This window comes from Silvimonas sp. JCM 19000 (genome assembly GCF_054652575.1).
Genome location: NZ_BAAIHC010000017.1, coordinates 1 through 57,671, shown reverse-complemented (window position 1 = coordinate 57,671; position 57,671 = coordinate 1). Strand labels below are relative to the sequence as shown.

Sequence of the window (57,671 nt, the reverse complement as noted above, 5' to 3'; positions counted from 1 at the left end):
ACACATCATCATTAACCGTTAAAACCGTAAGAACAGGCGCATCCGCTGACAGATCACGGTGGGCTTTTCTTGCAGTTGGCGCGCCACGCTGGCGCGCCCTTGGGCAGTATCGGGAGAGAGGCAAAGCATGGCGACGTTGAAACTGGGCAACCTGAAGGGAGCGTTTGCCCGGAAGGACAAAGCGGCGGACGGGGCTCGTAAATTCGAGCCGATGAAGACCACGTGGATTCTGGACAAACTGCGTATGCCGGAATCCGGCGAAGACGGCGTATTGCGTCCGGTGCCGTTCATTGGACATCTGCCGTCGCGGACACAGGTCGGCTACCTGCTGGTGACCGTGGCAGTGGCCGGTGTGGCCGCTGTGGGTGTTGCCTTCCTGTCGTTCAAGGCGTCCAGCATCAACGCCGAGCGGCGTTCTACCGCCACCGAAATGCAGATGTTGTCGCAGCGGATTGCGCGGGCATCCACGCTGGCCGTGCGCGGCGATGCCGAGGCCTTCAAGATTCTGGAAGAGTCGTACAACAAGTTCGACTCCGATCTGGAAGGTCTGGGCGCCCCCACCGTATTCAGTGTCTTTGTGCGCAGCCCCGGTGCCACCCTCGACCAGATTCATCAGGTATGGAACCAGTCGTACCGCCCCAACCCGGCGCGCCCGACGGTCGATACCATTCTCAAGCAAAAGAACCAGCTGATTACCGTGGGCAAGAGCGTTGCCGGTATCAACGAGGATGATGCGCGCTTGCTGGAACTGACCCAGCAGTTTGCCGCGATGCTGGCCGAAGGCGGCGGCACCGCGCGTGAACTGGATTACGCCAACCAGTTGTCGATGCTGTCGCAACGGATGGCCAAGAACGCCAACGCCCTGCTGGCCGGTGACCTGATCAACCCCGAGACCGTGTTCTTGCTGGGTAAAGATACCTCCACCTTCGGTGACATCATCCAGGGCTTTATGGATGGCAACGAAGAAATGCAGATTCGCCCGGCCAACACCTCGGCCATGGTGGACAAGCTGAAAGAAGTGCGTTCGTACTTCCACCATTTTGAAATCGTGGTGGCGTCGTTCTCGCGCAACATGCAGCCGCTGGTAAACACCCGCCTGGCAAACCAGGCCATCGTGCGTGATTCCGAGCCGCTGCTGCGCGACACCATGCAACTGGCCGACGTGTACGAAAACACGCTGGGCAGCGCACTGGTTACCATTCTGGAAATCTTGTTTATCGGCGTGGGCGTCACCGCGCTGTATTTCCTGCAACGCGTATACAACCAGGATTCGCTGCGTCGTCGTCTGTTGTCGGAAAACGAGAACAAAAAGAACCAGGAAGCCATTTTGCGCTTGCTGAACGAAATGTCGGATCTGGCCGATGGTGACTTGACGGTACGCGCGTCGGTAACCGAAGACCTGACCGGCGCCATCGCCGACTCGATCAACTACACGATTGAAGAGTTGCGTTCGCTGATTACCGGTATTAACCGCGCCACCGACCAGGTGAGTTCGGCTACCGGCGAGGCGCAGGGCGTTTCGACCGAGCTGATTGCCGCTGCTGACCGCCAGTCGCGCGAAATTACCAGTACCAACAACACGGTTGAACAGATGGTGCGCTCGATTCAGGGCGTATCGGCCACCGCAGCCCAGTCGTCCGAGGTGGCGCAAGCGTCGCTGGCGGCGGCAGAACAAGGCGCGGCGGCGGTAAACAACCAGATCAAGGGTATGAATGAAATCCGCGAGCAGATTCAGGAAACTGCAAAACGGATTAAACGTCTGGGCGAATCGTCACAGGAAATTGGTGAAATCGTTGAACTGATTTCCGACATTACCGAACAGACCAACGTGCTGGCGCTGAACGCAGCCATCCAGGCCGCAGCCGCTGGTGAAGCCGGTCGTGGCTTCTCGGTGGTGGCGGAAGAAGTGCAGCGTCTGGCTGAACGCTCCGGCGAAGCCACCAAGCAGATCGGCGCGATTGTGAAGACCATTCAGACCGATACGCACGATGCCGTGGCCGCTATGGAAGTGTCGACCCAGGGTGTGGTGGAAGGGGCCAAGTTGTCCGATGCCGCTGGCCGCGCGCTGACGCAGATCGAGTCGGTAACGCGTGATCTGTCGGCACTGATTCAGTCGATTGCCCACGAAACCGAAGATCAGACCGCATTGGCCGCCCGCGTGAATGCCTCGATGCGCGACATTCTGGCGGTGACCGAACAAACCTCCGCCGGTGTGAAACAGTCCGCTAACGTGGTCGGCCAGCTGAATGGCCTGGCCGTCGGCCTGAAGAGCTCGGTCGCCGGCTTCAAACTAAGCTGATGAACAGGCGCGGCCCCGGCCGCGCCCCAGACATTGATCTTGCCAGCACCGACCCCAGTCGGTGCGCGGCGACGCGCGCCCCTGCCCGATGTAGCGCGCTGCGCCTTATCGCTTACCGAACTGAGTACTCCACATGAGCGTGCATACCGAATTCGACCACGGCTCTTTAGTCTGGGTGAAGGGTGAGCTGGAACAAACCCTCGATCGCGCAGCCACCGCGCTGACGCAATACCAGACTGCGCCCGATGCCGCGCTGCTCAAGCATGCGCAAACGCATCTGCACCAGGCCGTTGGCGCCCTGCAGATGGTCGAGCTGGCAGGCCTGGCCCGCTATTGCGAAGAAATCGAACAACTGGTGGCCAGCGTGGCGCGTGAGCAAACGCCGCCGCAGGCGCTGGGCACCGCCATCGGCGCCATCGGCGACACCACGCGTTACCTTGAGCGGATTTCAGCAGGCGCGCCCAATGTGCCGCTGGCGCTGCGCGCGCCGTTTGCCGAGCTGGCGCAACTGCATGGCGCGCAAGGTTCGGGCGCTGAATTGTTCTTTCCGCAACTGGGCGAGCTGGAAGTCCCGGCCAATCTGCCGACGTCGCAAGTCGATGCCGCCGCGTGGTCGACCTGGGTGCGTCAGCAACGCACGCGCTTTGAATCGGGCCTGCTGCGCTATCTGCGCAACAAGGATGCGGGCGGTGCCACCGCCATGGCGCGCAGCTTGTCCGAACTGGCCGCCGCGCAACACACCAGCATTACCCGCGCCTTCTGGTGGAGTGCCGCCGCCGTGGTCGACGCCCTGCCGACCAACCGCGCCGAACTCGATCTGGATGCCCGCGCGCTGTTGATGCGCATGAATCTGCAATTGCGCCGTCTTTCGGATGGCTCGGGCAAAGTGGCCGAGCGTCTGTTCCGCGATCTGCTGTATATCCTGGCGCACCAGGATAGCCAGAGCACGCTGGCGCAGCATCTGCGCACCGCATTTGAACTGCCCGGCATGCTGGCTGACGCCGCTGCCGACACGTTGTCGCCCGAAGCGCAGGCGCGCCTGCAAGCCGCGCGTGCCCTGCGCGAAGATCTGGCCACCACCAAAGAATTGTGGAGCCGCGTTGCTGCCGGCCAGGCCGAGCGTTTGCCCGCCTTGAGCAGCGACGTGGAACAACTGGAACAACGCGCCGCCGCGCTCGACATCCCGGGCCTGCCCGGTTTGTGGAAAGGCGTGCGGCTGGCGCTCGAGCGTTATCGCCAGGGTGGCATCGGCGAAAGCGAAGCGCTGGAACTGGCCACCGCCTTGTTGCTGGCCGATAACGCACTGGCCATCTACCCGCAAACCGCGCCCGAATTTACCGAGCAGGCGCAAGCCATGGTGCGGCGCCTGGAAGACCCGCACGCCGACGTCGAACTGCCACAGCTCGACGCCGTCAGCCGCGAGGCGCAAGAAAAACTGCTGGTTGCCCAGTTGGCGCAAGAAATGCGCAGCAATCTGCAAGTGATTGAAGAATCGCTGGATACCTTCTTCCGCGATGCCAGCCAGCGCGAGGTATTGCATGCGCTGGACCCGAGCGTGCGCCAGGTGCAAGGCGCGCTGATGATGCTGGGCTGCGACGACGCCGTGCTGCTGTTGCAAGCCTGCCAGGAACGCGTGCAGATGTTTGCCGCGCGCGAAGAAGCGCCGACGCATGCCGAGCTGGAAGAACTGGCCGAAGGCTTCTCCGTCATCGGTTTCTATATCGATGCAATGGAACAGGGCCGCGACGAAAACGCCACGCTGGTGCAGCCGATGCTGACCCGCATGACTGGCTTTATTCCGCCGCAACCCGAAGTCACCGACGTGGCCGCCGCGCTGGAAGCCGAGCCGCCGATGATCGCCCCGGCCGCCGCCGCCGTAACGCCGGAAACCGCCGCCCCCGAAATCATCGAACTGGCCGAGCCCCCGCGCGCGTTGCCGCAATCGGATGCAGCGGTCGATGCCGAATTGCTGGAGGTGTATCTGGAAGAGGCGGTCGAAGTGCTGGCCACCATCACCAGCCAGATCGCCCTGTGCCGGACCGCGCCGCATGATCGCGAAGCGCTGACCGTGTTGCGTCGCGCATTCCATACCCTGAAAGGCAGCGGCCGCATGGTCGGGCTGAATCACCTTGGCGAAGCCGCCTGGGCGATTGAACAAGTCATGAACAAATGGCTGCAGGCCGAGCAAGCCGCCACCCAGGATTTGCTGGGACTGATCCAGGACAGCCACGACGCCTTCCAGCGTTGGGTGGAACAACTTTCGAGCACCGGCAGCGCCACCGTCGATTCGGATGAATTGATCCAACGAGCCGACGCGCTCAAGACCGCATTGGATAACGCGCCAGCCGGTGGTTTGCCCACCGTGTCGGTGGCGTCGATTACGCCCGAAGCGGCGCCGCAAGCCGCAGCTGACGACAGCCCGGCCGATGTGCAAGTTGGCGAGGTCACCGTCTCGGCCACCCTGTTCAGCATTTTCCGCGATGAAGCCGAGCGCCATCTGAACGTGCTGGTGACGGGCCGCAATGCGCTGGCCCAGGGCAACCGGCTGCCACCGGACTTTTTGCTGGCCGCGCACACGCTGGGCGGCATCGCTTCGACCGCGGGCTTCCGTGGCCTCGGCGAGTTGTCCTATGCCATCGAACACGCGGTGCAGGAACTGGGCGAACGCGTGTACGAACAAGCGCCGTTGCTGGGTGGTTCGGTCACCCGCGTGGAAGAACAACTGCATCAGATTTTTAATCGCCAGGCGCCGACCTACGCCGCCTTCGAAATTGGCCAACTGGCCGCGCTGCATGAAGAAGCGCTGGAATTGTCGCTGGAAGACAGCCCGGCCGCCGCGGCGATTGAACTGGATGCGATCTCGCCCGCCGATTTTGCCAGCGTCGAAAGTGCCGAAGAATTTGCCGCACACGCTGCGCCAGAAGCCGGGTTTGACCTGGCCGATGACGCCGCTGCCGCGCAAGTCGCCGACGATGAATTCACCTTTGATCTGCCCTCAGACGAGCAAGACCCGTCCGCTCACAGCGCCGATCTGGAATTGCTGGAAGCCAGCAGCCCTACGCTAAGCCGCGCAGAAACCAGCGCCGCCATGACCGCCGAGCCGATCGAGTTTGCGACGGAACTGGACGCGGACGAAGCGGCCAACTTCAGCTTTGAATCGGCCCCGGATGCCGCCGCACCCAGCGCACCCGCTGATCCGGCCGACAGCCTGGTGCTGAACCTGGATGCACCGGGCATCGAAGACGTGTTGAGCCTGGATCTGAATCTGGATACGCCGCAGCTGGCGCACGAGGACGACGAGATTTCGCTGGCCGATACCGCGCTGGACCTGGCGCTGGAAGACAGTGCTGCGCTGGACCTGAGCCCCCCGGTAGCGCCGCCCGCCCTGAGCGCTGAAGCTGAAGACGACGAGATTTCGCTGTCGCTGGATGAGCTGGACCAACTGGTGCCGGTGGAAGACACGGTCGATATGGCCGCGCCGGAATTCCAGATTGCGCTGGATGAAGCCGATCTGAACCTGGATCTGGACGCCGCCGCCAGCAGCAGCACCGAAATCAGCGGTGCCGAAGCCATGGCGGCGGAAGCCGAATTTGAAGACCCGCCCGTAAGCAAGCTGGCGCCGCTGGAAGGCCAGGCGCTGGCCGTGGCCGAAGACCTGCTGCCGGAAGACGTGTCGCTCGAAGCCGCAGCGGCCGACGACCTGGGCACGCATCTGGAAAGCACCATCCTCGATCTGCCGCACGACAGCTGGAACACCGAAGTTGCGCCGTTTGAGCCGCACGATGCCGACAGCCACGCCCTGCATCACAATGCCCATCACGACGCGCCGGTTGAAGTCGACCTGGCTGAAATCGACGCCGAAGCCGCTGCCTATGCGCCGGCCGCCGCGCTGGGTCTGGCTGAGCCGGTCTTCGCGCCGGAACAACAACTGGCCTTTGTACCGCCAGTGGCCGATGCCGTTGAATCGCCGCTCGACAATCTGCTGACGCAAGGCGGCGGCACGCTGGGTGAACGCAAAGCCGAGCTGGACGACGCACTGACTGATGAAATTGATGAGCAGTTGCTGCCGGTGTTTATCGAAGAAGGCGACGAGCTGCTGCCGCAAATCGGCGCGGTATTGCGCTCGCTGCATGAAGGCGACGACAGCGATGCCGACAAGCTCAAGCGCGTATTGCACACGCTGAAAGGCAGCGCGCGGATGTCCGGCGCCATGCGCATGGGCGAAGCCGTGCACCGCATGGAATCGCGTTTGCTGGCCGCTGGCGCGCATTTCTCCGGCCCGCTGCTGGAAGAACTGGAAAACGATTACGACCTGACCAGCTTGCTGTTCGACGAATTGTCGGGCCGCAAAGCCAAGCCCGCCGACGTGGTGAGCGGCATTGCCGTGCAACAGGCCGCGCCGCGCGCCCAGGCGCTGGTGGCCGCACCCGATGCCGAAGGCAAAACCACCATCCGCGTTAAATCGGAGCTGGTGGATGAGCTGGTTAACCAGGCCGGTGAAGTCTCGATTTCGCGTGCGCGGATCGAATCGGAAATGCTGGCGCTAAAGAGCTCGCTGCTGGATCTGACCGAAAACGTGACGCGTTTGCGTGGCCAGATGCGCGAGCTGGAAATCCAGGCCGAATCGCAAATGCAGGCGCGCGAGAAGGACTTGGGTAACTCGCTCGAAGCGTCGTTTGATCCGCTGGAATTCGACCGCTTTACCCGTCTGCAAGAGATCACCCGCTTTATTGCGGAAAGCGTTAACGACGTGTCGACCATTCAGCACAACTTGCTGAAGAACCTGGACGAATCGAGCGCAGCGCTGAACTCGCAAGCGCGGATGACCAAAGAACTGCAACAGAGCCTGATGCGCGTGCGCATGGTGCCGTTCTCCAGCATTTCGGATCGTCTGTACCGCTTGACCCGCACCACCGGCAAAGAAACCGGCAAGAAGGTCAACCTGGAATTGCGCGGCGCGCGCGTTGAAATTGACCGTGGCGTGCTGGAAAAAATGATTTCGCCGTTCGAGCACATGCTGCGTAACGCCATCGACCACGGTCTGGAAAGCCCGGAAGAACGCGCTGCTGCCGGCAAGAGCGAGTTTGGTGAAGTGTTGGTGGAAGTGCGCCAGGAAGGCAACGAGCTGGTGCTGCTGTTGAAGGATGACGGCAAGGGCCTGAATCTGCCGCGCATCCGCACCAAAGCGCTGGAGAAAGGCCTGATCAGCGAAGGCCAGGACGTGGCCGACCGCGATCTGATGCAGATGATTTTTGAGCCGGGCTTCTCCACCGCATCGTCGGTGACGCAGCTGTCCGGCCGTGGCATCGGCATGGACGTGGTGAAGAACGAAATCGGTAACCTCGGCGGCCGCGTGGATGTAAGCAGTGAAGCGGGCGTGGGCACCACCTTTACCATCAACCTGCCGCTGACGCTGGCCGTGACGCAAGTCTTGCTGGTGAAGGCAGCGGGCCGTTTGTACGCGATTCCGTCGGTGATGATCGAACAGGTGCAGGAACTGAAGCAGGAGCCGCTGGCACGCTTGTACGACCAGCGCGCCCAGGAATGGCTGGGCAGCCGCTATCCGTTCTCTTATTTCCCGCGCTTGTTGGGTGACGCCACCAGCATGCCGGAAACCAAACGCTTCTCCACCGTGCTGTTGCTGCGTTCGGGTGCCAACCGGATGGCGCTGCATGTCGACGAACTGGTCAAGAATCAGGAAGTCGTGGTCAAGGCCATTGGCCCGCAGCTGGCGCGGATTCCTGGCGTGGCCGGTTCGACCGTACTGGGTAACGGCGACATTGTGTTGATCATGAACCCGTTGGCGCTGCTGGCCCGTGGTGAAGTGGCCACACAAACCGGCCAGGCCGCGCCGACGCGGGCCGAGCAGCTGAAGACCGTCCCCGTCATCATGGTGGTCGACGATTCGCTGACCGTGCGCAAGATCACCGGCCGCCTGCTGGCGCGGGAAGGCTTCCAGGTGCAGACCGCCAAGGACGGCGTCGACGCGCTGCAACAGCTGCAGGATCTGAAACCGGCGGTGATGCTGGTCGATATCGAAATGCCGCGGATGGATGGCTTTGAACTGACGCGTAATATCCGCGCCAACGACGACACCCGCCATATTCCGATCATCATGATCACGTCGCGCACTGCCGATAAGCACCGCAATTACGCCAATGAACTGGGCGTGAATGTGTTCCTCGGCAAGCCCTACCAGGAAGATGAACTGCTGGCCCATATCCGCCAGTTTGTGCATAGCTGAGCCCGGTTCCGGGGTTGATGTGTTGGGTAAAAAGGCTGCTGCGGCAGCCTTTTTCTATGGGCGCGCCCCCGCCGCCAGCCCCGGCGCGGCCACCGCCCATTTGTATCTGCCTTGTATCAAGGCAAGCCCTTTCCTACTGTTAGCCGTGACCTGGCTGGCTTGTATACATGGCCTTGATCGCTAAAACAGAGGCCTGTTGCCAGGTCCGATAAACCAGAGGAAAGAGGAGTTTTAAATGAAACCGGTAACACATCTATCCGCAGCACGCTGCATCATGACCCCGCTCTGCCTGGCCCTGCTGGCCGGGCTGGCGCAACCCGCGCTGGCGCATGGCTCGATGGAATCGCCCATCAGCCGCGTGTACCAGTGCTTTAAAGAAGGCCCCGAAGCGCCCACTTCGGCGGCTTGCCAGGCGGCGGTAGCGCAGTCTGGCCCACAGATGTTGTACGACTGGGCGGGCGTAAACCAGGCCAACGCCAACAGCAACCATCAGGCCGTGGTGCCCGATGGCCAGTTGTGCGCGGGCGGCAAGGCCAATTACAGCGGGCTGGATTTGCCGCGCCAGGATTGGGCCACCACGGTGATCGCGCCGGACGCCAACGGCAAGTTCGACTTTGTCTGGAACGCCACCGCCAAGCACGCCACCAAGGCGTGGACGCTGTATGTGACGCGTGACGGCTGGAGCGAAACCACGCCGCTGAAGTGGTCCGATCTGCAGCAGTTCTGCACGCTGGGCAATCTGACCGCCGACGCCAACAACCGCTATCACCTGAGCTGCACCTTGCCCACCGGCAAAAGCGGCCACCATGTGATCTATGCAACGTGGCAGCGCTCGGACAGCACCGAGGCGTTTTATTCGTGCTCGGATGTGAGCTTTACCCCGGTGGTGTCGAACTTTAAAGACCTGGGCACGGTGACCGCCGCGCAGAACCTGGCGGATGGCACCAAGGTGGTGTTCCGGCTGTTCGACAAAAACGGCGCCGATCTGGAAACGTGGTCCACCACCATGAGCACCTACAGCGCCAATGGCGATGCCATGTATCTGGCGGCCAACTGGCCGTTTTATATGGCGCAAACGGTGAACACCTCGTCGCGCTATGTGAGCATCGGCAAGCTGGCTGCGGATGGCACGGTATCGCCGCAGAAGAATGCGACGGGCAACCATGTGTATGCGCGCGATGGCAACACGTATACGTGGCAAGTGGATGTAAATGGGGTGACGCCGACGCCAACCCCCGCACCGACTCCGTCACCAACGCCAGCGCCAACGCCAACGCCAACGCCGGTTCCGACCCCGGCTCCGACGCCGGTGCCCACACCGACGCCAACGCCCGCGCCCACCCCGACGCCATCCACCAGTTGCGCACCGGCATGGGTGGCCACGCAGGCATACGCCACCGCAGGCACCAAGGTCAGCTACAGCGCGCACAACTACCAGAACAAGTGGTGGACGCAAAACGATAACCCCTCGGCCAGCGGCCAATGGGGCGTCTGGCAAGATCTCGGTAGCTGCAAATAAGCCATCGGGTGGGTCTAGACCCACCCGATGTGATCGCGCGACAGAAATAGGGTGGGTCGTGACCCACCGCTCAAAGCCGCGAAGAAGAACTTTGAAACCGCGTTGTTCTTCTCGTTGGCTTTGCCTGGTGGGTCTAGACCCACCCTATGTGATTCAGCGACTAGATATAGGGTGGGTCATGACCCACCGTTCAAAGCCGCGAAGAAGAACCTTGCAAGCCGCTTTATTCTTCTCGTTGGCTTTGCCTGGTGGGTCTAGACCCACCCTATGCGACGGGCGTCGGGTTTACCCGGGTTGGTCCGGGTAGCCGTGGGCGGTGAGGATGTAATCGAATTGCGCAGCATCCATCTGCTGCGCCACCCACGGCTGCAGCGCCTGAATGCGGCGGGCGTCCAGCATATAAGACAGCTTCATCTCGGGGTCGGGCCGGTCTTGCTCATGCGCGAACAAGCCAAACAGAAACGGCAGCGACAGCGTATCGGCCACCGGCAGATAGCCGACAAATGCGCCGTCCATGTCTTTTTCCCACACTTCAATCACCCGCACGATCTTCATGCTGCGGCCCTCACGCCAGCGCGGCCGGGGTGGGCGGATTGCCGTTGATGATGCGCGCCGAGCCCGGCTTGCGGGCGGCGCGGCGCAAGGCCAGATCGGCATCGGCGCCCAGTAACAGGTCTTCGGCGGTTTCGCGTTCGTCATGCAACTGGCTGATGCCCACGCCCACGGCAAATTCAAATTGCTGCCCATCCGGCAAGGCAACCGTGTGCCCGGCATTACGCGTCAGCAGGCGGTTGGCGACGATTTGTGCACCGGACTCAGGGGTATCAACCAGCACCAGCGCCACCTCGTCATTGGAGAAGCGCCCGACGATATCAAAGTCACGCAGATTTTCGCGGCACATCGCCGCCAGTTGCTTGATGACACTATCGCCGCCCGCATGACCATGCCGCTGATTAATCCCGTGCATGTCTTCTACGCCCACCAGAATCACGCTCAGCGGCTGACCATTGCGCTGCGCCCGGTTGACGGCAATGGCGGCGTCTTCCAGAAAGCGATCACGCAGCGACAAACCAGTGAGCGCATCCACGCCCGCCTTTTGCGCATAGCGTTGCCGCAGCCGCAAAAAGTCTGCGCGTAAGCGCCACCACGCCGCCAGGCCGCATGCAGCAAACAGCCATCCCGACAGGGCGAGGATCCAGACAACACGTACAGAAATATTCATGCAAGCTTCGCAAACGTTATCGATTAACCGCCAGTGTAGCCAGAACGGGCCGCCTGTGCCAAAGCGCGCGGCCTGCTAGAATGCCGCCCATGCCGAAAATACTGTTGGTCAAACTCTCTTCGATGGGCGACATCATCCATGCCATGCCGGCGGTGACGGACATGGCGCGCGCCCTGCCTGGCCTGCGTCTGGACTGGGTCTGCGAAGAAAGCTTTGCCGCCCTGCCCCGGCTGCACCCGGCCGTGCGCGATGTAATTCCGATTGCCATGCGCCGCTGGCGCAAGTCTTTCTGGCGTGCCGCAACCCGCGCAGACATCAATAGCGCCCTGGTCGGCTTACGCAAACAGCGCTACGACATGGTGCTGGACGTGCAGGGTTTGATCAAAAGCGCGCTGGTTGCGCAGATTGCCCACGGCCCGGTGGCCGGCCCGGATCGAAGCTGGGCGCGCGAACCGCTGGCCGCGCTGATGTATCGCAACAAAATCCCCGGAGTGTGGGAACAGCCCGCCATCGAACGGGTGCGCCAGATTGCTTCGGGCGCCCTTAACTACCCCTCGCCGCCGACCATAGACTACGGTCTGTCGCGCCCCGATATCACCCTGCCATGGCTACCCGCCGCGCCCTATGCCGTGCTGTTGTCGGCCACCAGTCGCGCCGATAAGGAGTGGCCCGAGGCTCACTGGATTACGCTGGGCACCCGGCTGGCGCAGCGCGGCCTGGCCTGCGTGCTGCCGTGGGGCAATCCGCGCGAACAAGCGCGCGCCGAGCGCCTGGCCGCCGCCATTCCACAAGCCATCGCCGCCCCCCGCATGAGCCTGACCGAAGCCGCAGTGCTGCTGGCCGATGCGCGTGTGGTGGTCGGTGTCGATACCGGCCTGGCCCACCTTGCCGCCGCGATGGCAACGCCGGTGGTTGCGATTTATTGCGCCTCTGACCCCAGCCAGACCGGCGTGCTGGCCACCACCTACGCCGTCAACCTGGGCGCCATCGGCGTGGTGCCCAGCGTGGATGAGGTCTGGCAAGCCACGCTGGCCGGGATGCGCACATGATCGTGCGCTGGATGTACAGCCTGCTGCTGTGGCTGATGACGCCGGTCGTGGCCTTGTATTTGCTGCGCCGCGCGCGCAAGCAACCCGAATATCGCCAGCATTGGGATGAGCGCTGGGCGCGCTACAAACAGCCCGCCCAGGCCAGCGGCGTCATCTGGCTGCATGCGGTGTCGGTGGGCGAAGTGCGTGCCGCCGTGCCTTTGATTGCCGCGCTGGAACGCGCCTGGCCCGGCCGCAAATTGCTGCTGACCTGCATGACGCCCACCGGCCGCGCCACCGCGCAATCCTTGTTGGGTGATCGCGTCGAAATCGCCTATCTGCCTTACGATTATCCCGGCGCCACACAACGCTTTTTGCAACGCTATCAGCCGCTATTTGGCTTGCTGATGGAAACCGAACTATGGCCCAACCTGGTCTACGCCAGCCAGCGCCACAAGGTGCCGCTGTTCCTGGTCAATGCGCGTCTGAGCGCCAGATCGGCCGAAGGCTACCAACGCGTGCGCTGGTTGCTCAGCCCCGCCGTGACCGGCCTGAGCGGCACGTTTGCGCAAAGCCAGGCCGATGCGGATCGGCTGATCGCATTGGGCGCCCGCAATGTCAGCGTGGTCGGGAATGTAAAATTTGATTTTGAACCGGCCGCCGAACTGGTGGCCCGCGGCGCACATTGGCGCAGCTTGATCGGTGACCGTCCGGTCTTGCTGGTGGCATCCAGCCGTGAAGGCGAAGAAGCGCTGTTGCTGGACGCGCTGGAAGCCGTCACCCTGCCGCCGCACACCTTGCTGGTGCTGGTGCCGCGCCACCCGCAACGCTTTAATGAGGTCGCCGATTTGTTGGCGCAGCGCGGCGTACAGTTTCTGCGCCGCAGCGCCTGGGAGCAAACACCAATCCCGCTGCAAACCACGGTCTTGCTGGGCGACAGCATGGGCGAATTGAATGCCTGGTATGCGCTGGCTGACCTGGCCATTATCGGCGGCTCGATCTTGCCGTTTGGTAGCCAGAACCTGATTGAATCTTGCGCCGCGGGTACGCCCGTGGTGCTGGGCCCGTCCACCTTCAACTTTGCCCAGGCCGCGCAACTGGCGCTGGAAGTGGGCGCGGCGCGGCAAGGCCAGGATGCGGGCGAGGTCACCCGCATTGCCGCGCTCTGGCTCAACAACCGCTCGGCGCGCGCCGAAGCCAGCAAGATCGCGACGCGCTTTGCCAGCAAACATCGCGGCGCCACGCAACGCGTGCTGGATATGCTCAAGCGCCAGCTGCCGCAGGATCGCGGCTAGCGCGCGAACTTCAGTGGGTGGCCCACGGGTGGCTGCTGATAAAGTCACCCGCCAGGCCACTGGCGCCATCCCACAAAATCTGCGCACCCAGACACAACAAGATAAACGCCGACAGCCGCATGAACACCACCGTGCCGGTGCGGCCGATCAGGCTGAGCGCCTTGTCGGCGTAGCGATCCACCAGATAAACAATCACCGCCACCAGGGCCACGCCGGCCACACTGGCCAGCGGCAATACAATGCGATGCGCGCTTTCGTCATGGATGCCGACGCCGAGCGTGATCGCCACCGTGATCGAACCCGGCCCCACGGTGAACGGAAAAGTCAGCGGAAAGAACGCACGTTGGCGCAACTCGTCGCGGCGCTGCGGCGTTTCGATGTTCTCGGTGGCATCGCCGATGGGCTCGCTCGAATCACCGGCGTTGCTGTCGTTCAATAATTTCCAGCCCGCCACCGCCACCAGCAAGCCGCCGCACACCCGCACGATCGGCAACGACACGCCAAAGAAATCCAGCACATAAGTGCCGACAAACATGCTGCCCAGCAACAGGCAGAAACAATAAATGCCAATCCGCCGTGCCAGCACCGCGCGTTCGGCCGAGGTGTAACGCGAGGTCATCGATAGAAAGATCGGTGCGGCGCCCAAGGGATTGACGATGGGGATCAAGCCCGCCAACACCAGCAATAACTTGGTAAAAAACAGTGCGATATACGGTTGCATACGCTCCCTGGCTCTGGCTGCAGCCGCTGGCCGATGCCGCGACTTTGTTGTTTATAAAATAAAAACCGGGCGGGCCCTCTTTATGCGCCCCGCCTTTGACCTCATATCACCCAACAGCAAATCATTTCCGCCCGACCCGCGTCGCGCGGACGCCCAATGATGCATAACGTATCGCAGGATTTCCACGTGCAAATGCAGTGAGCACGCTAGAATCCGCGCACCGGGCCGCACAATGCGGCCCTTACCTTTTTCGCCTGAGGAGCAAATATGGCTATTACCGTAAACGGCGTCGAAATCACCGACGCAATGATCCAGGCGGAACTGCCGCATCATGACGACGCGCCGAACGCCCATGACGCGACCGTGCAGGAACTGATTCTGCGCGAACTGCTGCTGCAAACCGCCAAGGCTGAAGGCCTGGACACCAGCGTGCCTGAAGAAGCCATCGGCGAATTGCTGTCGACCAAAGTGGCCCCGCCGGCAGCGACCGAAGAAGACTGCAAAGACTTCTATGCCAAGAACCCACAAGCCTTTGTGCGTGGCGAACAAGCCGAAGCCAGCCACATTCTGTTCACCCCGGAAAACGGCGTACCTGCAAGCTTGCTGCGCGCCAAGGCCGAAGGCATTTTGTCTGAGCTGAAGGCTGAGCCGTACAAGTTTGAAGCACTGGCCAAGCAACACTCGGCTTGCCCGTCGGGCCAGCAGGGCGGCGCGCTGGGCCAATTTGGTCGCGGCCAGATGGTGCCGGAATTTGATGCTGCGGTGTTCAGCATGGGCGAAAACGAGTTGCTGCCGGAACTGGTGGAAACCCAGTTTGGCCTGCACATCATCCGCACGGGCAAAAAGACCACCGGCGAAGCCGTGAGCTACGACGAAGTGAAGGATCGCCTTGCCGAATTCCTGACCGAAACCGCCTCGCGCCGCGCCATGCATGAATACCTGCAAAGCCTGGTGCAAAAAGCCGATATCCAGGGCTATCAGCTCTAAGCTGGCTGCTTAAGCGGAATCGCAAATGCGGCGCACTGCCCTGGCGGGTGGCGCGCCGATTGCCCCGCTCGGTTATCATGCGCCGGTGAGTTTTAACCCCGGAACCACTGCCATGTATTCCGTAGACCAAGCCCTCAGCCTGTTACTCGACAGCGCTATCCCGCTTTCCCCTACTTCCGACACCGAAATCGTCACGCTCAGCCATGCGCATCATCGTGTGTTGGCACATGACGTAATCGCCCCGCTCGACGTCCCCGGCTTTGATAACAGCGCCATGGATGGCTACGCGCTGAACGTGCCCGACTTTGCTGCGCCGCCCGCCAGTTACATGGTGGTACAACGCATCGCCGCAGGCGAAAGCGGTAGCGCCATCGCGCCTGGCCAGGCCGCGCGTATTTTTACCGGCGCACCGGTGCCCGCCGGCGCCAATGCCGTGGTGATGCAGGAAGATTGCAGCGTGTCAGGCGCAAGCTTGCGCGTTAACTTTGCGGTAAAGCCACAGCAACATATCCGCCCGCGGGGTGACGACGTGCGCGCCGATAGTGTGGTGCTGCGCGCCGGCACGCGGCTGCGCGCGCAGGAACTGGGGCTGCTGGCTTCGCTGGGGATTGCATCGATCAGCGTGATGCGCCCCTTGCGCGTGGCGCTGATGTGTACGGGCAACGAGCTGGTAGAGCCGGGCCAAGCCTTGGCCGCAGGCCAGATCTATAACAGCAACCGTTATCTGCTGCATGCCTTGCTAACGAGTCAGGGCTATCAAGTGACCGATTTCGGTATCGTGCGCGACGACGCCGCCGGAACCCGCGCCGCCCTGCTGCAAGCCGCCGCCGCCCACGATATCGTCATCACCACCGGTGGTGTTTCAGTGGGCGATGAGGATCATGTCAAAGCTGCGGTGGAAGCGCACGGCGCACTGGATTTGTGGCGTATGGCCATCAAACCCGGCAAACCGTTTGCGCTGGGCCATCTGCGCCGCGCTGACGACAGCCGCGCCAGTTTTATCGGGCTGCCGGGCAATCCGGTATCGGGATTTGTTACTTTTCTGGTGCTGGTCAAACCCTTCCTCGCCAAACGCCAGGGCGCGCTGCCGGATGCGACCGAGGTCCAGCGGGTTCCGGCGGGTTTCAGCCGGGGCGCGCAAACGCGGCGGGAATATCTGCGCGCCAATCTGCTTGCAGGTCGCGCCATGCCGGTGGCCAACCAGGGCTCCGGGGTGCTGACTTCAGCGGTGGTCAGCTCCGGCCTGGTGGTGGTGCCGGAAAACGTGGCCGTGCAGGAGGGCGATTTGCTGCAATGGTTGCCCTATGACAGCTTGCTTTGATTTCCTATGATCAAGACACCATGAAAACCCTCGAATTGCGTTACTTTGCGCGGTTGCGCGATGCCCTCGGCGTACAGGCCGAACGCGTCGACGTGCCCGCCGATATCATCACGCCCCGCCAGTTAATCGCCTGGCTGCGTTTGCGCGGCGGCGCGTGGGATAGCGAACTATCGGGCCAACGCCCGTTTCGCGTGGCCATCAACCAGGACATGGCGCAACTGGATGACACCATCCCGCCCGCAGCCGAAGTGGCCATTTTTCCGCCTGTGACCGGGGGCTGAGATGAGTGCTCACATCCGCATCAGCGTGCAGGAAGCCGACTTCGATCTGGCGGCCGAATACGCCGCCTTGCGCAATGGCGAACACATCGGCGCCATCGTTGCATTCTGCGGTCTGGTCCGTGCCTGGGATGGCGGTGTCGCGATGCGGCTGGAGCATTATCCCGGCATGACCGAACGCGCCTTGCAACACATCGCCACGCAAGCGCAGGCGCGTTGGCCGCTTGGGGGCATCAGCATCATCCACCGTGTGGGCGAATTGCAGCCTGGGGCACAAATCGTCTTGGTGCTGACCGCCAGCGCGCATCGGCGTGCGGCCTATCAAGCCAACGAATTCATCATGGATTATCTCAAAACCGAAGCGCCGTTCTGGAAGCAGGAAGTCAGCGCCGACGGCGGCCATTGGGTAGACGCGCGCGAAACCGATCAGACCGCGCGCCAGCGTTGGGAGGCGGATTATGACGGTTGATGCAGTCATCCTGGCCGGTGGGCAGGGCCGACGTATGGGCGGCCGCGACAAAGGCCTGGTGTCGTTTAACGGCCGACCCCTGATCGAATGGGTGATCCACGCGTTGTCGCAGCAGAGTGTGCCGGTCAACCACTTGCTGATCTCCGCCAACCGCCACTTGCCCGACTACGCGCGCTTTGGCTATCCGGTGTTGCGCGACGTACATCCCGACTTTTCCGGCCCCCTGGCTGGCATCCATGCCGCCATGTTGGCTTCGCCGGCCGACATCCTGCTGGTGGTGCCCTGCGATGTACCGGCTTTGCCGCCCGATCTGCTGGAACGTTTGCTCAATGCGCTCAACGAAAGCGGTGCCAACGCCGCCGTCGCCCAATCGAGCAACGGCCAGATCCACCCCACGCTGTGCATGCTACGGCGCGAAGTGGTGGGCTCACTGATTGAACGGCTTAAACGCCAACAACTGAAACTGGGCGACTGGCTGGAAAGCCTGGCGCCTGTCTTTGTCGAATTCCCCGACGCTACTTTTCCGAATCTGAACACCATGGACGACCTGGAAGCACATCAACACGGCGACAACGGCGGCACCCTTACCCACTTTGACGCCAGCGGCCAGGCGCATATGGTGGGGGTCGGCGCCAAACTGGAAACCCATCGCATGGCCCGCGCCTGCGGCGAAATCCGCATGCTCCCGGCGACGCTGCAACTGATCGAAGCCGGCAACCACAAAAAAGGCGACGTGCTGGGCATCGCCCGCATCGCCGGCATCATGGGCGCCAAACGCACGCCGGACCTGATTCCTCTGTGCCACTCCATTGCCCTGACCCGCGTGACAGTGGATTTCCGCATGGACAGAGGCAGTTGCAGCGTGCACTGCGAAGCCACCGCCGAAACCGTCGGTCGCACCGGCGTGGAGATGGAAGCACTGACGGCAGTGCAGGTGGCGCTGCTCACCATCTATGACATGTGCAAAGCGGTGGATCGCGGGATGGTGATGACGGGGATCAAGCTGGTGGAAAAGGTGGGCGGCAAATCGGGGCATTGGCGGGCGGAGTAAATTTGATCGGCCGTGTTGCTGGCCGCCCCATTGCCGCCTGCTCGCCTTCGCCCCCGCCTGGCCATGCGCTGTTAACGCGGACTTGAGCGCGCCGGCAATTGCGCCGAGGCCGTTGTACTCGCGTCGTATGAGACCGGACGGTTGTGCGTCCAGTTAATGAAACCATTCAGCAAGGGATGAAACAGCGGTTCGTCCAGCCCGGCCGCGTTGAATGCGGTCTTATCCAGCATCAGAACCGTTTTTCCTGTCGAAGCGTCTATGGCTTTGATTGTGCCCTTGTAGTAATAGCCGCCCTGCCAGATGGCGTCGGGCTCAACAATCAAGAACGGGCCGATTTCCTTACTCAGATTATTCAAGCTGACCAGATCGGACACCGTGGGGACCTTGCTTCCCAGGTTGCGCTCAATGATCAATGTTTGCAGATCGTCCTTGGTAAGCACTTGCTTGAAGGCATGCGTCTCTTTGACGCCGTCAACAAAGAAGTCGACAAATTGCGCACTGGGTCGCTCTGCATTGACCTTGACGTAGACCATTTGCCCATAAGCCGGAGTAAAACTTTCGGCAACGCGAACCTCGGTGGGGGTGAGCGCGTGGTTGGTGCTGTAGAGCCCTGAAGTCGGGTCAGGCTTTACGATCTTGAGGGTGGAGGCACATCCGGCAAGAAGGCCGACAAAGAGAAAAGCGGAGGCAAAACGTAACATACAGTACCCATAAATATTCAAGATGGCGGCTGCTGGCTTCCTGTCAGTACGACACGCGCACGTCGTAACTCATTGATGCATAGGCAGTAACACCGCTGCCGCGAAGGGCTCATTAAAACAGCGGGCAAGCCGGAAGTAAAAAACATATTAGAAAATTATGATGTAGATACAACGCCGTACTCTGGCGGCCAGGTCGATTTTGTTGAGATTTGTCTACAAGCAGCGGCACGCCGGCTCCGTGGCGCGGCCGGGCAAAATAACGAGCGCCAGCGGCATCCCATCCTTCACCATCTTTACCTGGTTTTACCTGCGCGCCCCCTGCTCAGCGGGCGGGCCGGCCCCTATGATTGCCAGGTCATTCGTCTCTACTGCCCGCCTGGATGCTGCCATGCCCGTATCGCGCCTTTTGCCTGGTCTGTTGATTTGCGCCAGCCTGCTACCTGCCGTCCGGACATGGGCGGAAGAGACCACTGAGGTCGCCGCGGTCACGGTCACTGCCGTCCGCGATCCGGGCCTGATGCCTTACGCCAAGGTCGATGCATTACGGAGCGCCTTACAACAGGACACTGATCCGCATGACAAAGTCCGCGTCATGTTTCGCGTGATGGACGCCAAAACGCAATTGCCGGCCAAGGATGTGCGCATCAATTTGTGGACCAATGACGCGGTGTATCCGGTGCCGCTGCAAGACAGTTTTATTGCGCTCGACGAACTGCCGCACACCAATGATCCGGATGCGAAGTTCGCCAGCAACAAGCGGGCAGGCGCGTTGGAGCTGGACTTGCTGCTGTTTGCCGTCTTGCCGGACGCGCAAAAATTCTCCGCCGCCGATGCTCAGGCCGCCATCGACCAGGCCAATGCGATCCGCAAAGCGGTCATCCCGTGGTATCTGCGGGCCTTTATTCCGCGCTTTACCCGACTGGAAGCCTGCGCAGCCAGCACGCCGGTCTATACCGTGGATGGCCAACCGTGGGCCGCGCCAGTGGCGGCCGAAGCCGGTTGTGTTTCGATCAATGAAGTGGAATTAAAAGCCCACCCGCAAGCGATGTTTGCGGCGGCCGGACCGATCAGTAGCTATCGCTTGCGCGGGCCGGGCAAGGACGATTGAAAGCGGGTAACCAGCCCCTGCGGCGGAGCGCCCCGCCCCGTTCGCCCCACTCTGGCGCCGTAACTTGCCCGAAGCAAGCAAACATACTGACCGTCGGCTCATACTTATCCATAACTTAAGCTCTCTTGATAATTTCATCGGTTGTAATTTATATTCGGGGCGCGAGCGCTTCGAGGCGGCTCGGCAACCCATTCCTATAACGTCAACCGATCAACTGGAACGAGCATGGGCCTACTGCGATTTTTTCTTGCGCTGTCTGTGATCGGCGCCCACGCCGATTCCACGGTATTCGGCTTCTATGGCATACGCGGCCAATACGTGGTCGACTTTTTCTTCATCATTTCCGGTTTCTACATGGCCATGGTTTTGAATGGCCGCTACAAGGAAACCGATCCGCTGCATTTCTACTTAAACCGGGTGTTGCGGCTTTTCCCCACTTATTACATCGGCCTGCTGTTTGCCCTGATTATTTCCTGGCACGAGATCGCGCAATTCTTCGGCCAGCTTAGCCCGGGTGCCAAACTGTATTTTGTGCTGCAGAACATGTTTATTTTCGGCCAGGATTCGGCGCAATTATTCTGTGCCCATCTGGCCAGCGGGGCGGGTTGTGCTGATCCGGCCAAAATGACCATCAACCCGCCGATGTGGTCGCTGGCGGTGGAATGCTGCTTTTTTCTGGCGGCGCCGTTTATTCTGAAGAGCGAAAAACGTACGTTCATGATGGTGCTGGCGGGCTGCATTTATGGCATTGCCCTGCGCCGTATCCTGTTTCCGCTGGAAGGCATTGCCGGCCTGGGCAGCGCGCAGCACTACGCCATGAATATGTATTTCTATCCCGCTTCGTTCTTGTTCTTTGGCGGCGGCGCGCTCAGTTTTCATTTGAGCAAGCGCGCTACCGAGCCTAATTACATCGCCTTTGTTTTCCTGATCGTGGCGATGTCGTTCTCGTGGACCATCATGCCGCCGTGGCACATGCTGCTGATTGCCGCGATGATTCCGGTGCTGTTCAATTACACCAAAAAGAACAAATTTGATCGGGCGCTGGGGGATCTGACCTATCCGGCGTATATCCTGCATTTTCCGTTTATCGTGCTGCTGCAGCCCATTGCGCGCGAGTATCCGGAATACTTCAGATATGCAGGATTAGGCACCGTGGTGGCGGTGATTTCGGTCACCTTGGGCCATTTGATTCATGTGACGGTAGAAAACCGGGTTAATGCATATCGCAAATCGTTTGCCTTGAAGGCCGCAGAACGCGAAGTGCTTGGTAACGTCAATCCCACCCCGTGGCCACGTTATGCGCCCGTGGTGCTGGCGCTGTATGCGCTTGCTCCGGTGCCCCTGCTGTTCCACATCTTTAATACGCAGGTCCAGCAGCGCAACATCACCTGGACCGATGCGCTGCGCCATTCGCCCTACAAGCCGACCAAACCGGTCGACGCGGACCGGGTGGCTGCACAAAACGAGAAGCTGGCGGGCCAATAACAAGCGTACGGGGGCCGGGGCTGATGTCAGCAGCGGCCCGCCCCGTAGGACATGGATAACAGACCGTGTCCAGACGGAAGCACTGCGGCGCACCCCGGTGCGGCAGGGCAGCCAACGCCAGCCACAGCCAGTGCGCCAACCCGCCTCAGTTTTCGCCGGCGTGACGTGCGCGCGGCGAGCGCCACCTGACTGGTTTCGCCACCTCCCCCACCCGTTCTTGACAGGCAGCGGCGGGGCCCCGCACGGCTCAACCCTGCGCAGACCAGCGCTGTAGCCAGTTGGCAGCCCGCTGCCTTTCCACGGTCCGTCAGAAATGTTGCGCCGCATTACTAAATTTGCAAGAATCATCGCAAACGAGCATTTTTAATACTTACACCATACGATTGCTGCGCGCTTTCATTTTCCTGCCAGGACTCACATGCCCTTCAATCTCTCCCGCAACGCGCTACTGTGCGCGTATGCCGCGGTTGCCTTCTGGCTGATCTACGCGATTACTTATGCCCTGACGGTGACCGTGGACTTGCCTTTCTTCCACGTTGATGGCGCGTTTCAGACCGCCAGTGGCCTGTACCGGCTGGATGCCCATCTGTTTCCGGGCCGCGACTTTCTGCCTTACCTGGGCATCGGCCCGCTTCTGCTGCTCTACCTGCCCTTCAAGATCATGGGCGCCAACCTGGCCGCCTCGACTGCCGGCGCCTGGATGCTGACGCTGATTGCGGGTTCGCTGGCAGGCGGCACCATCATCCACCTGGTCACCGGGCAGCGCCGTTTTGTGGTGTCTCTGGCCATCGCCAGCACCCTGTTTTTGTTTGGCGTGGCCTTGATCATGCTGTTTCACCCCACCGCCATGGGGCGCTTGCCCCAGTTCATGATGGCGTCAGTCACACCGGGCAATTCGCAGCGGCCACTGCGCGCATTTGCCCCTTATCTGATGGTGTTGTTGTTCAGCTTTTTTAGCCCAAGAATGCGCTCGCCCTGGAGCCTGACGCTGGGAACGGCCTTTATCGCTGGCGTATTGCTGCTGTGGTCCAACGATTTTGCCTATCCCACCGCGCTGGTGTTCGGGCTGCTGTTTGTGTTTGTGCTCCTGCCGCAACGCGGTGGCCGTTGGGTCCACCGCATTGCCTACGCTGCCGCCACCCTGGTGATCTGGCTGGTCTTGCTGACCCTGTTTACCGCAGGCCATCCGGGGGCGATGCTCAGCTACAACTTTATGGATGTGGCGCGTGATCAGTGGTGGCTGTTCATGCCTTACGACGACGCCGAGCGCTTTTACGGCATCAAGGACATCGGCAACCTGATGTTGCCGGTACTGCGCTTTCCGGGCGTGATGCTGATTGGCATCACCATCTGGGCCTGGCGCACACGGCAGCAACGGCATGTACTGCTGGCGGGTCTGGGCTGGACCACCTTGTTGGGCGGCATGCTGGCCTGCATCGGCGGCCACGTGCTGGCGGCGTATCTCTATAACTTTTCGTTGTGGGGCTATTTCACCGGCCTGGGCCTGGTGGTTTATTTCATACCCCGCGTGTTTTCCAACGCAGCCCGCCGCAGCAAGCCGTGGACCATCCTGCTTGGTTTGATGGCGCTGGCCGGCCTGGTGGTTGCTGGCCTGCAAACCGCGCGCTGGCAGCGCGATCTGCACGCAGCGCAAGCCGATACCCAACGCTTTTATGTGCCGGAACTGGGTGGCTACCTGAGCACGGACTGGCGCGAGTACATCCAGCTGGCTCGTAGCTTCAAGGGCACGGTCATCGAAGAATACTGGGGCCTGTTCAGTGCTACGCGGCGCAGCTTTTCGCTGTGGCACGTCGATGCGGTCATCCATGCCATGGGCTCACAACGCGCCAAGGCCGCTGCGGCGCTACCGCAAGCCGACATGCTGATCTCGACGCGTTCTGACTTCCACCCGATCCAGCAATGGAGCCTGACGCACGACTACTGGTTCTATCGTGAGCTGGCGCTCAATCGCAAGGTTGCGGGCTACTCGCCCACCACCGTCATCTGGACCCGCAAAGCGCCCGCTGACATCGTCATGCCGCCGGTGATTGCGTGTAATGCCAACCAGGCAAAATCGCGCTATGAGTTTGTCGCGCCGCAAGCGGGCTATTACGAGCTGGACGCGCAATATGACGCCCCGGCGGGTGGCCGCAAGCTGGTGATGATCCAGACCAATGTGAAGATGGTGATGGAGCCGTACTACGAGGCCTCGATTGATCCGGCCGCCAAGTCGGTGCAGCAGATTGTGTGGGTGGATAAAGCTGGCCCGACTTCTTTCTATGTGCAAGGCCACGGCGCCGAGCCGTTTGAGGTCAAGCTGGGCGCATGCAGTGCCTTCCGCTTGCCCGTGTCGGACCCCATCGCGTTTTATAATGCCCATCCTTAAGCTTTGCAGGATATCGGTGTGAGTAACGCAAAAGTGCAGTTGTACCTGGCCGTGCCGTTTGCCGAGAAAGATCAGGCCAAGGCACTCGGCGCGCGCTGGGATGCAGCTGCCAAAAAATGGTATGTAGCGCACGGGGCGGATATCAGCCCGTTTGCGCAATGGTGGCCCGAAGCTTTACGCGGCCAGGATGTGGCAGATGTGCTGGCGCAACTGGCCGCCGCAGCGCCGCCGCGCGCGCCGCGAAAACCCAGGGCCAGTGCAGCACCGGCACCGGCACCGGCTGTGCTGGCCGAACGCTTGCCACCGCCCCCTATTGATCCGAACGATCCGCCGCCCTGGCTGTGAGCGTTGGCTTGATCTGCAGCGGCGCTGGCGGGATGCGTATCTAGCGTTTTCTGGCCAGCGTCATGCCGTCGCCTATCGGCAGCACGCACAGATCAATGCGCGCATCGGCATGTAGTTGCTGATTAAGCTGGCGAATGATGGCCACGCCAGGTGGCTCATCTGCCGCCGGCCTGGCGACGCGGCCGCCCAGAAACATGTTATCCAGCACAATCAATCCGCCCACCCGCAGCAATTGCAAAGCGCGCTCGTAATAATCGGGATAACCGGGCTTGTCGGCGTCGATCAGTACGCAATCAAACGTCCCCGCTTGCCCCTGCGCCAATAACTCATCCAGGGTATACAAGGCGGGCTGCAGCACCAGCTTGATGCGCGCGGCCACCCCGGCCTGCTGCCAGTGCTGCTCAGCCAGCGCGGTAAATTCGCGGCTGACGTCGCAGGCGATGACCTCGCTGCCTTCGCCCATCGCCAGTGCCGCCGTCAGTGCGCTATAGCCGGTGAATGTGCCTGCTTCGATATAACGGCGCGCGCCGATCAACTTCAGCAGCAAATCCAGCAACGCGCCTTGCTCGGGCGCCAGTTGCATTTTAGCTAGCCGGTGCGTGGCGGTTTCGCTGCGCAAGGCGGCCAGCGCGGGGGCTTCGCGCCAAGCGATCTGCGCAAAGTATTCGATCATGGACGGGTCTAGCGTCAGCGTCTGGCGGGTCATGGGCAGGCTCTACATCGACAAGGCCGCCACTGTATGCCGCGGCCTGGCAGGCGGCAAGCCGGTTGCACGCTCAGGTGCCAAGGCCCGGGGGTGCGAGCATTTCGCCTTCGTACAAGGCAAAGTCGTGCGCTGAGTAGCAGCAGAAAATCACCTCTTGCGGCATGGCCGCGTCTTCGGTGACTTCGCGCACGGTATTAATGGCAATGCGCGTGGCCTCATCCAGCGGATAGCCATACACACCGGTGCTGATCGCCGGAAAGGCAATGCGCTTGATGCCATGCTCGGCAGCCAGTTGCAGGCTATTGCGATAGCACGCCGCCAGCAGTGCCGCCTCGTTGGCCTGCCCGCCATGCCAGACCGGGCCGACGGTGTGGATCACAAATCGGGCAGGTAGATCGAAGCCCGGCGTGATGCGCGCCTCCCCGGTGGGGCAGCGTCCCAGTTTGCGGCAGGCGTCAAGCAAACGTGGCCCGGCCGCTCGGTGGATCGCCCCATCTACACCACCGCCCCCGAGCAGCGATTCATTGGCCGCATTGACGATGGCATCGATCGCGAGCGTGGTGATATCGGCGTGAACGGCGCGCAGCAGGCTCATGGCTAACCTCTTCGATGATGTGGCGAGGGTGGAATGGACACGGGCCGCTTGGGCATCGCACGGCAGCCGCCCTCTCTGTTTGTAATACACCAGAGCGACTATCCCTGCGCCAGATCGACCAGGCGCGTGTGCAATCCCGGGCGTCGGTCTGAGCGTAGAAGGGGAAAACAGATGCCGAGACCGGCGCAAAACCGGGCAGAAAAAGCGCCGCAGGGCGTACGAAAGTGCAAAATCTGCGCTCGCGCGCGTGTGAATAATACCTTACGGGGGTGCGCTGATTCTGTCCGCGCGTTCGGCTTTACGTAAACGACGCGCAAAAGAAACCCCGGCCCAAGGGGAGAATGACCGGGGTGTAATACGCCCCGGCGCTAGGCCGAGGCACCCGCTCAGGGAGGAAAAGCGGGAGGTGCAGGGGCGCACCTAGCTTTTAGGATAGAAAGCTACGCGCAAAGTTCAAGGAATTATTCTGCGCCGTCTGTCACTTGAGGCTCTATCGCCTCAAACCATTGACCTACAACGGTTTCCGTCTCTTCGGCGCCCTGTTTTTTCAGGCTGGAAAATAACTGGACCGTCACCTTGTCATTATCAGCAAACTCTTTTTGCACCTTGCGAAGCACGGTTTGCTTCTCCTGGTTAGAGAGTTTGTCAGATTTTGTAAGCATGATATGCACCGGCTTGCCGGTCGGCAGAAACCAGTCAAGCATGCGGCGATCCAGCTCCAGCAAAGGCCGCCGCGAATCCATGATCAGCACCAGGCCGATCAGGTTCGGGCGCTCTGCCAGATAGCGTCCCAGCATGGTTTGCCAGTGCCGGCGTACTGCTTCGGGCACCTCGGCATAGCCATATCCAGGCAGGTCGACCAGGCGGCGATCATTGCCAAAGTCGAAGTAATTGATGTGTTGCGTGCGACCTGGCGTCTTGGAAACAAAGGCAAGGCGCGTATGGTTGGCAAGGGTGTTGATGGCGCTGGACTTGCCGGCATTGGAACGCCCGGCAAATGCAACCTCTACACCTTCGAGGGGCAACATACGCAGGTCGTTAACGGTGGTAAGAAAGCGGAGTCCGCGAAACAAGGGCATGGGTGTGTAGTCTGGCTTTTGGTCTTGATATAGAATATCAGGATTTGACACGCCGCCGGTCCTGCCGACGGGAATACCAATAAACACAAGGGAGCTAGTTATGCGCAGCGCGCCTGTTGCAGCCCTGTTCACAGCATTAGTGATGATGAGCGGTAGCGTATTTGCCGCAGGGCCCACCAAAGGCGATCCCGCCAAGGGCAAGGAAATCGTGGACAAAGTCTGTGCGGCTTGCCACGGCGCGGATGGTAACAGCGTCGTCGCGGCTAATCCGCGCCTGGCTGGCCAGCATCCCGAATATATCTACAAGCAACTCACTGAGTTCAAGACGCAAAAGCGCAAGAACGCAGTGATGTTCGGCATGGCTTCGCAACTGTCTGACGCCGATATGCACAATGTCGCCGCGTACTTCAGCCAGCAGAAGCCGAAAGAAGGTGGCGCGTCCGACAAGACGCTGATCGCAGCCGGTGAAAAAATCTATCGCGGTGGTATTGCCGCCAAGAGCCTGCCCGCCTGTATGGCCTGTCACGGCCCTGCGGGTTCCGGCATGCCGGCACAGTTCCCGCGTGTGGCCGGTCAGCATAGCGCCTATGTGATTGCGCAGCTGAACACCTTCCGCACTGGTGAACGCAATAACAACCAGGTGATGGAAGACGTCGCCGGTCGGATGTCCGACCAGGATATCAAGGCTGTCGCCGAGTATATCCAGTCGCTGCACTGATCTGCCCACCCCTGCGCCTGAGCCCTGGTTCCGGCGCAATGTATACAAGAGGGGCGCTTGTCGCTCCTTTTTTGCTTTATGAGCCCGACCATCGCCCGCCCTAGCCGCCAAGTTCCATTCAGCCGTGCCCTGTACGAGCTGCTTTCTTCAATGCGCTTTGCAGTGAGCTTGCTGGCGGTCGTGGCGATAGCTTCGATCATCGGAACGGTGCTCAAGCAGGGCCAACAGTTCGTCGATTACCGCATCGAGTTCGGCGATTTCTGGTTCGGCATCTTTGAGCCGATCGGGCTGTTCGATGTGTATCACGCCGCCTGGTTCATGACGATCCTGGGCTTTTTGATGCTGTCGACGTCGCTCTGTATCTACCGGCACGCGCCGGGCATGATCAAAGACATCCGCAGTTTTCGGGAACATGCCACGCGTAATTCACTGCGCCTGATGGCGCATCACGCCGAGGTTGAGGGCGATCAGGTGGTCGATCGCCAAGCCGCGCAAGATTATCTGAAGCGCGCTGGCTACCGCTGGCGCATCAACGAAGCCAACGGCGTCTGGTTGCTGGCCGCCAAAAAGGGTGCGGCGCAACGACTGGGTTATCTGTTTGCGCATGCCGCCATCGTGGTGATCTGTATCGGCGGCTTGATGGATGGCAATTTGCCACTCAAGCTGCGCGAAGTTGTCGGCAACAAAAAGGCCGAAACCCGCGACATCCCGCAAAGCAAAGTCCCCCCGGAAAGCCGCCTCGGCATTGGCAATCTGTCTTTCCGCGGCAACGTCACCCTGCCGGAAGGCGCCGTGGGCGATGTGGTGTTCCTGAACGAGGGCGAAGGCTATTTTGTGCAGGATTTGCCGTTCGCATTGCGACTCAAGCAATTCCAGGTTGATTACTACAGCACCGGCATGCCCAAGCGCTTTGCCTCCACCATTGATGTGCTGGATCGCCAGAGCGGCAAAATCATCAAAAGCGGCGTTGTCGAGGTAAACAAGCCGCTGGTGGTCGATGGCATCGCCATTTACCAGTCCAGCTTTGGCGACGGCGGCTCGGCCCTGCAATTTACCGCCTGGGATCTGGGCGGTCGTGCGCCGTCCAGGCTCAACGCCACCTCCAAGACCAGCCAGAACGTCACGCTGGATGGCAAACCGTATACGCTGGAATTCGGCGATCTGCGCGTTACCAACGTCGAAAACATGGGCAAGCCGGCGGGCGATACGTCGACGGTGGCGGTGAACAAGGTTGAGCAAGCGCTGGCATCAGCGCAGTCGGTCAAATCCAGCCGTGCCCTGCGCAATATGGGTCCGTCAATTCAGTACAAATTGCGCGATCAGGCCGGCCAGGCCGTCGAGTACCTCAATTATCTGTCGCCCTTCTATGCCGATGGCGCGACCTATTTGTTGACCGGTGTGCGCAAGGACATCACGGCGCAGTTCCAGTTCATCCGCGTGCCGCTGGATAGCGAGAACAAGACCGACGCCTATATGCGGCTGCGCAATGTGATGCTGGACCCGGCCAATTACCCCGAGATTGCGCGGCGCACGGCGGACAAGGCCTTTGCCGACGGTGGCTTTTCCAGCACGCGCCGGGACGACTTCCAGTCTGTCACGCAAGCCATCCTGCGCCAGTTTGGTCAGGGCGGTTTCAATCAGATCGACAAGTTTATCGAGACCAAGGTGCCCGCGGACAAGCGCGCCACGGTCGCTCAGACTTATCTGAAAATTCTGCAAAACGCTACCGTTGATGCCATGGATCTGGCACAACAGAAAGCCGGGCTACCCCCGCTGCCGATGACCGCAGAAAACTATCACTTTTTGATGGACAGTCTGGTCGCCAGCAGTGGGTTCTATGAATACGGCAGTCCGGTATTTCTTCAATTTGACGCATTCACCGAAGTAAAATCCAGCGGCTTCCAGTTGACGCGTTCACCCGGCGAACCTGTGATCTTCTTCGGTTCCATCCTGTTGGTTATCGGCATCTTCTGCATGTTTTATATGCGTGAAGAACGGGTCTGGCTTCGCGTTGGCGATGGTCAGACCTTGCTGTCGTTGGCGGGCAATCGCCGCCCGGCCGAACTGGACACCACTTTTGCTGCGCATCGCAACGCCTTGTTGCCTGCGCCACCCCAAGGAGAATGAGCATGACCACGCTCAGCCTGACCCGGCGCCAGCCACTCGATTTTGTTTTCGCCGTCCTGATGTTGCTGGCGGCGGGTTTCGCCTTTAGCCGCTACGGCGCGCATATGGATTATTACGAGCAAGCCATTCTTGCCGGTGTGACAGCCGGGCTGATCTGGTTTGGCTGGTTCTGGCCTGCCATGCGTTATTTTCTGCCGGCCGCCGGTGTGCTGGCGCTGATTGGCACCGCGGCTTATGGCAATGATCTGGGCCGGGCACAGCACGCCTTCTTGCTTAAATATCTGCTGGCCAGCCAGTCGGCGGTGATGTGGATGTGCGTGCTGTACGTGTTATCAACATGCACCTACTGGTTTGGCATGCTGCGTCGCTCCGAGACCGCACTGGGCATCGCCTCCGGCATGGCATGGACCGCCGCGCTGGCCGCGCTTACCGCGCTGCTGGTGCGTTGGTATGAAAGCTATCTGATAGGCGCGGATGTGGGCCATATTCCGGTCTCCAATCTGTATGAAGTGTTCATCCTGTTCTGTCTGATCACCACGCTGATGTATCTGTATTACGAAGCCCGCTTCCGTGCGCGCAGCATGGGTGCCTTTGTCCTGCTGGTAATCTCGGCGGCCGTTGCTTTTATTCTGTGGTATTCGCTGGACCGCCAGGCGCATGAAATCCAGCCGCTGATTCCCGCGCTGCAATCGTGGTGGATGAAGATCCATGTCCCCGCCAACTTTATCGGCTATGGCGCATTCTCGTTGGCGGCGATGCTGGGCGTGGCGCAATTGCTGGTGTCGCAAAACATCCTGGCCACCCGCTTGCCGTCGTATGAAGTGCTGGGCGACGTGATGTACAAGGCGATCACGGTGGGCTTTCTGTTCTTTACCATCGCCACCATTCTTGGCGCTGCCTGGGCGGCCGATGCCTGGGGCGGTTACTGGAGCTGGGATCCCAAAGAAACCTGGGCGCTGATCGTATGGCTTAACTACGCCGCCTGGTTGCACGTCCGTCTGGTCAAAGGCTGGCGCGGCAATGTGCTGGCGTGGTGGGCGGTGGTGGGTCTGGTCGTGACCACCTTTGCCTTTATCGGCGTGAATATGTTCCTGAGCGGCCTGCATTCCTACGGCGGCCTGTAACCCGCCCACACTGGTGGTGGTAAACAAGGGCAAACCTGCGGGTTTGCCCTTTTTGTTGGCGTAATGCGCAGACCACCCTGCTCTGCTATCCCGTTTGATAACTCCGGTGGCAAACCGCCAGCTTGCCCGCTGACGAGAATGCTGAAAGCTTTACGGCAGCACGACCACTGGTCGCTTCCGCTGTCCCATCTGTCTCGTAAGCGTCACATCCTTCCCTACACGCTTTCAGTTACAGGACAATTGCAGTAAAACACGAAGCTCTAATATGCGAGTGCATCACTCCGCGCAGAGAGTGAGCCCGCGACGTTCTCGGGAGGGATCGACTATGCTCGACGTGATTTACCGCAAGACTGATCGGGGCCATGAAGAAATCACCACGCGCGCCAGTGGGCTATCGCTCAAACTGCGCCAACTGCTGATCATGATCGACGGCAAAACGCCCAACCATGCGCTGCCCCTGGCGATGGATGAAAAAGAACTGGTGCACCGATTGCTTGAACTGGAATGGGATGGGCTGATCGAGCGTCATGGCAGCATGCCCGCCAGCAAAACTGCCGCTCCGTCCGCGCCGGCAGCCCCAGGGCATGCGGCAGTAGCGCCCATTCACGCCAGTGCCAAGCTACCGGCCAGCCAGATCGCCCGCATCCGCGCGATTCTCAATGTGAGCAACCATACCCACCATGGCACGCTGGATAATCTGATCGGGCAAATGGATACGGTGCACACGCTGGGCGATCTGGAACGGGCGCTGGCGCAGTATCTGACGGCGATGCAGCAACGCGGGCGCGAAGCCGACGCCCAAAGCACGCTGGCGCAAATCCGCCAGGTTCTGCGTTAAGCCTCGGACACCGCGGCAGGGCGGATGCGGGCAGCCAGCAAGCGCTGCTCCACCGCCTGCCAGTCCGGCGCTACGCTGGCGGCGACAATCAGTTCAACGCGCGTGTCGCGGCGCCACGCCGACACGTTGGCGCTGGGATAGCCATCGACCCAGTCAAAGCGATACCAGTCGCGCTCGGTCTGGAACACGCCTTTAGCACGTTGCAGACCCGTCAGCCCCAGACTGGCGGCGTCATTCATGGCTTCAAACAGATCGGCGATTGCGCCGCTATCGAACATCACCTGATCGCTAAACACCCAGCCGCACGCATGTGAACCCAGGCTGGACTGCGTCTTGCGCACCGGCAGATCGCCCTGCGGCAATTCAGCCGGCGCAGCCACGGCGGCGGCCTTGCGCGTCGGGGCCAGCGGCGCGTGTTGATGCGCTTCGGGCGCCTTATGCTCGAACTGCCAACGCGCCGGATCCAGCGGCGCATCCAGCAAGGCCGGATCGATCACGCCCTTGCGCGTGCTGATCATTGCCAGCTTGGGCGGAAACAAAGCACGGCCCATTGCTTCAGCGCGATCAATCTGCTCGGCATCAGCCAGATCCACCTTGTTCAGCACCAGCACATCGGCCAACTCGATCTGATCGCGCCACGTCTCGTTGCGCGCGTAGCGTGCGTCCTCCAGATGACGCGCGTCGACCAGCGTCAGCACCGCGCGCACTTCGAAGGTCTTGGCCATGAACGGGTCACGCAGCAAATCGATAATGCCGGCGGGATGGCCGAGTCCGGACGGCTCAATCAAGATGCGATCAGGTCGCCGCCCTTGTACCAGCTTGTTCAGATTCACGCGCAGCATCGGGCTGGTGGTGCAGCAAATGCAGCCGCCGGGCACCTCGGCCACCTGCAAGCCGTCACCCGCCACTGACAAAGTGGCGCCATCAATCCCCACTTCGCCAAATTCATTCACCACCACGGCCCAGAACTCGTCGGCAGGCTTGCCTGCCAATAAATTGGCCACCGCCGTGGTCTTGCCCACGCCGAGAAAACCGGTGATCAGATTGACCGGGATACGTGCTGTGCTGGTTTCACTCATGCTTCGGGCGCCTTTTTGTGTGGGCGCTTTTTGGCGTCGTCGGTGTGAAGTTGCTGCATCGCGGTTTCCATATCGCCAGCCAGCATATGCTGCAGCAGGTTCTGCGCCCGCACCATCGCGCCGTCGATAAGTTCTTGTTCTTCTTTGCGCGGCGGCTTCAACACAAAGTTGACCACCTCATTCCGATCGCCCGGATGACCGATGCCAAGGCGCAGGCGCCAGAAATTGGGGGTCGATAGATGGGCCTGGATATCCTTAAGGCCGTTGTGGCCGCCATTGCCGCCGCCGAGTTTGAGCTTGGCCTGGCCCGCGGGAATATCGAGTTCGTCGTGCACTACCAGAATTTCATCCGGCAGCACGCGGTAGAACTGTGCCAGCGCTACCACCGATAAACCGCTGCGGTTCATAAAGGTCTGCGGCTCCAGCAACCACACATCTTTGCCATGCAGCCGTGCCTTGCCCACCAGACCATGAAATTTGCTTTCGTGGCGCAAGCTGGCACCGCCTTCACGCGCCAGTTCGTCAATCCACCAGAAGCCGGCATTGTGCCGGGTTGCTGCGTATTCGGCGCCCGGATTACCCAGGCCCACGATCAGTTTGATAGCCATAGCTGAAGCTTGTTTGCGCAAAGCGCCATCATACCGCCCCCATCGCAGCGGGTCAGCGCAGCAATACGTTTACGCGGATGCCGCGCATAAAAAAACGGCCAGATCAATCTGGCCGTCTTCTCAACAATCAATCAGCAAAGCTGAACGATTATTCGCCCTTGGCAGCGTTCAGGTTGGCAATTGCCAAATCTTCGCCACGTACCAGGGACATCAGCTCAACGCCTTCCGGCAGCTTGAGGTCGGACAAGTGAACCGAGTTGTTGCCGTTACCCAGCACGCTCAGATCAACGTCGATGAACTCAGGAATGCTGGTTGCAGCGGAGCGCACCAGAACTTCGTTCAGCACGTGGCTGATCGAGCCGCCGTCGAGCTTGACGCCCGGAGCAACGTCGCCGTTGATAAAGTGCAGCGGAACGCGCACTTCAACGCTGGTGTTGGCATCAACGCGTTGGAAGTCAACGTGCAGAACCAGCTGGCGGAACGGGTGGTATTGCACCGAGCGCAGCAGGGCCTGTTCGGTATCGCCGCCTTCCACTTCGATCTTGACGATCGAGGTGTGGAACGCTTCTTCCTTCAGGGTGTACCACATGCTGTTGTGATCCAGTTCGATCACAACGGGGGCCTTGCCGCCACCGTAAACAATACCGGGCAGCTTGCCGGCTTTACGCAGGCGGCGGCTCGCACCGGTACCCTGCGCTGCGCGACTTTGGGCTTTGATTTCGAAAGACATGGTTAGAACTCCATTTCACTATGTACCCGTGCCGCCCGCGACCAGAACGACACAGGATTCGAGGGACGATTCCCTCAAATTCGGGTTAAAACCGTCATTGGTTTAAATGACGAGAGGCGAGCACAGGCTCGCCTCGGTTAAATCTTGTTGCCCGATCAGCTCGGGGCTTAATCCACAAACAGCGAAGAAACCGATTCTTCGTTGTTGATGCGGCGCATGGTTTCTGCCAGCAAACCGGCAATAGAAACTACACGGATGCGATCAGAATGACGCGCGGCTTCCGACAACGGAATCGTGTCGGTGACCACCACTTCATCCAGCTCGGATTGCACAATCCGTTCGACCGCTGCACCTGAGAACACCGCGTGGGTGGCATAGGCAATCACGCGGGCGGCACCGTGCGCCTTGAGCGCTTGTGCGGCTTTGACCAGCGTGTTGGCGGTATCGATCATGTCATCGATGATCACGCAGGTACGGCCGGAAACATCACCGATGATGTGCATGACTTCGGCCACATTGGCCTTGGGACGACGCTTGTCGATAATCGCCATATCCACGGTCAGTTGCTTGGCCATGGCGCGGGCACGCAATACGCCGCCGACGTCAGGGCTGACCACCATCAAACCTTCGTGGTTCTTGGCGCGGATATCGGCCAGCAGAACCGGCGTGGAATAGATGTTATCCACCGGAATATCAAAGAAGCCCTGGATCTGGTCGGCGTGCACATCTACCGTCAACACGCGATCCACACCCGCCACCTGCAGCATGTTGGCCACCACTTTGGCCGAGATAGGCACACGCGCAGAACGCGGACGGCGATCCTGGCGGGCATAACCAAAGTAGGGGATAGCGGCGGTGATACGACCGGCCGAAGCGCGCTTGAGCGAATCGACCATCAACATCATTTCCATGATGTTGTCGTTGGTGGGCACGCAGGTGGATTGCAGAACGAAGACGTCACGGCCCCGGACGTTTTCCAGCAGTTCGACAGTCACTTCACCATCAGAGAAACGCCCAACCGTGGCACGGCCCAGCGAGATATCGAGATGATTAACGACGCTTTCGGCAAGCTTGGGATTAGCGTTGCCAGTAAATACCATGAGGCTGTCGTAAGCCATTTGCGTGCCTTGAAAAAACGAAAAGCGTGTAACCTGAGTACACGCTTTTCTATCTTCGAAACTGGCAGGGGAAGAAGGATTCGAACCTTCGCATGTCGGAATCAAAATCCGATGCCTTAACCAACTTGGCGACTCCCCTATTGAACCTGCTTCTTAACGATCCGAAGCAAATTCACGTAACTGATGCTGCTTGACTGACCTTACTGAATAACCGGTCATGTCATCAGGAAGCCGGGATATTACACGATCCGCATCGCCTTGTGAAGCACATCTTGTGAACACGCAGCTTCCTGATCCAGTCATCCGCGCAACACCAAACTGGCTCAGCCAGGCAAGGTATTCAGCAATCAGCGGATGCTGACCCAGCGCTACCGCTTGCAGATCATTCCTGCAGTCGATGTCGTTGAGGCCGCGCATTTTGACTAAGGGCGTATCCCTTGTCAAGCGTTCATCTTTAAAAATTGCCGGGGTCGAAACGTGCACCGGTGGATGCAGTACCACATAGGCGCAATCGGGGGTTTCGATTTCCTGCATCTGCTCGCCCACGCCTTCCACAAAGGCGTTGCGGCCAAAGATAAAGAACGGCACATCGGCGCCCAGCCGCAATCCCAGCTCCATCAAGACCTTACGTGACAGATCCAGGCCCCATAGCCGATTGAGCGCCAGCATGACCGTCGCCGCATCCGAGCTGCCGCCGCCCAGCCCCCCCCCCATGGGAATACGCTTGTCGACGCGGATATCCACACCTTTGGCCACGCCCGAATGAGTTTGTAACAAACGCGCCGCGCGCACCGTCAGATCGGTTTCTGGCGGCACATCGGGCAAAGGATTGTGGTGCACGATCTGCGTGTCGTCGCGCAGCCGCAAGTGGATGGTGTCGGCCAGATCAATCAGCTGAAACACCGATTGCAGCAAGTGATAGCCATCATCGCGACGGCCCACCACGTGCAAAAACAGATTGAGTTTGGCGGGCGCCGGATAGGCTTGCCAGCCTTTAGATACAGAATTGCTCACGATTTACTGCCATTGCCAGTCAGTCACTACGATGGTCACGGTGACCGTCGCCCGCGTTGCTTCGATGCGCTTGGGCAGCGGGCCAAAGCTACCGGCATCGACATGCCCCGAAGTATCGATAGACCAACCCGCCTGTTCGATATGGCGGCCCTGCTCGGTATCGCGTACCGCGGCAGGGGAAGACGGATCGGCCTTGCCCTGGATCCAGTAGCGCAAACCGCCCGCGGGCAGTTCCCAGCCGGTACGCGCTTTCAGCAGATCATCGGGCGTGGCGGCTACGGTTTCTTTGCCGGCCTGGTCACGCAAGCGCGCCGTTTTGCCGTCAAAGGTCAGCTCCGCCACGGTATTGCCCAAGGGGCTGGATAAATCCAGTTGCGCCTGCTTGCCGTCGTCGCGCCAGCTAAAGTTGGCCAGATTGTTCTCGGACGGCAGTTTGACCGCCACCCGCCCCGTCGCCACCAGCTCACCGGCTGAACGTGGCGGAGCCGGTGGTGTGGCGCAAGCGGCCAACAGCGCCGCCGCGACGCCAGCCAGCGCAAACGTGCGCAATGCTGTGCGGGTCATTGCGTCACCGTCTTGCTGATTTCAATCACGCTTTCATTGGTCGGATCGAGTTTCTGCGCGGTCGCCAGCACTTTGCGTGCTTCCGATTTATCGCCGTTGTGCCACAGCACCGCCGCCAGATGCGCGCCGATTTCGGCATCAGGCATCGCCACAAAAGCTTTGCCCAGCAAATCTTTGGCTTCGTCATAGCGCCCCTGGCGATAGCGCAGCCAGCCCAGGCTATCCTGGATAACCGGGTTATCCGGTTCTTTGGCGATGGCTTTTTCCAGATAGCCGTTGGCTTCGTCGAGGCGATCAGTGCGGTTGGCCAGGGTATAACCCAGCGCATTCAGGCCCATCACGCTATCCGGCTGCAATTGCAGAAAGCGATGCAGATCGGTTTCAGCGGCAGGCAGATTGTGTTGCAGGTCGGCGATCAAAGACCGGTCGTATAACAAGTCCGGCGAATCGGGCTGTTTCTTTAGCTCGGCGGAGAGCGCGTCCCAGGCTTTGTTGTAATCCTTGGCTTCGCGCCAGACTTGCGCTTCCAGTTGCGCCCGTACCACGCGTTCTTGTGGCGTGGTGGCCGGTTGGGCGCGGATCAACGCCAGGGCGTCGTCCGGACGGCCTTCGCGGGCGTACAGGCGCATCATGCGTTGCTGTGCGGCGTCTTTCATATCGCCATCAACGCCTTGATACCAACCCAGCGCCGTGGCGGTCTGACCGCGTTCTTCCGCAATTTGCCCCAGGTAGAGGCGCAGATTGTTGGTGGTGCGCGGGCTCTTGACCACGGCGGTGGACAGTCGCAAATACGCGGTGTCCAGATCGCGCATTTCCAGCGCCACCAGGCCGGAGCCGACCAGCGCTTCCGGCATATCCGGCTGTTTACGCAGGGCTTCTTCGTACAGATCGCGCGCTTCTTTAAACTGGCGATTGCTGACGTATTCGCGCGCCAGCGTGGTTTTGATTTGCGCCGAATCCGGGTTCTGCCGCATCGCATCTTTCAGATAATCAATGCGCGCCTGCACTGGCTGGTCCGCCATCAACTGCACTCGATACAGCACGGCGGGTTCCCACGCTGGGCGCAACGATTCGGCCGCAGTCAGCTCTTTGAGTGCGTCGCTGACGCGCGAGGTATTGGCATACGCCACCGCGCGGGCAAAGTGGGCTTCGGGCAAATTCAGATAAGGCTGGGTGACTTCTTCAGTAAAGCGGGCCGCTGCTGCGCGATCGGTGTTTTTGTCCCACAGCAAATGCATTTGCATCATGAAAGACGGCACGTCTTGCGGTTTGGCTTCGAGCAGTTTTTTCAGATGCGGCTTGGCTTCTTCCAGCCGGTTGGCCCGCAGCAACAGGCTCAGCATCACTTGTTGCGGGTTCAGCGCTTGCGGCGAAGCATCGATCCACAGTTGTGCGGAGTCGAGCGCCAGATTCAACTGGCCGGCCCCGATCGACACCTCGGTGGCACGGCGCGCAATGCGCGGATCGTGCGTGCGTTTGGCCAGATCATTCCAGGTTTGCGCCGCTAACGTCGGCTCGCCACGTTGCAGCGCGATATCGCCCACCAGAAACCGCATTACCAGTTGGTCGGTCAGTTCCACATTGGGCAAGGGCCCTTCTTGCGCGGCCTCGGCCGGGGCTGAAGCCGGAGCACTGGCGGTCTGTGGGGCGGTGGCGTCCGGGTGCGGCACCGTGGCGCAGCCCGCCAGTACCGCCAGGCTTAACCAGAGTGGGACAACAAGCTGTTTGCGGGTAAACGGCAGGGGCATGGCACGATCCGGCAGGTAATTGTGAGAAGGTTGCTGGGCAACCCGTTATATCTATTTATCTATTTTGATCTGGCCTGCATCGCGTTAAACGCGGCGCAATGCCGGCTGACCCGGGCACCAGGCCTTGATCTGGCACGGCTGACGCATATGACCGGCCCATATTAAGTTAAATTCCGCAGCCGGGGCTACTGCGTGGCGGGCCGCGGTATGCCTGGATATGCGGCCCGTCAGCCCATATATCAAACCGGCGTATGTAACCAGCACTGACACACGCGCCACGATCCCCAAGGATAGACCCCGATGCCAGAACTGCCAGAAGTCGAAACTACCCGCCGCGGCATCGCCGATATTGTGACCGGCACGCGCATCGAGGACGTCATCATCCGCAATCGCAGCCTGCGCTGGCCGGTGCCGGAAGAACTGCCGGAATTGCTGCGCGGCCAGCGTGTGCTGCAGCTGGAACGCCGCGCCAAATATCTGTTGTTCCGTTTTGAGGCGGGCACGCTGATCGTGCATCTGGGCATGAGCGGCAGCTTGCGGCTGGTGACGGCCGCGCGGGCGGTGGAAAAACACGATCACATTGATCTGATCCTCGAAGACGGCCGCATCCTGCGCTACAAAGACCCGCGCCGTTTTGGCTGCATGTTGTGGCAAGCGGCCACCGCCGGGCCGCATAAATTGCTCGCTGAGCTGGGGCCCGAGCCTTTATCAGACGCTTTCGATGCCGGTTATCTCAGCGAGCAGCTCTCCCGTCGGGGTTCTGCAGTCAAGCTGGCGATCATGGATCAACATGTGGTCGTTGGCGTGGGCAATATCTATGCCTCCGAAGCGTTGTTCCGCTCGGCGATCCATCCGGAGCGGCCCGCTAACAGCCTGAAAAAGCGCGAGATTGTGGCGCTGGTGGCGGCCATCAAAGCCACTTTGTCGGATGCGATTGCCGCAGGTGGCACCACCCTGCGCGATTACGTCGACAGCACCGGTAACCCCGGCTATTTTTTGCTGCAAACGTATGCCTACGGCCGCACGGATGAAGCGTGCCGCCAGTGCGGTACGCCGATCAGCGAGATCCGGCAGGGCCAGCGCGCCACGTTTTTTTGCCGTCAGTGTCAGAAATAAGCCGATAGACAGTGTGTAAATATGTATCTATGGCCGGACTGTAATACCATGCCACGGGGTTAAAGCCAGTGGCGATAGAACCAGGCATACCGTTGATTAAATGATTGAAACACGCGTGTAGCCCACGCATGGCGCCAAACACCGTAGCGTGTCTGCGCCCGCCCGGACGGCCACCCGCACAGCCGCCCGGCGCCTACAAAGCAAGCTTTGATAATCGGGAAAAAGATGAGCGCAGAATTTCTTCATCGCGACGCAATCGCGGTCAACGACGTCGATTCGACGGATCGCCTGGTCGGCGACTTTCAGGCCTATAGCGCCTGGCGCGGTCAGTTGTCGCAAAAAGTGTCCCAGCTTTCGCGCTGGTTGAACGAACAAGATCTGGAAGATGCGCAAACGCAAATGCGCATCCAGTCACTGCTGGAAAAACTCAAGGACGACAAGCTCAATATCGCGTTTGTCGCCGAGTTTTCGCGCGGCAAATCCGAGCTGATCAATGCGATCTTCTTCGCGCACTACGGCCAACGCGTGCTGCCGTCCTCCGCCGGCCGCACCACCATGTGCCCGACCGAAATCCTGTACGACGCCAGCCGCCCGCCTTCAATCCAGTTGCTGCCGATTGAAACCCGGCTGCAAAACGTCACCACCAGCGAATATCGCCGTTACACCGACGAGTGGGCCACCACCCTGCTTGATCTGGATAACGCCGAAGCCATGCTCGGCGCCTTCCGCCAGGTGGGCCAGACCAAACGCGTGCCGACTGAAGTCGCCAAACAGTTTGGTCTGTACGACGAAAACGATCCGGATCAGCGCATCGCGGTCGGGGCCGATGGCCTGATCGAAATTCCGGCGTGGCGCCATGCGGTGATCAACTTTCCGCACCCTTTGCTGGAACAGGGTCTGGTCATTCTCGATACCCCGGGCCTGAACGCGATCGGTACCGAGCCGGAACTGACGCTGAATCTGCTGCCCAATGCGCACGCCATCCTGTTTATCCTGGCCGCCGATACCGGCGTGACCAAGAGCGACATCGATGTGTGGCGCAACCATATCGGCAAGGCGCAAGGTGGCGCGCGCGGCCGGCTGGTGGTGCTCAACAAGATAGATGGCTTGTGGGATGACCTGAAGTCCGGCGCAGAAATCGAAGGCGAAATCAGCCGTCAGGTGCAAACCACGGCCGAGCTGCTGGGCGTGCCCACCAGCCATGTCTATCCGATTTCGGCGCAGAAAGCGCTGGTGGCCAAAGTGCAGCACGACGACGCCCTGCTCGATCGCGCGCGTCTGGGTGCGCTCGAAGCCGCATTGTCGGGCGAGTTGCTGCCGGCCAAGCAAGACATCGTGCGCGACAGCACCATCACCGAGGTCGATGACATCGTGCTGGCCACGCGCCAGATCCTGACCGCGCGCCGCAACGGTCTGCAGGAACAGCTGGAAGAATTGTCGCGGCTGCGCGGCAAGAATCAGGACGTGGTCGTGCAGATGATGGACAAGGTCCAGGCCGACAAACGCCACTTTGAACAAGGCCTGGTGCGCTTCCAGGCTTTGCGCAGCATTTTCAGCCAGCAGACCAACCAGCTGATGAGCCTGCTGGGCATGGACGCGCTCAAAGCCGAAATCGCCCGCATTCGCGACGAAATGGAACGCACCTGGTTCTCGTTTGGCGAAGGCGGCCTGCGCGCGGTGATGGAGCGCTTCTTTAAAGACACCAACGCCAACATCGCCCGCTCGGCCGAACAAGTGGCCGAAATCCAGGCCATGATGGCGGCCATGTACAAAAAGTTTAGCGAAGAACACGGCCTGGGCCAGGTGACGCCGCCGCCGTTCTCCACGCTCAAGTACCACAAAGAAATGGCGCGGCTGGAAAAATCCTTCCGCGAGCACTTCAACACCATCAGCCACCTGCTGACCACCGGCCGCAATCGCATTACCGCCAAGTTCTTTGAAACCGTGGCCAGCCGCGTGGTCACTGTGTTTGAAGTTGCCAACCGCGACGTCGAAAACTGGCTGAAGGCGGTGATGGCACCGATGGAAACGCAAGTGCGCGAACATCAGCTGCAACTGCGTCGCCGTCTGGAAAGCATCAAGCGCATCCACAAAGCCACCGACACGCTGGAAGGCCGTATCGAAGAGCTGGAAGAAATGGATACGCAGTTGCTGGAACAGCTCAACGAACTCGACGCCCGCCACCGCATGGTGCTGGCAGCGCTCAACACCGAGATCGTGCGCATGGCGGCCTGATTTCGGCGCTGAGGTTGGCATGACAAAAACTCCCGCTGTGGCGGGAGTTTTTTATTGCGGCGCCCGGACGTCGAACATGGTCCGCACAGTGCCCTTTCCCAAGTGCCCAGATAGCAAACGCCAGTTTCCGGTTTCACGCCGCACGCGCCCGGCAACAACGGCCACCGCGATATTCAGTTGCTGCGCCAGCGTTTCAGCATCGACCAGCGTATGGCTGTGCCGCACTGCGCTTTGCATCCAGGCGGCTTGTGGCACCAGGGCTTCGAACGCGATCGCATCCGCTTCTTGCTCAATGGCGTCCGCGCGCCGCATCTTGTCATCGAGGTGGTCGGCAATTTCAGGCCGCGCCTGACTTAAATGCCCTTTCAGATGGGCCAGCTCGTGCATCAGTACAAACCAGAAATGATCAAGCCGGTCATGCCGTAGCGTCAGGCCGATAACGGCGTAATCCTGTTCCAGCATCGCAGCGCCATCCAGCCACGAATCGCGGAACTGCGGCTCGATGACCAACGCAATGCCCACGCTGGCCAGCCGGGCGCGTGCGCGCAAAGGCCCGTCTTCAAAACGCGAGAGCTGAGCCAGCTCGGTAAGCCATGCTGTGGTTAGCGCGCGCTCATGCCACGGCCGGACAATTTCAGTGTGCTGCGCGATGCGGCGCACCTGCGTCATCCACACCAGCAACGCATAACGGTCGAGGTCACGAACACCGCGCTGGCCCGCGGCGGTGCGTAAAAAGCTCGGCCCCACGGCCGGACCCGCCTTTGCGGCGCCGGGGCGTTCCAGAAAGGCGGTGACCAGCTCTTCTGCCTGTTCTCGCAGCACGCGTTGCGGCGTATTGCGCGGCAGGCCGAACAGTCCGCGTTCATGCATCTGGGCCAGCGGAAATTTTGAATAATCCAGTTTTGGCGGACGGCTGATATCGAGCGGCACCGCGGGCCCAAGCAGGCTGAACGCTGGAATGCCCAAGCCATGATGAAGGCTACGTATCATGGCTAGCGTCAACGGTCGCTTGCGCGCCAGTAATTCCGAGGCGCGATTGGCCCCGCCGACGTAGGGCGCAAGATCTTTCTGCGTCATCCCCATCTGCTCCATCCGGAATTCGATGGCGCCAATCGGATCAACCACCGGCGTAGGGCTGTGTTTCCGCTCGTAATCCTCGATCACCAGCATCAGCAGTTCCATACGGTCGCGCTCCGCTGGATTGTTCTCAAGCATCATCTGATTAAGCAGCCGCCCGGCCGCCAGGCACTCTGCCTCGGTCTTGATGATTTTGATCGTATCCAATCTGCATTCCCCCCGGGCTGCAACTCTAAAAACGCTGCCTGTCGTACTGCGCGTGCGTGCCCACCCAATCAATGCTCACTATGCCGTCCAGATAAAACACGATGACCACCAGACGATAGTGATTGCTTTTGATATTGAAGATCACCCGATTGCCCGCAAGAAAATCGACATGCGCAAAGCGATCCTTGATGTCTTGCGGCCGCGTCCAGTCTGCGTTTTCAACCTCGACCCGCCAGAACGCCAGCGCGGCCCGCACGTCCGCATGTTCGCGCTGGAACTTGTCCAGTATCGAAGTGTTGATCAAGCGCATGGATCCGGCCGCCGGGAAGATCGTTTGCGCAGCATGATGCTTCCCGATCCGGGAACCATCAATGTAACAAACACCTCGCAGCCGCGTCGCCAATTTCAGGTTTCGTAATGCGCCCACCCGTCGCCGCAGGCTTCTCCGCCAAGCCCCGCGCCGTTATCATCCCGAACATTCGTTCTACATCCGTCTTGCGCCCCCGGCATGCTGCCTGCGTTACCCAACCCCTTCTATTACCTCGACAATTTTCGTGTGCTGCTCGACTGGATCAGCACGCGTTATGCCGATTTGCTGCTGCCCGCCGAGCTGGGGTTTGTCGATGGTTTTGCGCGCTTGCCGCATGCGTCGCAGGCTTTGCTGGTGCGTATGGTGATGCGTAAAGGCGAGTGGTTTCGCGCGGGCAAGCTCAACTATGTGGAGATCGGCGACACCCGCGCCGCCGCGCAGCCCTTGCTGGGGGCCGGCTGGATCAGCGCCGATCCACTGCTGACGCTGGCCCAAGTGGCGCCGTTGTTAACGCGTGCCGAGGTGTTGTCGCAATTGCCGCCGCAGGCTTCGACGGCGCGGCTGGCCAAAGATGCGCTGCTTGCCACCTGGGCCAGCATCGCGCCCGAGGCCCAGGCCTTCAGCCAGTGGTATCCAGCAGACACGCTGTACCAGCTTGATCTGCGCCCTTTATGTGATCGCTTGCGGCTGATGTTTTTTGGCAATCTGCGTCAGGACCTCAGCGAATTTGTATTGGCCGAGTTAGGCGTATATCGCTACGAAAAAGTCGATATCCCGGCCGAAGCGCGCGTGTTCCGCAGCCGCGCCGACGTGGATCACTACCTGTATCTGCACGACTGCCGTTCCCGCTTTGAAGACGGCGCGCCGTGTGAAGAAATCGCCGCCTTGCTCACCGAGCTGCAGCTGGATAACCCATGGCTGGAAGAGCGCCGTGGCCGCGTTTTGTACGCTTTGGGGCAGCAGTTTGAACGCCAGGCCGCATGGGACGACGCCGCCCGCATGTATGCGCTCAGCATTGATCCGTCCGCCCGCGTGCGCACCGTGCGGGTACTCGAACGTCAGGGCCGTCACGCCGAAGCGCTGCAAGCGGCACAGGCTTTGTTAAATCAACATGATTGCGATGAAGTCAGCGTGCAGCAATTGCATCGCATGTTGCCGCGGCTGCAGCGCGCCACCGGTGCGCCCATCATCCGCAAAAGCCGCAAAGCGGCCGTCGAGCGCATCGACCTGTGTCTGCCGCAGCCGCCCGCGCCGTTAACGGTGGAACATGCCGTGGTGGCGCATCTGCATTGCGACGACGCGCCGGTCATGTACGTCGAAAACACGTTGATCAACGCCTTGTTTGGCTTGTTGTGCTGGCCTGCGTTATTTGCGCCGATTGCCGGGGCGTTTTTCCATCCCTTCCATTTCACGCCCGCCGATCTGGCCAGCCCGCATTTCCGCCAGCGGCGCCAGGCTTTGTTTGATGCCGCCTTGGCCCAGCTGGAAAGCGGCCAGTACGTGGCAACCATCCGCCAGCGCTTTATCGAAAAAGCCGGCATTCAGAGTGGCTTTGTCGCGTGGTCCGTCATCGATCAAACCCGGCTGGATTTGGCGCTGGATTGCCTGCCCGCCGCGCATTTGCGGCTGTGGTTTGAGCGCATGTTGTGCGACATCACCACCAATCGCTCGGGCTTTCCCGATCTGGTGCAGTTCTGGCCCACTGAACGCCGCTATCGCATGATCGAAGTCAAAGGCCCCGGCGACCGGCTGCAAGACAACCAGACGCGCTGGCTTAACTACTGCCTCGACCATGGTATGCCGATGGCCGTGTGTTATGTGACGTGGGCATGAGCGCACCCGAGCCGCAAGTCGCCAGCGTCAGCCACCTCGGCCCGATCTATCAGGTGGCCGTGCGCGAGCTGTGTGAATTTACCGCCAAGCAAGGCGATCTGGATGTGCGCTTTACCCCGGCGCCCAGCGCCAGCGAAGGCATGGCGGGCCACGCCACCGTCGCCGGGCGCCGGCCCAATGGTTATGAGCGCGAAATTACCCTTACCGGCCAATACGGCCCGTTGCACTTACGCGGTCGCGCCGATGGTTACGATGCCGCGCGCAATCAGCTGGAAGAAATCAAAACCCATCGCGGCGATCTGAGCCGCCAGCCAGAAAACCATCGGCATCTGCATAGTGCGCAGGCGCGCATCTACGGCTGGTTGCTGTGCCAGCAACGCGGGCTGGAAGAACTGAATGTGGCGCTGGTGTATTTCGATATCGTCAGCCAGAAAGAAACCGTGCTGAGCGAACGCCATACTGCGGCCGAACTGGAAGCGTTTTTTAACGAGCAATGCGCCGCCTTCCTCGCTTGGGCCGAGCAAGAACTGGTGCACCGGCGCACGCGCGATGCCGCCCTGGCGCAACTGGGCTTTGCTCATGCGCAATTCCGCCCGGGCCAGCGCGATCTGGCCGAAGCGGTGTTCAAAGCCGCCAGCACCGGCCGCTGTTTGCTGGCGCAAGCGCCCACCGGCATCGGCAAAACGCTGGGCACGCTGTTCCCGTTGTTGAAGGCGTGCGCGGCGCAAGGGCTGGATAAAGTGTTTTATCTGGCGGCGCGCACGCCGGGGCGGCAACTGGCGCTGGATGCCATGCGCACGCTCAAAGCGCAGCCGGTACGCACGCTGGAACTGGTGGCGCGTGATAAAGCCTGCGTTTACCCCGATCGCGCCTGCCATGGCGGTTCTTGTCCGTTGGCGCAGGGCTTTTACGATCGCTTGCCCGCCGCCCGCGCTCATGCGCTGCAACCGGGGTTAAAAGAAACGGGCAGCCTAACCCAGGCGCGCATCCAGCAAGTGGCCGCCGCGCATGAAATCTGCCCCTACTACCTGAGCCAGGAACTGACGCGCTGGGCCGATGTGGTGGTGGGTGATTACAACTATTTTTTTGATAGCAGCGCGCTGCTCTACGCGCTAACGCAGCGCAACCAGTGGCAAGTGGGCGTGCTGGTGGATGAAGCGCACAACCTGGTTGAGCGCGGTCGCGGCATGTACAGCGCCAGTCTGGACCAGGCCACCTTGAAGGACGTGCGCAAACACGCGCCCGCGCCGCTCAAACGTTCGCTCACGCGCGTAGCCAACGCCTGGCGCAAAACCCTGCCGGAAACCGCCGCGCTGTATACCGAACTGGGCGATCCGCCCTCGGCGCTAACCAACGCGCTGCAAGAAGCCATCGCCGCCATCACCGAATACCTGACCGGCGCCGAGCAAGGCGCGGACAGCACGTTGCAGCGCTTTTACTTTGATGCGCTGCGGTTTACTGCGCTGGCCGACAGCTTTAGCGAGCATTCGCTGTTTGATGCCACGCAAGACGGCCGCAACAGCAGCCTTAATCTGCGCAATGTGGTGCCCGCGCCGTTTTTACGCACGCGCTTTGCCGCGGCGCGCAGCGTAACGCTGTTTTCCGCCACCTTGTCGCCGCATCATTATTTTTCCGGCTTGCTGGGCTTGCCCGATAACCACGTCTGGCTGGATGTGCCCGCGCCGTTCAGCCCGGACCAGGTGGATGTGCGGATCGCGCCACATATCTCGACCCGCTACACGCATCGTGCCGCGTCAGTCGCGCCCATCGTGCAATTGATTGGCGAACAATACGCGCACCAGCCCGGCAACTATCTGGCGTTCTTCAGCAGCTTTGAATATCTGCAGCAAGTAGCCGATGCGTTTGATGTGGGCCAGCCCGACATTCCGTACTGGCGCCAGGATCGCGGCATGGATGAAGCCAGTCGCACCCGCTTTATCGAACGCTTTGAAGACGGCGGACGCGGCGTGGGCTTTGCGGTTTTGGGCGGCGTGTTTGGCGAGGGCATCGATCTGCCGGGCGAGCGTTTGATCGGCGCATTTGTCGCCACCCTGGGCCTGCCGCAAGTCAACGCCATCAACGAGCAAATCCGCCAGCGCATGCAGGTGCTGTTTGGCGCGGGCTACGACTATGCATACACCTGGCCCGGCATGCAGAAAGTGGTGCAAGCCGCAGGCCGTGTCATCCGCACGCCACATGACAAAGGCACCATCCACCTGATTGACGATCGCTTTGGCCGCGCCGAAATCCAGGCCTTGTTTCCCAGCTGGTGGCCCGCGCCACGCTAGCCTGCGATATTGTCAGACATCCACCTTCATGCGGATGGCCGAACGTGCGACATACGTTAACGTGATCTTCGGCCAGATTTGGCAACGGGCGCGGCAACGGAGGATTTCCCCATGGCCGCCAGCGCGCCTGAGCGTCCTGCGCCGGGATGACCTTCCGCTGACGCGCCGCTGGCTGGCTGGTCGGGCAATCCCCGGCTGCCGGCCAGCAACCCCTCACCCAGCGTCCGAGCCCCCACTATGACCGCACTGTCTGCACTGGATCTCGCCCGCATCCAGTTTGCGTTTACCGTTTCGTTTCACATTATTTTTCCGGGTCTGTCGATCGGGCTGGCCAGCTATCTGGCGGTGCTGGAAGGGCTTTGGCTCAAAACGCAGAACCCGCTGTATCGCAACCTGTATCTGTTCTGGAGCAAGGTGTTTGCGGTCGGCTTCGCCATGGGCGTGGTGTCCGGCGTGGTGATGAGCTACGAGTTCGGCACCAACTGGAGCCGCTTCTCCACCTTTGCCGGGGCCATCACCGGGCCCTTGCTGGCCTACGAAGTGATGACAGCGTTTTTTCTGGAAGCCGGCTTTCTCGGCATCATGCTGTTCGGCTGGACCCGCGTGGGCCCCAAGGCCCACTTTGGCGCGACGCTGGCGGTGGCCGTCGGCACGCTGATCTCGACGTTCTGGATTCTGGCCTCCAACTCGTGGATGCACACGCCCGCCGGTTACGCGATTGAAGCGGGCCGGGTGGTACCGCGCGACTGGCTGGAAATCATCTTTAACCCATCGTTTCCGTACCGGCTGGTGCATATGACGCTGGCCGCGTTTATCGAAACCGCTTGCATCGTCGCTGCCAGCGGCGCGTGGCATTTGCTGCGCGGGCGTGATGACGCCGCCATCCGCAAGATGTTTGGCATGGCGCTGGGCATGTTGCTGGTCACCACGCCGATCCAGGCCTTGGTGGGCGACGCGCACGGCATCAATACGCGCGAACACCAGCCCGCCAAAATCGCCGCCATCGAAGGCCTGTGGGAAACCGAAACAGGCGGCACCGCGCTTAATCTGATCGGCTTTCCTGATATGGCGACGGAGACCACGCATTACGCGCTGCAAATTCCGCATCTGGGCAGCCTGATCCTCACCCACAGCTGGGATGGCGAAATCAAAGGCCTGAAAGAATTTGCGCCACAAGACCGACCCAATTCGCTGATCGTATTCTGGTCGTTCCGCATCATGGTGGGGCTGAGCGTGCTTACCATCCTGGCGGCGGCGGTAGGTTTGCTGTTGCGGCGCATGGGCAAGCTGCATCAAAGCCGCTGGTATCTGCGCTGGATGGTGCTGATGGGGCCCGCCGGCATGATCGCTTTGCTGATGGGCTGGATCACCACCGAAGCCGGTCGCCAGCCGTGGGTGGTGTACGGCTTGCTGCGCACGCGCGACGCGGTGTCGCCGGTGTCGGCGCAGCAGGTGGGCGTGTCGCTGCTGATTTTTGTGGTGGCGTATACGCTGGTGTTTGGCACCGGCATCTATTACTTGCTCAAGCTGTTGCGCACCGGCCCGCAGCTGGAAGACACGCACAAAGAAGCGCAACAGACCAACCGCAGCGTCGCCAGCCAGGGTCGCAACCCGATTGCGGCGGTCGATCAAGATATCGAGGAATAAGCCATGGAGCTCAATCTGGCCACCGTCTGGGCCGGCATCATTGCCTTGGGCGTGTTTATTTATGCGGTGATGGATGGATTTGATCTGGGCATCGGGCTGCTGTTTGCGTTCTTCCCCGACCAGCATGACCGCGATGTGATGGTGAATACCGTGGCGCCGGTGTGGGACGGCAACGAAACGTGGCTGGTGATGGGCGGCGCGGCCTTGTTTGCGGCGTTTCCGGTGGCGTATTCCACCATCCTGCCTGCGCTGTACCTGCCACTGATCTTGATGCTGACCGGGCTGATTTTCCGTGGGGTGGCGTTCGAAATCCGGCTTAAAGCCACGCGCACGCGGCCTTTGTGGGATCTGGCATTTATGGGCGGCTCGGCCGTGGCGACGTTCTTTCAGGGCGTGGCGCTGGGCACGTATCTGCAGGGTATTCCGATCACCAACAACCAGTTTGCGGGCGGCAGCTTTGATTGGGTTTCGCCGTTTTCGATCTTTACCGGCATGGCGCTGATGATGACGTACTCGCTGCTCGGCTGCGCCTGGCTATTGATGAAGACCGACCACAAGTTGCAACAACGCATGTTTGTGCTGATGAAGCCGCTAACGCTGATCCTGTTGCTGGTGATCGCCATCGTCAGCCTGTGGACGCCGCTGGCCGACCCCGCCGTGTATGCGCGCTGGTTTACGCTGCCCAATCTGTTTTACTTTCTGCCGGTGCCGATTCTGGTGCTGGCGTGCGTGTTCGGTATCTGGCGCGCGGTGGACAAGGGCAATGACAAGCTGCCGTTTTTGCTGGGGCTGGCGCTGATGGGGCTGGGCTATTCGGGCTTTATCATCAGCATCTGGCCCAATGTGGTGCCGCCCTCGCTGACGTTTGAACAAGCCGCCGCGCCGCATTCCAGCATGGCGTTTGCGCTGGTGGGCGCGGTGATCATTATTCCGATCATCTTGCTGTACACCGGGCTGGGCTATTGGGTGTTCCGCGGCAAGGTACGCCACGGCGACGAGGGCTACCACTGATGCGACCCGGCACGCGACGCATGCTCTGGGCCGTGGCGCTATGGCTGGGCGGCGTGCTGGCCGCCACACTGGTCTGGGCCATCGTCCGCGGCGCCACGCTGCTGCTGGTGCCATAGGGTGGGTCAAGACCCACCCATCAAAGCCGCGAAGAAGAATGCAGCGTTCTGATCATCCACTTTGAATGGTGGGTCTAGACCCATCGTATGCGCAGCGACGGGCGGATGTAACCGTCCGCAGCGCCAAGCGGGCCCCATAGGGTGGGTCAAGACCCACCATTCAAAGCCCTGAAGAAGAATGCTGCGTTCTGGTCATCCACTTTGAAGGGTGGGTCTAGACCCACCCTATGCGCAGCGACCGGGCAGGCGTCACCGTCCGCAGCGCCGAGCTGGCCCCATAGGGTGGGTCTAGACCCACCATTCAAAGCCCGGGAGAAGAATGCTGCGTTCTGATCATCCACTTTGAATGGTGGGTCTAGACCCACCCTATGCGAACGTGGCCGGGCGGGCGTGGCGTCCAGACCCGGCCAGATCGCTAATGCTGTTGCCCAATCTGTTTGCTCACGGCGGCGGGGCTTTCGTATTGCTGGTCGGGCAGATGTTCCAGCATATCCAGCGTCTGCTCATCCGCTTTGTGTTTGCGCGCCTGTTCGATAATCTCGGCGCGGCTGGCGGGGTAGTCGACGCCGCCCAGAAAGCGTTGCGCCTGGATGGGATTGGGTTTGCGTTCGTTGGCGGGCTCGCTGCGCGGGGGTTTCTGCATGGACATGGTGGGGCTCCTAGTACGACATGAAAGACACTCCCACCGTACGCCCACCACCCCGCCCTGCCTGACCTGCCCTTGCTGAAATCCCTGTCAGACGCTAGCCGGACGCGAGTATCCTGCTGCGATCAAATCGAAGGAAGCCACCATGTCTATCCTGCTGGAAATCTGCGCCGGTTCGGTCACCTCGTGCCTGGCGGCGCAAGACGGCGGCGCGGGCCGCGTCGAGTTTTGCGACAACCTGCTCGAGGGCGGCACCACGCCGTCTTATGGCGCCATCGCCAGCGCGCGCGACAAATTGTGGATATTGCTCAACGTCATCATCCGGCCCCGGGGTGGCGACTTTCTGTACTCCGACGTCGAGTTTGAAGTGATGCAGCGCGATATCCTGGCCTGCAAAAAAATCGGCGTGGATGGCGTGGTGATAGGCTTGCTGACCGCCGATGGCGAAATCGACGTGGCGCGCACCCAACGCCTGGTGGAACTGGCCGCGCCGATGCAGGTAACGTTCCACCGCGCCTTTGATGTGGCACGTGATCCGCTCAAGGCGCTGGAAGACATCATCGCCACCGGCTGCAACCGCCTGCTGACCTCGGGGCAGGAAGCCAATGCCCTGGAAGGCGCTGATCTGATCGCACAACTGCGCGCGGCGGCCGGCGAGCGATTGGTAGTGATGCCCGGCGCGGGCGTGCGCGTTAACAATATTGCCGAGCTGGTCACGCGCACCGGCTGCACCGAATACCACACCTCGGGGCGGGCGCCGTTTGCCAGCGGCATGCGTTATCGCAACGAGCGGGTCAAGATGGGTGGCCCCGGCCAGGACGAGTATTCGATCGTCGAAACCTCGGCCGAGCTGGTGCGGCAGATTCTGACCCACGCACGCACCGCCGCAGGCGAAATCGACGCGCCGGCTGCTTAATCCGCTGCGCCGTCGCCGCCTTGCTGGGCAATCAGCAGTTCGGTCAGTTGTTCGGCCGGCAGGGCGGGATGGTAGTAGTAGCCCTGGATCAGATTGCAGCCCAAGTCGCTCAGAAACTCGGCTTGCGCTGCGGTTTCGACGCCTTCGGCAATCACGCCCAGCCCCAGGTTCTGCGCAATCTGCACCATGGAACGGACCAGCGCCACATCGCGGCTGTTGTCCGGCAAGCCTTGTACAAAGGTACGGTCGATCTTGAGCAAGTCGATCTGGAAATGCTGCAGATACGACAGATTGGAATAACCGGTGCCGAAATCATCCAGCGCAAAGCGCAGGCCCGATTCGCTTAACGTGCCCAGCATCTGCGTCATGCGTTCGTTATCGCGCATCAGAATGGTTTCGGTCATTTCCAGCTCAAGTTGCTGCGGCGGCACCTGCCATTGCGCCAGATGCGCCATCAGGCTATCGGCAAAGCCGCTGCGCAATTGCAGGCCGGACACATTGATGGCCAGGCGCGGCAAATGCAGGCCTTGTGCGCGCCACGTGGCCAGTTGGCGCAAACCCTGCTGCAGCACCCAGTCGCCAATCTGCACGATCAGGCCGGTTTCTTCCGCAAACGGGATAAACAGGCCGGGCGAAATCAAACCTTTGTCGCGATGACGCCAGCGGATCAGCGCCTCGGCGCCGACGATGCGTTGCGTGCGCACGTCGTACTGCGGCTGGTAATGCAGTTCAAATTCGCGCCGATCCAGCGCAAAGCGCAAATCGGTTTCCAGCTTGATGCGTTCGAGGGAACGGCGGTTCATCTCGGACGAATAAAACAGCACGTCGTGGTTGCCCTGGCGCGCGCGATACATGGCGACAGCGGCTTCGTTGATCAGGCGTTCGGTCTCTTGCGCGTCATCCGGATACACCGAAATGCCGATATGCGCCGACAACATCACCGATTGCGTTTGCCCATCCAGCGCCAGCTCAAACGGTTCGGCCAGCGCATGCAACACGCGGCGCGCCACCACGCCCGCGTCTTCGCGTTGTTCAATATCGAACAGCGCAATATAGAACTCGTCCGCGCCAAAGCGCGACACCACGTCTTCTTCGCGCAGACATTCGCGGATGCGGGCCGACAGATCAACCAGCAAACGGTCGGCAATGGCATGGCCAAACGAATCGTTGATGTCCTTGAAACCGGACAAGTTAAAACACAGCAGCGCGCCGTGTTGTCTGTTGCGACGCGCTTCGGCCAGCGCTTGTTCGATCAGCGAAAACAACATCGCCCGATTGGGCAAGGTGGTGAGCGCGTCGTAATAGGCCAGTTGGTGGATCTGTTTTTCAGCAGCTTTGCGTTCGGTCAGATCAGAGAAGATGGCCAGGTAATGCGTGATTTCGCCCACCTGATTGCGCACGCTCGACAAAGCCAGCGCCAGCGGATAACTGCTGCCATCCAGCCGCGTATCCCAGAGCTCGCCTTCCCAATGGCCGGTGGCCACCAGGGACGCCTGCATCAAGGAATACACGCGGGTATCTGAAGCCAGCGCGGCAAAAAAGGTGGGTTGCTGGCCGCGCGCGATGGCGACCGGAATACCGGTGATGCGTTGGAAGGCGTGGTTAACCCGCACAATGCGATGCTGCAGATCGACGATCACCACGGCATCGCTGGCTTGTTCAAACACCAGGCCAAACAAGCGGTTTTTTTCTTCGGCTTCAAGGCGGTCGGTGATGTCGCGCACATACCCCATCAGGTGTAGCGGTGCGCCCGCGTCGTCGCGGACCAGAGACAGATGCATGCTGGCCCAGAAGGTCTCGCCATTTTTGCGACGGCGTTTGACTTCCATCTCGCCGCTGCCTTGCGTCAACACCGTGTTGAACAACTCGGCGTCGTGATCGTCTTCGTCGGCGTAGAGCACCAGAATGTGTTTGCCGATGATGTCGTCGGCGTCATAACCAAACAGTCGCGCCGCGCCCCGGCTCCATGCCAGCACATAACCGTCGAGATCAAGCGTGATGACCGAGGCGTCGAGTGAGGCAAACAGCGGTTGGGGCGAGATCGGGATGGGCGTCATGCCATGCTCCGCGCCAGTTGATAAACCCACGCCAGGGTAGCGACTTCGGTGTGGCGCCACTCCAGCGTGTGCGCTGCGGGCCAGTGGGCCAGCACGCTGAGATCGGCAGCTTCCAGCTGCGCCACCCGCTGCAGGGCGAGGCCGAGCTCGCCTTCGCCATCCAGCAAAGCGCGCAGCAAAACCGGATCGAGCGGCAGATCGTTAAGCAGTGCGGGCAACGGTTCGCCAAACAGCACATCAAGACACGACAACATGCCTGCGAGGAAAGCGGCGTCGGCCGATACGCTGCCGATCCAGCCCGCAGCGGCCCAGCTTTCCAGCCGCCGCGCGCGCAAGGCAACCAGCAATAGCAAGGGCGGCACGCCACCATCGGGCACGTATTGCTCCGCGTATAACAACAGCTGCAACCAACGGCGCAACTGGCGGCGGCCAAGCACGGCGATGGCTTGATGCAGGCTTTGCGCTTTGCGCGTGCCCGACACGGCGACCGAGTTGACCAGCCGCAGCAAGCGCAACACCAGTTGCGGCGAGCGGGCAAATACTGCTTCGAGTTCTTCGGTATCCGCGTCAGAAACAATCAGGCTGAGCAGTTGCAACAACACCGGCTGCGCCGGATTGCGGGAGGCTGGCTGCGCCGCCTGACCGGTGCGCGGCCACGGCCCGGTGCTCCAGACATCGTGCGGCAAACCCAGCGCAATGCCGGTGTGCACCACGCCGCTGACCAGGGCGGGCGCGGGGGGAGTATGCGTGGCGGACAAACGCCGGGCGCCGCCCTGCAAAGGCGCATCCGGCGGCAGCAGCGCATGAATGCCCGACGGCAAGGTTTCGGCGGCCACATCGGCGGTGCCCGGCTCGGGGCGCCAGTACACCGGCCACGCCGCAAGATCATGCTGCGCCAGCATCGCTGCCAGGTCTTTTAACTGGGAGGCCGGACTATGCGCCCGCAAGGCCGTCCAGGCCCCATCACCGCGCCAGACTGGTTCCAGTAAAAATGGGGCAGAGAGGTCTTCCATAATTCCTGACGGGGGATCCTGTGGTCGCAGTATGCAAAGGGCATAAGTCGCCTACATTATCGAACGCTAATGAAGTCGACAAGCTCGGCTGGCGCTGTATTCCGTACGTTAGTGCATCGGATTACATTTTGCGGGTAAAACAAAACGGTCCAGCCGGACCGTTTTGCATGGATGAGACAAACGTCGGTTTATCTCAGGACGGACGGCCTGCCCAGGCAAGCCCTCCAGCCGTGGTCACCTGGGCCAGTAAGCCGCTTAGTAACGATAGTGCGCCGGCTTGAACGGGCCGTTTTTCGGCACGCTGATATACGCGGCTTGCTCATCGCTCAGTTCGGTCAGGTTAGCGCCGATCTTGGCCAGATGCAGCCGCGCAACCATCTCGTCCAGATGCTTGGGCAGCACATACACGCCCACCGGATATTGCTCGCGCTTGGTAAACAATTCGATTTGCGCCAGCACCTGGTTGGCAAACGAATTGGACATCACAAACGACGGGTGACCGGTGCCGCAACCCAGGTTAACCAGACGGCCTTCGGCCAGCAGGATGATGCGCTTGCCGTCCGGAAAGACGATATGGTCGACTTGCGGCTTGATGTTGTCCCACTCGTACTGACGCAGCGACGCCACTTCGATTTCGCTGTCAAAGTGACCGATATTGCAGACGATGGCATTGTTGCGCATGGCTTTCATGTGCTCATGCTTGATCACGCCGACGTTGCCGGTGGTGGTTACAAAGATATCGGCCTGGCCGGCGACGTCATCCATACGCACCACGCGGTAGCCTTCCATGGCGGCTTGCAAGGCGCAGATCGGGTCAATTTCAGTGACCCACACGGTAGCGCCGAGGCCACGCAGCGATTGCGCGCAACCCTTGCCCACATCGCCATAACCCAGCACCACCGCCACTTTGCCCGCGATCATCACGTCGGTAGCGCGCTTGATGCCGTCTACCAGCGATTCGCGGCAGCCGTACAGGTTGTCGAACTTGGATTTGGTGACCGAATCGTTGACGTTGATGGCCGGGAAAGCCAGCTTGCCTTGCTCATGCATCTGGTACAAACGATGCACGCCCGTGGTGGTTTCTTCGGTGACGCCCTGGATTTGCGCCAGACGCGTGGAGTACCACTTCGGATCTTTGGCTACCTGCGCCTTGATCGCGGCGTACAGCACGGTTTCTTCTTCGTTGGTGGGGTTGGCCACCACGGACAGATCAGATTCGGCCCGCGCGCCCAGATGCAGCAGCAGCGTGGCGTCGCCGCCGTCATCCAGAATCATGTTGGCGTATTCGCCATTGGGCCATTCAAAGATCTGGTGGGTGAAGGCCCAGTATTCTTCGAGCGATTCGCCCTTGAACGCGAACACCGGCGTACCCACGCCGTTGTGACCATTGGCCGCGATACCGGCGGCGGCGTGGTCTTGTGTCGAGAAGATATTGCACGACGCCCAACGCACTTCGGCGCCGAGCGCTTGCAGCGTCTCGATCAGCACGGCGGTCTGGATGGTCATGTGCAGCGAACCGGCAATGCGCGCGCCTTTCAGCGGCTGGCGGCCAGCGGCTTCATCACGCACGGCCATCAGGCCAGGCATTTCGGTTTCTGCGATACGGATTTCCTTGCGGCCCCAGTCGGCCAGCGACAGGTCGGCAACTTTGAAATCGGAGAATTTGCTATCAGCCACAGCGTTCATCTGAACGTCCTTTACGATGTGGCCGGTCTGGGCAGGGATGGCGGTACGCACACCTGAAGCCCGTGTCCGGCACGGTTTGATCAGGTGAGCGCCGTTGAGAATTCCGGGCCTGGGGCATGGCTGGATCACAACCACAACTTGCAGCGCTCCCCGGAAGTGGCGGGATTATAGCCAAAACCATGACATTGGTCTGTAGGCCGTGGCTGGGCGGGCGGCTTGATCCGCATCAATCGCTGCGACGTTAGCGCTCGGGTTGAGGCACTGCGGCGGTCTACGCTGGCGCTTTTGCCGGAGGGAGCAATGTCGCGTTATTTACGCTTGCGACGCGGTGGCGCTGTTTCGTTTTTTACGGTCAATCTGGAAGACCCGTCTCTGGACTTGCTGACCCGCCATGCGCGCGGGCTGGGTGTTGCGGTCAGAACCGTGCGGGATACACATCCGTTTACGGTGCATGCGTGGGTGCTGATGCCCAATCACCTGCATTGCGTGCTGGAGCTGCCACCGGCGGATGATGATTTCGGGGTTCGCTGGCGGCTGATCAAAAGCGTGTTCTCGCGATCACTACCCATGGACGAAGCACGTTCCCCCAGCCGCGCCAACCGTGGCGAACGCGGCATCTGGCAGCGTCGGTATTGGGAACATCGCATCGAAAACCCGCAAAACCTGCGCGCGCACATCGACTATGTACATATCAATCCGATCAAGCACGGCTATGTAACCCGACTCGCAGACTGGCCATGGTCCACCTTCCACCGCTACGTCGCGCAAGGCCTCTACCCTCCCGACTGGGCAGGACCCCCATAGGGTGTGACTCGGCGTCCCCGCCAAGACCCACCATTCAAAATGGATGACCAGAACGCTGCATTCCTCTCTACGGCTTTGATGGGTGGGTCTAGACCCACCCTATCACCGCCACGCTAACGCTCCACCCCATAGGGTGGGTCAAGACCCACCATTCAAAGTGGATGACCAGAACGCTGCATCTTCTCCACGGCTTTGATGGGTA

46 protein-coding genes, 1 tRNA gene and 1 riboswitch are annotated in these 57,671 nt (G+C 60.8%); of the genes, 26 read left to right on the top strand and 21 right to left on the bottom strand.

Translation table 11 applies throughout. The features are described from left to right. Positions 1-127 precede the first annotated feature (127 nt). The 3 genes from ACYQ1A_RS15065 (at position 128) to ACYQ1A_RS15055 (ending at position 10,062) form a co-directional block, all read left to right on the top strand. A complete protein-coding gene (locus tag ACYQ1A_RS15065; protein WP_499363261.1) occupies positions 128-2,299 on the top strand; it encodes a methyl-accepting chemotaxis protein in 2,172 nt (723 codons plus the stop codon). Positions 2,300-2,432: 133 nt separating this feature from the next. Beyond that, positions 2,433-8,543 (top strand): hybrid sensor histidine kinase/response regulator, encoded by a 6,111-nt coding sequence (locus ACYQ1A_RS15060; RefSeq protein WP_499363259.1) that lies wholly within the window; start codon positions 2,433-2,435, stop codon positions 8,541-8,543. Between the two features lie 235 nt (positions 8,544-8,778). Beyond that, on the top strand, positions 8,779-10,062 hold the full coding sequence (locus ACYQ1A_RS15055; protein ID WP_499363257.1) for a lytic polysaccharide monooxygenase: 1,284 nt from the start codon (positions 8,779-8,781) through the stop codon (positions 10,060-10,062). 285 nt (positions 10,063-10,347) lie between these two features. Here the strand turns inward: ACYQ1A_RS15055 and ACYQ1A_RS15050 are convergent, their stop codons facing one another. Both ACYQ1A_RS15050 and ACYQ1A_RS15045 read right to left on the bottom strand, forming a co-directional pair. Beyond that, positions 10,348-10,617 (bottom strand): hypothetical protein, encoded by a 270-nt coding sequence (locus tag ACYQ1A_RS15050; protein WP_499363255.1) that lies wholly within the window; start codon positions 10,615-10,617, stop codon positions 10,348-10,350. 10 nt (positions 10,618-10,627) lie between these two features. Further along, positions 10,628-11,284: a GGDEF domain-containing protein gene (locus ACYQ1A_RS15045; RefSeq protein WP_499363253.1), complete on the bottom strand. Its 657-nt coding sequence runs from the start codon at positions 11,282-11,284 to the stop codon at positions 10,628-10,630. Between the two features lie 89 nt (positions 11,285-11,373). On the opposite strand from ACYQ1A_RS15045, the gene waaC reads away from it, so the two are divergent. After that, positions 11,374-12,333, top strand: coding sequence for a lipopolysaccharide heptosyltransferase I (waaC, locus tag ACYQ1A_RS15040; protein WP_499363251.1), 960 nt, complete (start codon positions 11,374-11,376; stop codon positions 12,331-12,333). Continuing rightward, positions 12,330-13,607 (top strand): lipid IV(A) 3-deoxy-D-manno-octulosonic acid transferase, encoded by a 1,278-nt coding sequence (waaA, locus tag ACYQ1A_RS15035; protein WP_499363249.1) that lies wholly within the window; start codon positions 12,330-12,332, stop codon positions 13,605-13,607. The genes waaC and waaA overlap by 4 nt, the downstream gene beginning before the upstream one ends. Positions 13,608-13,617: 10 nt before the next feature. On the opposite strand, the gene ACYQ1A_RS15030 is transcribed toward waaA, so the two are convergent. Further along, positions 13,618-14,328: a MarC family protein gene (locus ACYQ1A_RS15030; RefSeq protein ID WP_499363247.1), complete on the bottom strand. Its 711-nt coding sequence runs from the start codon at positions 14,326-14,328 to the stop codon at positions 13,618-13,620. 267 nt (positions 14,329-14,595) lie between these two features. Here ACYQ1A_RS15030 and ACYQ1A_RS15025 point away from each other — a divergent pair, with 267 nt between their 5' ends. The 5 genes from ACYQ1A_RS15025 to moaC are packed head-to-tail and all read left to right on the top strand — an operon-like array spanning position 14,596 to position 18,434. After that, on the top strand, positions 14,596-15,315 hold the full coding sequence (locus ACYQ1A_RS15025) for a peptidylprolyl isomerase (RefSeq protein WP_499363246.1): 720 nt from the start codon (positions 14,596-14,598) through the stop codon (positions 15,313-15,315). A gap of 25 nt (positions 15,316-15,340) precedes the next feature. Beyond that, on the top strand, positions 15,341-16,636 hold the full coding sequence (locus ACYQ1A_RS15020; protein ID WP_499363244.1) for a molybdopterin molybdotransferase MoeA: 1,296 nt from the start codon (positions 15,341-15,343) through the stop codon (positions 16,634-16,636). A 20-nt stretch (positions 16,637-16,656) separates the two neighbouring features. Then, positions 16,657-16,917, top strand: coding sequence for a MoaD/ThiS family protein (locus ACYQ1A_RS15015; protein WP_062224584.1), 261 nt, complete (start codon positions 16,657-16,659; stop codon positions 16,915-16,917). A 1-nt stretch (position 16,918) separates the two neighbouring features. Next, positions 16,919-17,383: a molybdopterin synthase catalytic subunit MoaE gene (gene moaE / locus ACYQ1A_RS15010; protein ID WP_062224580.1), complete on the top strand. Its 465-nt coding sequence runs from the start codon at positions 16,919-16,921 to the stop codon at positions 17,381-17,383. Then, on the top strand, positions 17,373-18,434 hold the full coding sequence (gene moaC, locus ACYQ1A_RS15005; RefSeq protein WP_499363241.1) for a cyclic pyranopterin monophosphate synthase MoaC: 1,062 nt from the start codon (positions 17,373-17,375) through the stop codon (positions 18,432-18,434). The genes moaE and moaC overlap by 11 nt, the downstream gene beginning before the upstream one ends. A 71-nt stretch (positions 18,435-18,505) precedes the next feature. On the opposite strand, the gene ACYQ1A_RS15000 is transcribed toward moaC, so the two are convergent. After that, positions 18,506-19,135 carry a hypothetical protein gene (locus ACYQ1A_RS15000; RefSeq protein WP_499363239.1) on the bottom strand — a complete coding sequence of 210 codons (630 nt, stop codon included), beginning with the start codon at positions 19,133-19,135 and terminating at the stop codon, positions 18,506-18,508. A gap of 388 nt (positions 19,136-19,523) precedes the next feature. On the opposite strand from ACYQ1A_RS15000, the gene ACYQ1A_RS14995 reads away from it, so the two are divergent. From ACYQ1A_RS14995 to ACYQ1A_RS14980, 4 genes are all read left to right on the top strand, one after another. Beyond that, on the top strand, positions 19,524-20,243 hold the full coding sequence (locus tag ACYQ1A_RS14995; protein ID WP_499363237.1) for a hypothetical protein: 720 nt from the start codon (positions 19,524-19,526) through the stop codon (positions 20,241-20,243). 225 nt (positions 20,244-20,468) lie between these two features. Continuing rightward, complete coding sequence (locus tag ACYQ1A_RS14990; RefSeq protein WP_499363235.1) at positions 20,469-21,728, top strand: acyltransferase family protein; 1,260 nt, start codon at positions 20,469-20,471, stop codon at positions 21,726-21,728. Between the two features lie 418 nt (positions 21,729-22,146). Next, complete coding sequence (locus ACYQ1A_RS14985) at positions 22,147-24,114, top strand: hypothetical protein (RefSeq protein ID WP_499363233.1); 1,968 nt, start codon at positions 22,147-22,149, stop codon at positions 24,112-24,114. A gap of 18 nt (positions 24,115-24,132) precedes the next feature. Then, on the top strand, positions 24,133-24,459 hold the full coding sequence (locus tag ACYQ1A_RS14980; protein WP_499363231.1) for a DUF5710 domain-containing protein: 327 nt from the start codon (positions 24,133-24,135) through the stop codon (positions 24,457-24,459). A 40-nt stretch (positions 24,460-24,499) separates the two neighbouring features. On the opposite strand, the gene ACYQ1A_RS14975 is transcribed toward ACYQ1A_RS14980, so the two are convergent. From ACYQ1A_RS14975 to yihA, 3 genes are all read right to left on the bottom strand, one after another. After that, positions 24,500-25,165, bottom strand: a complete 666-nt coding sequence (locus ACYQ1A_RS14975; protein ID WP_499363230.1) for a class I SAM-dependent methyltransferase — start codon at positions 25,163-25,165, stop codon at positions 24,500-24,502. 70 nt (positions 25,166-25,235) lie between these two features. Continuing rightward, entirely contained in the window at positions 25,236-25,760 is a 525-nt protein-coding gene (locus tag ACYQ1A_RS14970) for an O-acetyl-ADP-ribose deacetylase (protein ID WP_062224669.1), read from the bottom strand. A gap of 461 nt (positions 25,761-26,221) precedes the next feature. Then, complete coding sequence (gene yihA / locus ACYQ1A_RS14965; RefSeq protein WP_499363329.1) at positions 26,222-26,839, bottom strand: ribosome biogenesis GTP-binding protein YihA/YsxC; 618 nt, start codon at positions 26,837-26,839, stop codon at positions 26,222-26,224. Between the two features lie 100 nt (positions 26,840-26,939). Between yihA and ACYQ1A_RS14960 the strand changes: the two genes are divergently transcribed. The 4 genes from ACYQ1A_RS14960 (at position 26,940) to ACYQ1A_RS14945 (ending at position 31,646) form a co-directional block, all read left to right on the top strand. Then, complete coding sequence (locus ACYQ1A_RS14960) at positions 26,940-27,557, top strand: c-type cytochrome (RefSeq protein WP_499363227.1); 618 nt, start codon at positions 26,940-26,942, stop codon at positions 27,555-27,557. A gap of 57 nt (positions 27,558-27,614) precedes the next feature. Next, positions 27,615-29,684 carry a cytochrome c biogenesis protein ResB gene (locus ACYQ1A_RS14955; protein WP_499363225.1) on the top strand — a complete coding sequence of 690 codons (2,070 nt, stop codon included), beginning with the start codon at positions 27,615-27,617 and terminating at the stop codon, positions 29,682-29,684. A gap of 2 nt (positions 29,685-29,686) precedes the next feature. Continuing rightward, positions 29,687-30,808 (top strand): c-type cytochrome biogenesis protein CcsB, encoded by a 1,122-nt coding sequence (gene ccsB / locus ACYQ1A_RS14950; RefSeq protein WP_499363223.1) that lies wholly within the window; start codon positions 29,687-29,689, stop codon positions 30,806-30,808. Between the two features lie 325 nt (positions 30,809-31,133). Then, complete coding sequence (locus tag ACYQ1A_RS14945) at positions 31,134-31,646, top strand: hypothetical protein (RefSeq protein WP_499363221.1); 513 nt, start codon at positions 31,134-31,136, stop codon at positions 31,644-31,646. On the opposite strand, the gene ACYQ1A_RS14940 is transcribed toward ACYQ1A_RS14945, so the two are convergent. From ACYQ1A_RS14940 to ACYQ1A_RS14905, 8 genes are all read right to left on the bottom strand, one after another. Continuing rightward, positions 31,643-32,725, bottom strand: coding sequence for a CobW family GTP-binding protein (locus ACYQ1A_RS14940; RefSeq protein WP_499363219.1), 1,083 nt, complete (start codon positions 32,723-32,725; stop codon positions 31,643-31,645). The two genes, ACYQ1A_RS14945 and ACYQ1A_RS14940, sit on opposite strands and share 4 nt — an antisense overlap. After that, positions 32,722-33,333: an aminoacyl-tRNA hydrolase gene (gene pth, locus ACYQ1A_RS14935; RefSeq protein ID WP_499363217.1), complete on the bottom strand. Its 612-nt coding sequence runs from the start codon at positions 33,331-33,333 to the stop codon at positions 32,722-32,724. The genes ACYQ1A_RS14940 and pth overlap by 4 nt, the downstream gene beginning before the upstream one ends. A gap of 148 nt (positions 33,334-33,481) precedes the next feature. Then, positions 33,482-34,063: a 50S ribosomal protein L25/general stress protein Ctc gene (locus ACYQ1A_RS14930; RefSeq protein ID WP_053939704.1), complete on the bottom strand. Its 582-nt coding sequence runs from the start codon at positions 34,061-34,063 to the stop codon at positions 33,482-33,484. 167 nt (positions 34,064-34,230) lie between these two features. Next, positions 34,231-35,181 (bottom strand): ribose-phosphate pyrophosphokinase, encoded by a 951-nt coding sequence (locus ACYQ1A_RS14925; RefSeq protein WP_499363215.1) that lies wholly within the window; start codon positions 35,179-35,181, stop codon positions 34,231-34,233. Positions 35,182-35,243: 62 nt separating this feature from the next. Then, positions 35,244-35,320, bottom strand: a tRNA-Gln gene (locus ACYQ1A_RS14920). A 14-nt stretch (positions 35,321-35,334) separates the two neighbouring features. Further along, entirely contained in the window at positions 35,335-36,195 is an 861-nt protein-coding gene (gene ispE / locus ACYQ1A_RS14915) for a 4-(cytidine 5'-diphospho)-2-C-methyl-D-erythritol kinase (protein WP_499363213.1), read from the bottom strand. Between the two features lie 3 nt (positions 36,196-36,198). Further along, positions 36,199-36,759 carry a lipoprotein insertase outer membrane protein LolB gene (gene lolB / locus ACYQ1A_RS14910; RefSeq protein ID WP_062222934.1) on the bottom strand — a complete coding sequence of 187 codons (561 nt, stop codon included), beginning with the start codon at positions 36,757-36,759 and terminating at the stop codon, positions 36,199-36,201. Beyond that, positions 36,756-38,507: a tetratricopeptide repeat protein gene (locus tag ACYQ1A_RS14905; protein ID WP_499363210.1), complete on the bottom strand. Its 1,752-nt coding sequence runs from the start codon at positions 38,505-38,507 to the stop codon at positions 36,756-36,758. Before ACYQ1A_RS14905 ends, lolB begins: the two co-directional genes overlap by 4 nt. Positions 38,508-38,807: 300 nt before the next feature. Between ACYQ1A_RS14905 and mutM the strand changes: the two genes are divergently transcribed. Both mutM and ACYQ1A_RS14895 read left to right on the top strand, forming a co-directional pair. Then, a complete protein-coding gene (gene mutM, locus ACYQ1A_RS14900; RefSeq protein ID WP_499363209.1) occupies positions 38,808-39,623 on the top strand; it encodes a bifunctional DNA-formamidopyrimidine glycosylase/DNA-(apurinic or apyrimidinic site) lyase in 816 nt (271 codons plus the stop codon). A gap of 225 nt (positions 39,624-39,848) precedes the next feature. Beyond that, a complete protein-coding gene (locus tag ACYQ1A_RS14895; protein WP_499363207.1) occupies positions 39,849-41,858 on the top strand; it encodes a dynamin family protein in 2,010 nt (669 codons plus the stop codon). A 51-nt stretch (positions 41,859-41,909) separates the two neighbouring features. On the opposite strand, the gene ACYQ1A_RS14890 is transcribed toward ACYQ1A_RS14895, so the two are convergent. Both ACYQ1A_RS14890 and ACYQ1A_RS14885 read right to left on the bottom strand, forming a co-directional pair. Then, positions 41,910-43,142 (bottom strand): ImmA/IrrE family metallo-endopeptidase, encoded by a 1,233-nt coding sequence (locus tag ACYQ1A_RS14890; protein ID WP_499363205.1) that lies wholly within the window; start codon positions 43,140-43,142, stop codon positions 41,910-41,912. Positions 43,143-43,167: 25 nt separating this feature from the next. Further along, positions 43,168-43,452 carry a type II toxin-antitoxin system HigB family toxin gene (locus ACYQ1A_RS14885; RefSeq protein WP_499363203.1) on the bottom strand — a complete coding sequence of 95 codons (285 nt, stop codon included), beginning with the start codon at positions 43,450-43,452 and terminating at the stop codon, positions 43,168-43,170. Positions 43,453-43,650: 198 nt separating this feature from the next. Here ACYQ1A_RS14885 and ACYQ1A_RS14880 point away from each other — a divergent pair, with 198 nt between their 5' ends. From ACYQ1A_RS14880 to cydB, 4 genes are all read left to right on the top strand, one after another. After that, complete coding sequence (locus ACYQ1A_RS14880; RefSeq protein ID WP_499363201.1) at positions 43,651-45,285, top strand: VRR-NUC domain-containing protein; 1,635 nt, start codon at positions 43,651-43,653, stop codon at positions 45,283-45,285. Next, on the top strand, positions 45,282-47,573 hold the full coding sequence (locus ACYQ1A_RS14875) for an ATP-dependent DNA helicase (protein WP_499363199.1): 2,292 nt from the start codon (positions 45,282-45,284) through the stop codon (positions 47,571-47,573). The genes ACYQ1A_RS14880 and ACYQ1A_RS14875 overlap by 4 nt, the downstream gene beginning before the upstream one ends. Positions 47,574-47,810: 237 nt before the next feature. After that, positions 47,811-49,220 carry a cytochrome ubiquinol oxidase subunit I gene (locus ACYQ1A_RS14870; RefSeq protein WP_499363197.1) on the top strand — a complete coding sequence of 470 codons (1,410 nt, stop codon included), beginning with the start codon at positions 47,811-47,813 and terminating at the stop codon, positions 49,218-49,220. A 3-nt stretch (positions 49,221-49,223) separates the two neighbouring features. Continuing rightward, complete coding sequence (gene cydB, locus ACYQ1A_RS14865) at positions 49,224-50,231, top strand: cytochrome d ubiquinol oxidase subunit II (RefSeq protein WP_499363195.1); 1,008 nt, start codon at positions 49,224-49,226, stop codon at positions 50,229-50,231. A gap of 531 nt (positions 50,232-50,762) precedes the next feature. Here the strand turns inward: cydB and ACYQ1A_RS14860 are convergent. Next, positions 50,763-50,996, bottom strand: a complete 234-nt coding sequence (locus ACYQ1A_RS14860) for a DUF2795 domain-containing protein (protein ID WP_499363193.1) — start codon at positions 50,994-50,996, stop codon at positions 50,763-50,765. 142 nt (positions 50,997-51,138) lie between these two features. Between ACYQ1A_RS14860 and ACYQ1A_RS14855 the strand changes: the two genes are divergently transcribed. Further along, entirely contained in the window at positions 51,139-51,909 is a 771-nt protein-coding gene (locus ACYQ1A_RS14855) for a copper homeostasis protein CutC (protein WP_062224769.1), read from the top strand. Here the strand turns inward: ACYQ1A_RS14855 and ACYQ1A_RS14850 are convergent. The 3 genes from ACYQ1A_RS14850 to ahcY form a co-directional block, all read right to left on the bottom strand. Then, positions 51,906-53,966 carry a putative bifunctional diguanylate cyclase/phosphodiesterase gene (locus ACYQ1A_RS14850; protein WP_499363190.1) on the bottom strand — a complete coding sequence of 687 codons (2,061 nt, stop codon included), beginning with the start codon at positions 53,964-53,966 and terminating at the stop codon, positions 51,906-51,908. The genes ACYQ1A_RS14855 and ACYQ1A_RS14850 overlap by 4 nt on opposite strands. Then, complete coding sequence (locus ACYQ1A_RS14845; RefSeq protein WP_499363188.1) at positions 53,963-54,979, bottom strand: HDOD domain-containing protein; 1,017 nt, start codon at positions 54,977-54,979, stop codon at positions 53,963-53,965. Before ACYQ1A_RS14845 ends, ACYQ1A_RS14850 begins: the two co-directional genes overlap by 4 nt. A 255-nt stretch (positions 54,980-55,234) precedes the next feature. Then, entirely contained in the window at positions 55,235-56,665 is a 1,431-nt protein-coding gene (gene ahcY, locus ACYQ1A_RS14840) for an adenosylhomocysteinase (RefSeq protein WP_053939689.1), read from the bottom strand. A 79-nt stretch (positions 56,666-56,744) separates the two neighbouring features. Continuing rightward, positions 56,745-56,822: riboswitch (S-adenosyl-L-homocysteine riboswitch) on the bottom strand. Between the two features lie 143 nt (positions 56,823-56,965). On the opposite strand from ahcY, the gene ACYQ1A_RS14835 reads away from it, so the two are divergent. Beyond that, positions 56,966-57,469 carry an REP-associated tyrosine transposase gene (locus ACYQ1A_RS14835; RefSeq protein WP_062225492.1) on the top strand — a complete coding sequence of 168 codons (504 nt, stop codon included), beginning with the start codon at positions 56,966-56,968 and terminating at the stop codon, positions 57,467-57,469. Positions 57,470-57,671: the final 202 nt, after the last annotated feature.

Bases quoted from the DNA above. Each gene is read 5' to 3' on its own strand.
- ACYQ1A_RS15065 (WP_499363261.1), top strand. From the start codon at position 128: ATGGCGACGTTGAAACTGGGCAACCTGAAGGGAGCGTTTGCCCGGAAG.
- ACYQ1A_RS15060 (WP_499363259.1), top strand. From the start codon at position 2,433: ATGAGCGTGCATACCGAATTCGACCACGGCTCTTTAGTCTGGGTGAAG.
- ACYQ1A_RS15055 (WP_499363257.1), top strand. From the start codon at position 8,779: ATGAAACCGGTAACACATCTATCCGCAGCACGCTGCATCATGACCCCG.
- ACYQ1A_RS15050 (WP_499363255.1), bottom strand. From the start codon at position 10,617: ATGAAGATCGTGCGGGTGATTGAAGTGTGGGAAAAAGACATGGACGGC.
- ACYQ1A_RS15045 (WP_499363253.1), bottom strand. From the start codon at position 11,284: ATGAATATTTCTGTACGTGTTGTCTGGATCCTCGCCCTGTCGGGATGG.
- waaC (WP_499363251.1), top strand. From the start codon at position 11,374: ATGCCGAAAATACTGTTGGTCAAACTCTCTTCGATGGGCGACATCATC.
- waaA (WP_499363249.1), top strand. From the start codon at position 12,330: ATGATCGTGCGCTGGATGTACAGCCTGCTGCTGTGGCTGATGACGCCG.
- ACYQ1A_RS15030 (WP_499363247.1), bottom strand. From the start codon at position 14,328: ATGCAACCGTATATCGCACTGTTTTTTACCAAGTTATTGCTGGTGTTG.
- ACYQ1A_RS15025 (WP_499363246.1), top strand. From the start codon at position 14,596: ATGGCTATTACCGTAAACGGCGTCGAAATCACCGACGCAATGATCCAG.
- ACYQ1A_RS15020 (WP_499363244.1), top strand. From the start codon at position 15,341: ATGCGGCGCACTGCCCTGGCGGGTGGCGCGCCGATTGCCCCGCTCGGT.
- ACYQ1A_RS15015 (WP_062224584.1), top strand. From the start codon at position 16,657: ATGAAAACCCTCGAATTGCGTTACTTTGCGCGGTTGCGCGATGCCCTC.
- moaE (WP_062224580.1), top strand. From the start codon at position 16,919: ATGAGTGCTCACATCCGCATCAGCGTGCAGGAAGCCGACTTCGATCTG.
- moaC (WP_499363241.1), top strand. From the start codon at position 17,373: ATGACGGTTGATGCAGTCATCCTGGCCGGTGGGCAGGGCCGACGTATG.
- ACYQ1A_RS15000 (WP_499363239.1), bottom strand. From the start codon at position 19,135: ATGTTACGTTTTGCCTCCGCTTTTCTCTTTGTCGGCCTTCTTGCCGGA.
- ACYQ1A_RS14995 (WP_499363237.1), top strand. From the start codon at position 19,524: ATGCCCGTATCGCGCCTTTTGCCTGGTCTGTTGATTTGCGCCAGCCTG.
- ACYQ1A_RS14990 (WP_499363235.1), top strand. From the start codon at position 20,469: ATGGGCCTACTGCGATTTTTTCTTGCGCTGTCTGTGATCGGCGCCCAC.
- ACYQ1A_RS14985 (WP_499363233.1), top strand. From the start codon at position 22,147: ATGCCCTTCAATCTCTCCCGCAACGCGCTACTGTGCGCGTATGCCGCG.
- ACYQ1A_RS14975 (WP_499363230.1), bottom strand. From the start codon at position 25,165: ATGACCCGCCAGACGCTGACGCTAGACCCGTCCATGATCGAATACTTT.
- ACYQ1A_RS14970 (WP_062224669.1), bottom strand. From the start codon at position 25,760: ATGAGCCTGCTGCGCGCCGTTCACGCCGATATCACCACGCTCGCGATC.
- yihA (WP_499363329.1), bottom strand. From the start codon at position 26,839: ATGCCCTTGTTTCGCGGACTCCGCTTTCTTACCACCGTTAACGACCTG.
- ACYQ1A_RS14960 (WP_499363227.1), top strand. From the start codon at position 26,940: ATGCGCAGCGCGCCTGTTGCAGCCCTGTTCACAGCATTAGTGATGATG.
- ccsB (WP_499363223.1), top strand. From the start codon at position 29,687: ATGACCACGCTCAGCCTGACCCGGCGCCAGCCACTCGATTTTGTTTTC.
- ACYQ1A_RS14945 (WP_499363221.1), top strand. From the start codon at position 31,134: ATGCTCGACGTGATTTACCGCAAGACTGATCGGGGCCATGAAGAAATC.
- ACYQ1A_RS14940 (WP_499363219.1), bottom strand. From the start codon at position 32,725: ATGAGTGAAACCAGCACAGCACGTATCCCGGTCAATCTGATCACCGGT.
- pth (WP_499363217.1), bottom strand. From the start codon at position 33,333: ATGGCTATCAAACTGATCGTGGGCCTGGGTAATCCGGGCGCCGAATAC.
- ACYQ1A_RS14930 (WP_053939704.1), bottom strand. From the start codon at position 34,063: ATGTCTTTCGAAATCAAAGCCCAAAGTCGCGCAGCGCAGGGTACCGGT.
- ACYQ1A_RS14925 (WP_499363215.1), bottom strand. From the start codon at position 35,181: ATGGCTTACGACAGCCTCATGGTATTTACTGGCAACGCTAATCCCAAG.
- lolB (WP_062222934.1), bottom strand. From the start codon at position 36,759: ATGACCCGCACAGCATTGCGCACGTTTGCGCTGGCTGGCGTCGCGGCG.
- ACYQ1A_RS14905 (WP_499363210.1), bottom strand. From the start codon at position 38,507: ATGCCCCTGCCGTTTACCCGCAAACAGCTTGTTGTCCCACTCTGGTTA.
- mutM (WP_499363209.1), top strand. From the start codon at position 38,808: ATGCCAGAACTGCCAGAAGTCGAAACTACCCGCCGCGGCATCGCCGAT.
- ACYQ1A_RS14895 (WP_499363207.1), top strand. From the start codon at position 39,849: ATGAGCGCAGAATTTCTTCATCGCGACGCAATCGCGGTCAACGACGTC.
- ACYQ1A_RS14885 (WP_499363203.1), bottom strand. From the start codon at position 43,452: ATGCGCTTGATCAACACTTCGATACTGGACAAGTTCCAGCGCGAACAT.
- ACYQ1A_RS14880 (WP_499363201.1), top strand. From the start codon at position 43,651: ATGCTGCCTGCGTTACCCAACCCCTTCTATTACCTCGACAATTTTCGT.
- ACYQ1A_RS14875 (WP_499363199.1), top strand. From the start codon at position 45,282: ATGAGCGCACCCGAGCCGCAAGTCGCCAGCGTCAGCCACCTCGGCCCG.
- ACYQ1A_RS14870 (WP_499363197.1), top strand. From the start codon at position 47,811: ATGACCGCACTGTCTGCACTGGATCTCGCCCGCATCCAGTTTGCGTTT.
- cydB (WP_499363195.1), top strand. From the start codon at position 49,224: ATGGAGCTCAATCTGGCCACCGTCTGGGCCGGCATCATTGCCTTGGGC.
- ACYQ1A_RS14860 (WP_499363193.1), bottom strand. From the start codon at position 50,996: ATGTCCATGCAGAAACCCCCGCGCAGCGAGCCCGCCAACGAACGCAAA.
- ACYQ1A_RS14855 (WP_062224769.1), top strand. From the start codon at position 51,139: ATGTCTATCCTGCTGGAAATCTGCGCCGGTTCGGTCACCTCGTGCCTG.
- ACYQ1A_RS14850 (WP_499363190.1), bottom strand. From the start codon at position 53,966: ATGACGCCCATCCCGATCTCGCCCCAACCGCTGTTTGCCTCACTCGAC.
- ACYQ1A_RS14845 (WP_499363188.1), bottom strand. From the start codon at position 54,979: ATGGAAGACCTCTCTGCCCCATTTTTACTGGAACCAGTCTGGCGCGGT.
- ahcY (WP_053939689.1), bottom strand. From the start codon at position 56,665: ATGAACGCTGTGGCTGATAGCAAATTCTCCGATTTCAAAGTTGCCGAC.
- ACYQ1A_RS14835 (WP_062225492.1), top strand. From the start codon at position 56,966: ATGTCGCGTTATTTACGCTTGCGACGCGGTGGCGCTGTTTCGTTTTTT.